Raw genomic sequence first — 57671 nt, forward strand, 5'->3', positions numbered from 1 at the left:
GAATAGCCAGCGCGCGGTTGTACAGGGCGCGGACGGGCTGCTCGCGTTCTTCCGCAAAGTCGGCGAGAAGCGCGATGCGCTGCCGTACGACATCGACGGAGTCGTCTACAAGGTCGATCGCCGTGAGGAACAGGACAAGCTCGGCTTCGTGTCGCGCGCGCCGCGTTTTGCGCTGGCGCACAAATTTCCCGCGCAGGAGGCGCTGACCAAACTCGTTGCGATCGACGTGCAGGTCGGACGTACCGGTGCGATCACGCCGGTTGCCCGGCTCGAGCCCGTGTTCGTCGGCGGCGCGACGGTCACCAACGCAACCCTGCACAACGAAGACGAAGTGCGCCGCAAGGACATTCGCATCGGCGACACCGTGATTGTGCGGCGCGCGGGCGACGTCATTCCCGAAGTGGTCGGCGCGCTCGTCGACCGGCGGCCGGCCGACGCGCAGGCGTTTGTGATGCCGACCTCATGCCCGGTCTGCGGCTCGGCCATCGAACGTTTGCCCGACGAGGCGATTGCGCGTTGCAGCGGCGGCCTTTTCTGTCCCGCGCAGCGCAAGCAGGCGCTCTGGCATTTCGCGCAGCGCCGCGCGCTCGATATCGACGGGCTCGGCGAAAAGATCATCGACCAGCTTGTCGAGCAGAACCTCGTGCGCACGCCGGCGGACCTCTTCAATCTCGGCTTCTCGACGCTCGCCGCACTGGACCGGTTTGCCGACAAATCCGCGCAGAACCTGCTCGACTCGCTCGAAAAGGCCAGGCACACCACGCTCGCGCGTTTTATCTATGCGCTCGGTATCCGGCATGTCGGCGAATCGACCGCGAAGGACCTCGCGAAGCATTTCGGCTCGCTCGATCCGATCATGAGCGCAAGCGTCGACGAACTGCTCGAAGTCAACGACGTCGGCCCGATCGTCGCCGAAGCGATCCATCAGTTCTTCGCTGAAGAGCACAATCTTACGGTGATCGATCAACTGCGCGCGCCGGGCAGGGTAACGTGGCCGGAAGGGCCGCCTGCGCCGAAGGCGCCGCAGGGCGTGCTGGCCGGCAAGACGATCGTGCTGACCGGCACGCTGCCGAACCTCGCGCGCGAGGAAGCGAAGGAAATGCTCGAGGCGGCGGGCGCAAAAGTGGCCGGTTCGGTGTCGAAGAAAACCGATTATGTGGTGGCGGGCACGGAAGCGGGCAGCAAGCTCGCGAAAGCCGAGGAACTCGGCATTCCCGTACTCGACGAAGAGGGTATGCGCAAGCTTCTGGAGAGGCCGACAACATGATTCGCGAAATTCTGAAAATGGGCGATCCACGCCTTTTGCGGATTGCCAATCCCGTCGATCATTTCGATACGCCCGAGCTGCACGATCTCATCAAGGACATGTTCGAGACGATGCACGATGCGAACGGCGCGGGGCTGGCCGCGCCGCAGATCGGCGTCGATCTGCAGGTCGTGATCTTCGGGTTCGGGCATAACGAACGCTACCCCGATGCGCCGTCGGTGCCCGAAACAGTGCTGATCAACCCCACCATCACGCCGGTGTCGCAGGACATGGAAGAGGGCTGGGAAGGGTGCCTGTCGGTGCCGGGCTTGCGCGGTGTCGTGAACCGGTTCTCGATGATCCGCTATCACGGCTTCGACCAGTTCGGCAAACCGATCGACCGCGTCGCCGAAGGCTTTCATGCGCGCGTCGTGCAGCACGAGTGCGATCACCTGATCGGCAAGCTGTACCCGATGCGGATTACCGATTTCTCGAAGTTCGGGTTTACGGAAATCCTGTTTCCGGATCTCGATCCGCGCAGCGACGATTGAGCGACTGGCGCCATCGCGCGGCCGGTCGAGCCGCCCGCGCGTGCGCCGCGTACGTTCAGAACGCCTCGTCGACCGACAGGTACCGCCACTGGCCGGGCGGCAGCGCGCCGAGCGCGACCTTACCCATCCGCACGCGCTTTAATCCCACCACGTGCAGGCCGACCAGTTCGCACATCCGGCGAATCTGGCGTTTCTTGCCTTCGCGAAGCACGAAACGCAGTTGCTCGCCATTCTGCCAGCTGACCTGCGCGGTCTTGAGCGGGACGCCGTCGAGTTCGAGGCCGTGACGCAGGGTCGCGAGGCTCTCCGGCGGAAAGTGCTGGTCGACATCGGTTTCGACATCGCCATAGGCGACGCGCACGAGGTACTCCTTGTCGACCTCGGAATGTCCGCCGATCAGCTGTTTCGCGACGCGGCCGTCCTGCGTCAGCACGAGCAGGCCGGTCGAATCGATGTCGAGGCGTCCGGCCGGCGCAAGCTGGCGCAGATGCGCGACGGAAAAGCGGATGTCGGTGCGGTCGCCTTCCCAGCGATTGGCCGGCGTGACGAGCGTGATGGCCGGCTGATAGCCGTCCTCCGCCTGGCCCGACACATAGCCGACCGGCTTGTGCAGCAGGATCGTCACCTGACGCGCCTGCGCAACTTCGGCGGCCGGGTCGATCTCGATATTCACGTCGGGTCGCACGCGCGTGCCGAGCGTGTCGATGCGTTCGCCGTCGACGGTCACCCAGCCTTTCTCGATCCACTCGTCGGCTTCGCGGCGCGAGCACAGGCCCAGTTCGGACATCAGCTTCGACAGGCGCAGCATGCCGGGCGCGTCGGCGTACTCGCGGCGGGGCGCGCGCTCGGCGATGTCGGCTGCTGGGGTGTGCTGACTCGAAGGGCTCGTGCTCCGTGCGGCTTTGCCGCCGCGCTGCTGCGCATCGGCCTTGCCAGCGCGTGGTGTCTCGGTCTTACCGCCGCGCCGCGCATCGGCCTTGCCAGCGCGCGGCGTGTCGGTTTTACCGCCGCGCTGCGCGCCGGCTGAAGCCGTCGTGCGCCGCGGTCGCTCGTCGCGTTCCACGCGCTCCTGCCGCTCCGCATACGACCCTTTGACAGGGCGCGCGAACGTGCGCTCGCCGCTGCCGCGGCTTGTCGATCCGGTCGTGCGCGGGTCCGTCCGGCTGCGCGTCGAGGATGGGCGTTCGGCATCACGCGAGGTCCGTTCGCGCGGCGGCGCTGCCCGATCGGACGACGACCGGTAAGGCGCATCCGCGCCGCGCGCTGACGCCGCACGGTCGCCTGCTGCGCGATAAGGCGCGTCGGGGCGCGCTGACCGTCGTCCTTCGCTTGTTCCACGCGCATTGCCATACGGCCGGCGTCCGGGCGCGTCCCCGTCAGGCCGGCGTTGCGGCGCATCGCCGGATGAGCGGCGCGGGCGGTCGTCAGCGCGTTCGCGCGTGCCACGCACCTCGCGTTTGCCCGAGGGCATTTCGCGCTTGCCCGAGGCCGGGCCGCCCTCGCTTCGCCGCGGCGCGGCCGTACTCGACGATGAACCGCGCGCCGTGCGCTCGGCAAGAGGCCGTCGCGGCGCACCTTCGGAGTCGCCGCGAGTGCGGGGGCGTCGGTCGTCCGATGCCGAAGCGGGCGAGCGCGCCGTGCGCTCCGTGAACGGCCGTCGCGGCGCACCTTCGCCTGCCGAAGCACCCGAACGCGGTGCGCGCTCGTTGAACGGCCGCCGTTGCGCGCCGTCCGCGTCGCTGCGAGGACGTGTGGCTGGGCGCGGGCGAGTGTCGTCGCCTGCAGCGGTGCCGGAGCGAGGCGTGCGCTCCGTGTACGGGCGTCGCGGCGCACCTTCCGCGTCGCTACGGCCGCGCGCGGCGTTTCTATCGCCGGCATCGCGAGCACCGGGCGCCGAAGCGCGCCGCGCACCGGCCGCGGGCCGTTCCGTCGACCTCGCAGTGGCCAGGGCGCCGCTTTGCGAACGGCTCCCGGTCGCAGGCTTGCTCGCGCGCGCACCGCCGCCCGAGGCCGCGCCCGAACGAGTCGACCCCGCACCCGGCGCAGCCCCCGTCCCGCGCGCGCGATCGACTGTGCGTTTGCCGCCGCCCGCGCTCCCCGCTTTGCTGTCGGGTTTCACCGGCGCCTTACGCACAACAGGCTTGCGTGCGTTTGCGCTGCCCGGCCGCACCGGTGCGCGTTCGGCCGACGACGGCCGCGGATGCTTCGCTGTTAACTTGGTTCGCATAAAAATGGAGGCTGCGCTTTGGAAACTGCGCTTTACACTGCGATCGCGCGCAGCAATTCGGTTTCGACCTGGATTTGACGCCGGTTGTCGGAAAGGCCGTGCCCGTCGAGCAGAAACACGTCCTCGACGCGTTCGCCGAGCGTATTGATCCGTGCCGCGTGGACGCCGACCCGGTGCTCGGCCAGCACGCGCGCGATCGAATAGAGGAGGCCCGGCCGGTCGTTGGCGGACACGGACAGGATGTAGTATTGGCCGCGTTCGTCGGCCCGCAGGTCGACGCGCGGTGTAATCGGAAACGTGCGCGAGAGTCGCGAGAGCCGCCCCTTCGACGGCTCAGGCAGCAGTGTACCGGTTGCGCCGGAAAGGCGGATCGCCAGTTCCTGCTCGACCAGATTCGCGATGTCGCGATAGTGCACGTCGTGTTCGGTATGCGCGACGATAAAGTTATCGAGCGCGTAACCGTGCTGTGTCGTGCTGACGCGCGCATCGAGCACCGACAGGCCGTTGCGGTCGAAGTATGCGCAGATGCCGGCGAACAGGTCGGGGCGGTCCTTCACGTAGACGAGCACCTGCAGCGCCTCGCCGACCGGCGATGGCCGCGCCCGCACGATCGGCGTCCCGGTTTCGACATGGCGATACAGCATGCGTGTCTGCCATGCGATATCGGCCGGGTCGTGACGCAGGAAATAACCGACGTCGAGCTTGTCCCACAGCACTTTGTGCGCATATTCGGGCACGGTTTCGAGCCGTAGCAGCGCAAGCGCTTCCTCCTTGCGCGTCTTCATTTCCGCGTGCGCATCGGGCCGCGCGCCGCCGAGCACCGACAGCGTGATGCGGTACAGGTCCTCGAGCAGCTTGCCCTTCCACGTGTTCCAGACTTTCGGGCTCGTGCCGCGGATATCGGCGACGGTCAGCAGATAGAGCGCCGTGAGCCGCCGCTCGTTGCCGACCAGTCCGGCAAACCGCCTGATCACTTCGGGGTCGCTCGTGTCCTGCTTCTGCGCGACCTGGCTCATCGTCAGATGCTGCTCGACGAGCCACACGACCAGCGCGCTGTCCTCCTCGTCCATGCCGTGCTCGCGGCAAAAACGCCGCGCGTCGGCCATGCCGAGCTTCGAGTGGTCGCCGCCGCGGCCCTTCGCGATATCGTGAAAGAGCGCGGCCACGTACAGCACCCACGGCCGGTCGAAGTTCGTGATCAGCTGGCTGCAGAACGGGTATTCGTGCGCATGCTCGGCAATCGCGAAACGGCGCAGGTTGCGCAGCACCATCAGGATGTGCTGGTCGACCGTGTAGACGTGATACAGGTCGTGCTGCATCTGTCCGACGATGCGGCGGAAATTCAGCAGATAGCGGCCGAGCACGCTCGTCTGGTTCATCAGACGGAACGCATGTGTGATGCCGGCCGGCTGCTTGATGATCGCCATGAAAAGGCGCCGGTTCTCGGGGTCGCGCCGCCAGTGCTGGTCCATCTTGTCGCGCGCGTTGTAGAGCGCGCGCAGCGTGCGCGCCGACAGACCCTTCACGCCCGGCGTTTCTTCGTACAGCAGGAAGGCCTCGAGAATCGCACTCGGATAGCGCTCGAAGACGTCGTCGGTGGCGATTTCGAGCATGCCCTGCTTCTCGACGAAGCGCTCCGAAATGACGCGCGTGATGCCGCTCGTGTTCGGAAACAGCTGTGCTTCGATGTTCTGGATCAGGATCGTGGCGAGCTGCGTGACCGCCTTCGCGGCCCAGTAGTAGCGCCGCATCAGCTGCTCGCTCGCGCGCCGGGTGCTGGTGGCCTTGTAGCCGAAGCTCTCGGCAAGCGGTGTCTGCAAATCGAAAACGAGGATGTCCTGGCGGCGTCCGGCGACGATGTGCAGCCGCGCGCGCAGCGTCTTCAGGAAAGCTTCGTTGCGGCGCAGCTCGCGCGCCTCGCGCGACGTGATGAGCCCGCGCGTCTCGAGTTCGCGCCAGCTGTTGCCGAAGCCCGCGGCGCGCGTCACCCACAGGATGAGCTGCAGGTCGCGCAGCCCGCCCGGGCTTTCCTTGACGTTCGGTTCGAGCGAGTACGGCGTGTCCTGAAACTTCGCGTGCCGTTGCCGCATTTCCAGCACTTTCGCCTGGAAAAACGCGCGCGGATCGAGCGCGTCCTGATAGCGCAGCGCAAAGCTCTCGAAGACCGCGGTGCTGCCGCAAATGCGCCGCGCTTCGAGCAGCGAGGTGCGCACGGTCACGTCGTTGGCGGCTTCTTCGAGGCACTGCGATACGCTGCGCACGCTGCTGCCGAGTTCGAGTCCGAGGTCCCAGGCAAGGCCGATGAACTTCTCGATGCACGCTTCGCTGCCGGGCACCGGCTCGTCGGGCAGCAGCACGAGGATGTCGATATCCGAATGCGGTGCGAGTTCGCCGCGGCCGTAGCCGCCCACGGCGACGAGCGCAAACGAAGACGACAATTCGCACGTGGACCACGCGCTTTTCAACGCTTCGTCGGTGATGTGCGCGAGCGCGCGCATCGGCGCGTCGACGTTGGCCGCCGTCTTGAAGCGCTCCAGCAACGGGTTCTTGGCCATCTTGTAGTCCGCCTTCAGGGACGTGGCTTCGGACTGGGCGGCTGCAACGCTACTCATAGGCAGTGGATGTACGGGGTGACAGGAACGATCAGGCGGTGGCGGCGGCGACGATCTGCGGACGCTCGGGCGTGCCGGCGGAAACCGTCAGCACTTCGTAACCGGTCGGCGTGACGAGAATCGTATGTTCCCACTGCGCGGAGAGGCTGCGGTCTTTCGTCTTGACGGTCCACTGGTCGGGCATCGTGCGGATGTCGCGGCGTCCCGCGTTGATCATCGGCTCGATCGTGAAGATCATGCCGGCTTCGAGTTCGATGCCGGTGCCGGGGCGCCCGTAGTGCAGCACCTGAGGGTCGTCGTGGAACACGGTGCCGATGCCGTGCCCGCAGTATTCGCGCACGACGCTATAGCCGTGCGCTTCCGCGTGCTTCTGGATGGCGTGGCCGATGTCGCCGAGATGCGCGCCCGCGCGTACCTGTTCGATGCCGAGCCACATGCATTCGTAAGTGGTCTGCACGAGGCGCTTCGCCAGAATCGACCCCTCGCCGATCACGAACATGCGGCTCGTGTCGCCGAAAAAGCCGTTCTTGATGACGGTGACGTCGATATTGAGCGTGTCGCCGTTCTTGAGCACCTTGTCGCCGGGAATGCCGTGACAGATCACGTCGTTGACCGACGTGCAGACCGATTTCGGATACGGCGGATAGCCGGGGGGCTGGTAGTTGAGCGGGGCGGGAATCGTGCCTTGCACGTTCACCATATATTCGTGGCACAGGCGGTCGAGTTCGCCCGTCGTGACGCCGACCTTGACGAACGGCGTGATGTAGTCGAGCACTTCGCTCGCGAGCCGGCCGGCGACGCGCATCTGCTCGATGTCCTGTTCGTTTCTGAGCGTAATAGTCATTGGATGGGGCCTTGAAGGAAACCTGGCGATGCCCCAGGGTGCGCCTGGGGTTGACCTGACGGTTGGCCTCAAATGTGGGCCTGAAATGCGGATTTATGCGCGAATTATCGCACCATCTTCCCGCTGCCGCAGGCTTTTGCAAGGTGGATGAGGGCGGTGACGGCCTTTCCCGCGCGTTTGCCCGGCGGTCTGGCGTTCCATCCGGCCTGCTTCGGTTGCTTCGTGGGTTGCTTCGTGGACCGCTTCGCGGGTCTCTTCGTATCCGGCCGGTCGGGTTGAGCCGTGCAATAGTCGCGTGCTATAATCTTCGGCTAAGTCGCTCGCCAACTTTTCATTTTGTTCTTAAGGCAAGGTTAACCTTGCCGACGCTATTAAAGGCAAACCGGAAAGCAAACAAGGCAGGCGGCTAACTCGCAAGCCGGCGCACCCAGGGTGTCCGCGGCGTCCAGTTTCGAAAATGCGTCGAAAGATGCGTCGCAAGAATCGAAATGTGGAGCGCGCCACGGATACGGCAGCCGGCTTAAGACCCAACCCTCGCGGAGATTCAATTCATGGCAGTTACCATGCGTCAGATGCTGGAAGCCGGTGTCCACTTCGGTCACCAGACGCGCTTCTGGAACCCCAAGATGGCCCCGTTCATTTTCGGCCATCGCAACAAGATTCACATCATCAACCTCGAAAAGACGCTGCCGATGTACAACGACGCGCTGAAGTACGTGCGTCAACTGGCAGCGAACCGCGGCACGATCCTGTTCGTCGGCACGAAGCGCCAGTCGCGCGACACGATCGCGGAAGCGGCGCAGCGCGCGGGCATGCCGTTCGTGAACGCACGCTGGCTCGGCGGCATGCTGACCAACTTCAAGACGCTGAAGGTATCGATCAAGCGCCTGAAGGACATGGAAACGGCGGTCGAGGCGGGTGAGCTCGAAAAGATGAGCAAGAAGGAAGCGCTGCTGTTCGAACGCGAAATCGCCAAGCTGCAGAAGTCGATCGGCGGCGTGAAAGATATGGGCGGCATTCCGGATGCGATCTTCGTGGTCGACGTCGGCTATCACAAGATTGCTGTGACGGAAGCGAACAAGCTCGGCGTGCCGGTTATCGCCGTGGTCGATACGAACCACTCGCCGGAAGGCGTCGACTATGTCATCCCCGGCAACGACGACGCGAGCAAGGCGGTGACGCTGTATGCGCAAGGCGTGGCTGACGCGATCCTCGAAGGCCGCGCGAACGCGGTCAACGAAGTCGTGCAGGCGGCGCGCGGCGGTGACGACGGCGACGAGTTCGTCGAGGTCAACGGAGAAGCCTGAGGCGGCTCAGGCGATCTGGGTCCGGCAAAAAAGGGGGCTAGCTAGAGGCCCCCTTTTTTTAAGCCGGTGCCTTTAAGAATGTGCCTGCCGGAAGCGCAGCCGATACTCAGGCGGCGCGCCGGCAGCAGTCAGGTAAAGAGCACGGCGCGCAGCGGGCGACAGCGGTGCGAGTCGGGCGAAACGGATCTTTGCCGTGGGCAGGGCGGCCCGCAGTGGGCGGCGCGGCCGGCGGCAAGTACAGACTCAAGGAGCGAATGATGGCGGCAATTACCGCAAGCATGGTTGCAGAACTGCGCGCGAAGACCGATGCGCCGATGATGGAATGCAAGAAGGCGCTGACCGAAGCCGATGGCGACATGGCGCGTGCGGAAGAACTGCTGCGCGTGAAGCTCGGCAACAAGGCCAGCAAGGCTGCCTCGCGCGTGACGGCGGAAGGCGTGATCGCGTCGTTCATCGGCGGCAACGCGGGCGCGATCGTCGAACTGAACTGCGAAACCGACTTCGTCTCGAAGAACGACGATTTCAACGCGTTCGCGAAGCAGATCGCGGAACTGGTCGCAACAAAGAACCCGGCTGACGTCGCGGCGCTGTCGGCGCTGACGCTGAACGGCGAAACCGTCGACGCGGTGCGTCTCGCGCTCGTCGGCAAGATCGGCGAAAACCTGTCGATCCGCCGCTTTGCGCGCTTCGAAACGCCGAACAAGCTGGTTTCGTATCTGCACGGCACGCGTATCGGCGTGCTCGTCGAGTACACGGGCGCGGACGAGCAGGTCGGCAAGGACGTCGCGATGCACATCGCCGCAATGAAGCCGGTGTCGCTGTCGGCCGACGAAGTGCCGGCCGATCTGATCGCGAAGGAGCGCAGCATCGCCGAGCAGAAGGCGGCCGAGTCGGGCAAGCCGGCGGAAATCGTCGCGAAGATGGTCGACGGCAGCGTGCAGAAGTTCCTGAAGGAAGTGTCGCTGTTGAACCAGCCGTTCGTGAAGAACGACAAGCAGACCATTGAGCAGATGCTGAAGGCCGCGGGCACGAGCGTGCAGAAGTTTGCGCTGTTCGTGGTCGGCGAGGGCATCGAAAAGCGTCAGGACGACTTCGCGGCCGAAGTGGCTGCGCAAGTCGCTGCTGCAAAGCAGCAATAAACGCTAAGGTAGCAGGCACGTAGCAGACGGTTTCATTTTTTACCTGCTTCACGCTTCACCGTGGTACCCGCGTCGGCGTAGTATGCCGCCGCGGGCCGGCAGCGCCGCCGGAGATCGTTCGGATGTGGTCGGATGCCGTCGGGCCACGGTCGCCCGGCGGGCGGTTCGGCACAAGGCAGTGTGCGGCATCGGGTGGGTGTGCGATACAACCCGCGCCACAGGCCTTGCCGGGACAGCCAATGAATTTGGCGGCGCTTGCCCGAATCAGCATTTCACCCCTACAGTTCCACGTTGTTGTCTACTGCGCGATCTGGATATCCCTATGCCCACTGCCTATAAACGCGTCCTCCTGAAACTCTCCGGCGAAGCCTTGATGGGCGACGATGCCTTCGGCATCAATCGCGCGACGATCGAAAGAATGGTGGCGGACGTGGCCGAGGTGGTGCGGCTCGGTACGCAACTGGCCGTCGTGATCGGCGGCGGCAATATTTTCCGCGGTGTCGCGGGCGGCGCGGCCGGCATGGACCGCGCGACCGCCGACTACATGGGCATGCTCGCGACAATGATGAACGCGCTCGCACTGCAGGATGCGATGCGCCACGCGGGCATCGAGGCGCGCGTCCAGTCGGCGCTGCGCATGGATCAGGTGGTCGAGCCGTACATTCGCCCGCGCGCGATCCGTCAGCTCGAAGAGGGCAAGGTCGTGATTTTCGCGGCCGGTACCGGCAACCCGTTCTTCACGACCGATACGGCCGCCGCGCTGCGCGGCTCGGAAGTGGGCGCGGAAGTCGTACTGAAGGCCACCAAGGTGGACGGTGTCTATTCGGCCGATCCGCGCAAGGACACGTCGGCCACGCGCTACACGACGATCAGCTTCGATGAGGCAATTGGCCGCAACCTGCAGGTGATGGACGCGACCGCGTTCGCGCTGTGCCGCGATCAGAAGCTGCCGATCCGTGTGTTTTCGATCGTCAAACCCGGGGCGCTCAAGCGCATTATCCAGGGCGAAGACGAAGGCACGCTCGTGCACGTGTAAACTCCTTGTCACATCAGCTGGGTTCGAGCGCGAGCCCGGGTCGCGGCTATTCGCCTGCTGGCCGGCTCGCATCGTTTTGAAGGTTCGGAGGTTTAATCATGTCTGTGGCTGACATCAAGAAGGGCGCTGAACAGAAAATGCAGCGCTCGATCGACGCGTTCAAGAACGATCTGTCGAAGATCCGCACGGGCCGTGCGCACACGGGGCTGCTCGACCACATCCAGGTCGACTATTACGGCTCGCCTGTGCCGATTTCGCAGGTCGCGAACCTGACGCTCGTCGACGCGCGCACGATCGGCGTTCAGCCGTGGGAGAAGAAAATGGTCACGGTGGTCGAAAAGGCCATCCGCGAATCGGACCTGGGCCTGAACCCGGCCGCGCAGGGCGATGTGATCCGTGTGCCGATGCCGGCGCTGACCGAGGAACGCCGCCGCGAGCTGACCAAGGTCGTCAAGAGCGAAGGCGAAACGGCCAAGGTTGCGGTGCGCAATCTGCGCCGCGACGCGAACGAGCAACTGAAAAAGCTCGTGAAAGACAAAGAGATTTCCGAAGACGACGAGCGTCGCGCCGGCGACGACGTGCAGAAGCTGACGGACAAATTCGTCGCGGAAATCGACAAGCTCGTGCAGACGAAAGAAGCCGAGATCATGACGGTCTGATGCCGCGGCATTCACACCTTCAAATCTTCACTTCTTCATTTGCAGCGTTACTTCCCGACGGCCATGACCTATACCAGCTCAACCGTTCTCGTACCTGATGTCTCGGCTGTGCCGCGTCACATCGCGATCATCATGGACGGCAACGGCCGTTGGGCGACGCAGCGCCGGCTGCCTCGCGTGGCCGGCCATTCGCGCGGCGTCGACGCGGTGCGCGCGACGGTCGAAGCGTGCGCGCGGCGCGGCGTCGAATATCTGACGCTTTTTGCATTCAGCTCCGAAAACTGGCGGCGTCCGGAAGACGAAGTCTCGTTCCTGATGCGCCTTTTCGTCACCGCGCTCGAACGCGAAATCGGCAAGCTGCATGCGAACGGCATCAAGCTGCGCGTGGTCGGCGATCTGTCGGCGTTCGACCGGCGCATCCAGGATCTGATCCGGCGCGCGGAAACGAAGACCGCGCGCAATACGCGCCTGACGCTGACGATTGCCGCGAACTACGGCGGCCGCTGGGACATCATGCAAGCGACCCGCAAGCTCGTCGACGAGGCGGCGCTCACGGGCCGTGCGGTCGAAGTCAGCGAGGAAGCCTTCAGCGAGCATCTCGCGATGGCGTACGCGCCGGAGCCGGACCTCTTTATCCGCACGGGCGGCGAGCAGCGCGTCTCCAACTTCCTGCTGTGGCAGCTCGCCTATACCGAGTTCTATTTCACCGACACGTTCTGGCCGGATTTCGACGCCGATGCGCTGAATCACGCGATCGCGTCCTACACCGAGCGGGAGCGGCGCTTTGGGCGCACCAGCGCCCAGCTCGAGACGCAGTCGCCGCAGTCGCAGAACGCCGATTCGCTTTCATGCTGAAGACCCGTGTCATCACGGCGGTCGTTCTGCTGGCGGTGCTCGTGCCCGTTACGCTGTTTGCGCCAATCGGCGCATTCGGCGCGCTGATCGCGTTCGTGGTCGTGTTTGCCGCGTGGGAGTGGGCGCGGCTTCTGAAGCTGACGGGCGCGGGACCGATCGTCTACGCGATCGTCGCAGCGCTCGCGCTCGTGGCGAGCACGAAGCTCGGCGTCGGGTTCGTCGCACCGCGGCCGCTGTTCGAGGCGGCCGCGATTTTCTGGGTGCTGGTCGGCCCGTTCGTGCTGATTCGTAAGCCCACGCTGGCCGCAGGCGGCTGGCGCGTATTCCTGCTGGTGGCCGGCGTGGTCGCGTTTGCGGCGTGCTGGCACGCACTCGTGGCCGCGCGCCTCGCCGGCGTCGCATTCGTGCTTTCCCTGCTGCTGGTGGTCTGGCTGGCCGATATCGGCGCATACTTCGCCGGTAAGGCTTTTGGAAAGCACAAGCTGGCGCCCGCGATCAGCCCCGGCAAGACCTGGGAGGGTGCGATCGGCGGCTGGCTCGCGGTGATGATCGTCGCCGCGCTCGCGGTGCTGACCCGCGCATTCGAGCCGACCCTGTTTTATGCGCTGCTGGAACACCTCGGTTCCGTACGCGCGTTCATTGCGCTGACGCTGCTCGTCGCGTTCAGCGTGGTCGGCGACCTGTTCGAGTCGATGTTGAAACGCCAGGCCGGCGTCAAGGATTCGAGCGGCCTTCTGCCCGGCCACGGCGGCGTCCTCGACCGCATCGACGCGTTGTTGCCCGTGCTGCCGCTCGCCATGCTGCTGCTCGGCTAGAGAAAAGAGACATGAAGAAACGATTGACCTTGCTCGGTTCCACCGGCTCGATTGGAGACAGCACGCTCGACGTGGTGGCGCGTCACCCCGAGCGTTTTTCCGTCTATGCGCTTTCGGCGCACCGCAACGGCGACAAGCTCGTCGAACAATGCCTGCGCTTCAAGCCTGAAGTGGCCGTGGTCGGCGATGCGACGACCGCGCAACAGGTCGCGGGCAAGCTGCGCGCCGCGGGCTGCAAGACCGAAGTGCTGCACGGACCGCAGGCGCTCGTCGACGTATCGGCCAGCGAGGGCTGCGATACGGTGGTCGCGGCCATCGTCGGCGCGGCGGGACTGGCGCCGAGCCTTGCGGCCGCGCGCGCCGGCAAGCGCATTCTGCTCGCGAACAAGGAAGCGCTCGTCATGTCCGGCGCGATCTTCATGGATGCGGTTCGCGATAACGGCGCGATCCTGCTGCCGGTCGACAGCGAGCACAACGCGATTTTCCAATGTCTGCCGCGCGAAGCGGCGTTACACGGCGGCGTCTCGAAGATCATTCTGACCGCATCGGGCGGACCGTTCCGCACGCGCGAACCGGCAAGCCTCATCGACGTGACGCCGGAAGAAGCCTGTAAGCATCCGAACTGGGTCATGGGCCGCAAGATCTCGGTCGACTCCGCGACGATGATGAACAAGGGCCTCGAAGTCATCGAAGCGCATTGGCTCTTCGGTCTCGCAGGCGATCGTATCGACGTGCTGATTCATCCGCAAAGCGTGATTCATTCGCTGGTGTCGTATGCGGACGGATCGGTGCTCGCGCAACTGGGCAACCCCGACATGCGCACGCCGATTGCGCACGCGCTCGCGTTTCCGGAGCGCGTCCACTCGGGCGTGGCGCCGCTCGATCTCGCGCAGATCGCGACGCTGTCGTTTGAAAAACCCGATTACGCGCGCTTTCCGTGTCTCGCGCTCGCGATGAAGGCGCTCGCCGCGGGCGGCGTGGCCAGCGCGGCGCTCAACGCGGCCAATGAAATCGCCGTCGACGCGTTTCTCACGCGCCGCATCGGTTTCACGGCCATCGCGCAAGTTGTCGATGCCGTGTTGAACGCGCTGCCCAATCGCGATGCAGCGAGCCTCGACGATGTGATCGAAGCCGATGCTGCGGCGCGGCGCGCGGCGTCGTCGATGATCGACGCGCTGCCGTCGCTCGCGCGGCGCACGGAGCGCGCCACTCAGTGAGGCGTCTATGAATCTGCTGACCGAAGTACTCGCCTTTATCGTTGCGATCGGCGTGCTGGTGGTGGTGCACGAGTACGGCCACTATAGCGTCGCGCGGCTGTGCGGCGTGAAGGTGCTGCGTTTCTCGATCGGTTTTGGCAAACCGCTTGCACAGTGGGTCAGCAAGAAAACCGGCACGCAATGGACGATTGCGATGCTGCCGCTCGGCGGCTACGTGAAAATGCTCGACGAGCGCGAAGAGGGCGCGCGCATTCCCGACGACCAACTGCGCTATGCGTTCAACCGGCAGTCGGTCGGCAAACGCTTTGCGATTGTTGCGGCGGGGCCGATCGCCAACTTCCTGCTGGCCATCGTGCTGTTCGCCGCGGTATTCGCGACCGGGGTGACGGAGCCCGCGGCGATCGTCGCTTCACCTGCGATGAATACGGCCGCGGCGCACGCCGGCTTCGAAGGCGGCGAAACGGTTACCGCGGTGCGCGATGCGAGCGGCGGCGACGCGGAGCCCGTGCGTTCGTGGTCCGACTTGCGCTGGAAGCTGCTCGGCGCGGCGTTCGATCATCGCAACGTCGTGCTGACCGCGAAGGACCGGAACGGCACGTTCGACTTTCCGCTGAGCCTCGAGAGCCTCGCGGACAAGGAAGTCGATGACAATTTCATGTCGCGTCTGGGCTTCGAGCCCGGCGGCGGCACGCTGTCGGTCGCCGGTGTGCAGCGCGGCAGTGCGGCACAACGCGCGGGCCTCGAAGCCGGCGATCGTCTGCGCGCGGTCGACGGCCATCCGGCCGATAACGCGACCACGTTTATCAATTACATCAAGTCGCACGCGGGCAAGCCGATCACGCTGCAAGTCGAGCGCGGCGCACAAGCCTCGCAAGGTGTCGCGCAACCCGGCGCACAAGCAGACTTACAAGCAGACTCACAAGCAGAGGCACAAGCGAAAACACAAACGGGCGTCATGCATACGATCACGCTCGTGCCCGCCGCGCAGCGCGACGAGGCAAGCGGCGAGAACGTCGGCCGTATCGGCGCAGAACTCGCTACGCAGGTGCCCTCGATCGATGTGCGTTATGGCCCGGTCGAAAGCCTGCGGCTCGGCGCAAACCGCACGTGGGAACTCGGCGTCTATTCGATACGGATGTTCGGCCGCATGATTGTCGGCGAGGCGTCGCTGAAGAATCTGTCGGGTCCGGTGACGATTGCTGACTATGCAGGCAAGAGCGCAAGACTCGGACCGTCAGCATTCCTTTCGTTCCTCGCGCTTGTCAGCATAAGCCTCGGCGTTCTCAACCTTTTACCAATTCCGGTATTGGACGGGGGGCATCTGTTATATTATTTGGTTGAGGCGGTTACGGGTAAGGCGGTATCCGATCGCTGGCAGCTGGTTCTTCAAAGAGCGGGACTTGCGTGCATCGTCGCCCTGTCGGCGATCGCGCTTTTTAACGATCTTGCTCGTTTAATCCATTTTTAAAGGTGTCAGGCGGCGTTCGCAACGACCGTCGGACCTGATGCAGCTATAACACTGGGGAAGCACGTTGTTCAAACCTCATCGCTTTGTTCCTAAAACAGTTGTAGCCGCGGCATTCGCCGCGCATGGGCTCATCGCCCACGCAACGACACCCTTTGTGGTGCAAGACATTCGGATCGAGGGTTTGCAACGGGTCGAACCGGGTACCGTGTTCTCCTATCTGCCGATCAAGCAGGGCGATACGTTCACTGACGACAAAGCTTCCGAAGCGATCCGCGCGCTGTACGCAACGGGCTTTTTCAACGATGTCAAGATTGCGACCGAAGGCAATGTCGTGATCGTCCAGGTGGCCGAGCGTCCGGCCATCGGCACGATCGATTTCTCCGGTATCCACGAATTCGAAAAAGACAACCTGACCAAAGCGCTGCGCGCGGTCGGTCTGTCGCAAGGCCGGTATTACGACAAGGCGCTCGTCGACAAGGCCGAACAGGAGTTGAAGCGCCAATATCTGACGCGCGGCTTCTATGCGGCCGAAGTCACCACCACGGTTACGCCGATCGACCGTAACCGCGTGGGTCTGCTGTTCTCGGTGGTCGAAGGCCCGAGCGCGAAGATCCGCCAGATCAACTTCATCGGCAACAAGGCTTTCAGCACCGGCACGCTGCGCGACGAAATGCAGCTGTCCACGCCGAACTGGTTTTCCTGGTACACGAAGAACGATCTGTACTCGAAGGAAAAGCTGACCGGCGACCTCGAAAACGTTCGCTCGTATTACCTCAATCGCGGCTATCTCGAGTTCAACATCGAGTCGACCCAGGTGTCGATCACGCCCGATAAAAAGGACATGTACCTGACGATCACGCTGCACGAGGGCGAGCCGTACACGATCTCGAGCATCAAACTCGCGGGTAATCTGCTCGATCGCGAGGCCGAGCTCACCAAGCTGATCAAGATCAAACCGGGCGAGCGTTTCTCGGCCGAAAAGCTGCAGGCCACCACCAAAGCGATCGTCGACAAGCTCGGCGAATACGGCTACGCATTCGCCACCGTCAACGCGCTGCCGCAAATCGATCAGGAGCATCACAAGGTCGACCTCACGCTGCAGGTCGACCCGAGCCGCCGCGTCTATGTGCGCCGCGTCAACGTGGTCGGCAACACGCGTACGCGCGACGAAGTCGTGCGCCGCGAAATGCGCCAGCTCGAAAGCTCGTGGTTCGATTCGAACCGCCTCGCGCTGTCGAAGGACCGCATCAACCGTCTGGGCTACTTCACCGATGTCGATGTCACCACGGTGCCGGTCGAAGGCACACCCGACCAGGTCGACGTCGATGTGAAGGTGACGGAAAAACCGACGGGCGCGATTACGCTCGGTGCGGGTTTCTCGTCGACGGATAAGGTGGTGCTCTCGGCCGGTGTGTCGCAGGACAACGTGTTCGGCTCCGGCACCAGTCTGTCGGTCAACGTGAACACCGCGAAGACGTACCGCACGCTGACGGTTACCCAGGTCGATCCGTACTTCACGGTGGACGGCATCAAGCGCATCACGGACGTCTACTACCGCACGTACGAGCCGCTTTTCTATTCGACCGATTCGAGCTTCCGGATCGTGACGGTGGGTGGCGACCTCAAGTTCGGCATCCCGTTCTCCGAAGTCGATACGGTGTTCTTCGGCGTGGGCTTTGAACAGAACACGCTCGACGTCGACGCGAGCACGCCGCAGACGTACAAGAACTACGTGCAGGACTTCGGCCGCGTATCGAACAACGTGCCGCTGACAGTCGGCTGGTCGCGCGACAATCGCGACAGCGCGCTGGTACCGAGCCGCGGTTACTTTACGCAGGCGAATGCCGAATACGGTACGCCGGTCGGCGGTACACAGTATTACAAGGCCGATCTGCAGGCGCAGTACTATTACTCGTTTGCGCGCGGCTTCGTGCTCGGCTTTAACGTGCAGGGCGGCTACGGTAACGGTATCGGCAATCCGTTCCCGATCTTCAAGAACTACTACGCGGGTGGTATCGGTTCGGTGCGCGGCTATGAGCCGAGTTCGCTGGGTCCGCGTGACAAGACCACGAACGATCCGGTCGGCGGTAACAAGATGTTCGTCGGCAATATCGAGCTCACGTTCCCGCTGCCGGGCACCGGCTATGACCGCACGCTGCGTGTGTTCACGTTCATCGACGCCGGTAACGTCTGGGGTGATCCTGCCCAGGGCGGCAACACGACGGTCGGCTCGAATGGCCTGCGCTACGCTTACGGCTTTGGTCTCGCGTGGATTTCGCCAATCGGGCCGCTCAAGCTGAGCTTGGGCTTCCCGGTGCAGAAGCATACGGGCGACCAGTATCAGAAGTTCCAGTTCCAGATCGGGACGGCATTCTGACCGGATGAACGGCGACCCTTACAGTATCGAGAGGATGACTTTGCTAACCGGTATGATTTCGAAACGTGTGGCATGCGCTCTGGCGCTGACGGTGGCCTTGGGGGCGGGCATCGTGCAAGCCGCGCAGGCGCAGGAAGCGCGTATTGCGGCGGTCAATTCGGACCGCATCCTGCGCGAATCGGCGGCGGCGAAGGCGGCCCAGGCGAAGCTCGAAGCCGAGTTCGCGAAGCGCGACAAGGATCTGCAGGATATGGCGCAGCGTCTGAAATCGATGTCCGATTCGCTCGACAAGAATGGTCCGGCGATGTCGCCCACCGACCGCGCACAGAAGCAACGCGACCTGTCGCAGCTCGATAGCGATTTTCAGCGCAAGCAGCGCGAGTTTCGCGAAGACCTGAACCAGCGCCGTAATGAAGAGCTCGCCGCGGTGCTGGACCGCGCGAACAAGGTCATCAAGCAGATCGCCGAACAGCAACACTACGATCTGATCGTGCAGGAAGCGGTGTATGTGAGTCCGCGCATCGACATTACCGATCAGGTGTTGAAGGCGCTGGCCGCACCGAACAATACGAACTGACGCAAAAGAGCAGCAGGCCGGTACCGAAGTCAGAATACCCGGTACCTTGTTAAGCGCCAACCTGGGCGCTGAACGAAATCAGGAGCAGTACACGCATATGGCTTTTACGCTCGAGGAGATCGTCAGACGCTTCGGCGGCGACATTGTCGGAGACCGAACGCGTCGCGTCAGCAATCTGGCGCCGCTGGACCAGGCCGGCCCGGAACACCTGGCGTTCCTCGCGAACCCCAAGTATCTGTCGCAGGTCGATACCACCCAGGCGGGGGCCGTGTTGATCAACGCGGACGACCTCGCGAAACTCGCATCGCCCGACGGGCGTAACTTCATCGTCACGCCGAATCCGTACGCTTACTTCGCGCGCGTCGCACAGGCATTTATCGACCTGGCTTCCCCGAAGGCGGTGCCGGGCGTCCATCGCAGCGCGCACGTCGACGCGGCCGCGCAGGTTGCGGCGAGCGCGGTCATCGGTCCGAACGTGACCGTCGAAGCGGGCGCGGTGATCGGCGAAAACGTGCGTCTCGATGCGAATGTGTTCATCGGTCGCGGCACGCGGATCGGCGCCGGGTCGCATCTGTATCCGAATGTCACCGTGTACCATGGCTGCGCCCTGGGCGAGCGCGCGATCGTGCAGTCCGGCGCGGTAATCGGCTCCGACGGCTTCGGCTTCGCACCGGACTTCGTCGGCGATGGCGACGCGCGTACGGGCAGCTGGGTCAAGATTCCGCAGGTCGGCGGCGTGACGATCGGTCCCGATGTCGAGATCGGCGCGAACACGACGATCGACCGCGGCGCGATGGCCGACACCGTGATCGAGGAATGCGTGAAAATCGATAACCTCGTGCAAATTGCGCACAATTGCCGGATCGGCGCGTATACGGTGATTGCTGGCTGCGCGGGCATCGCGGGCAGCACGACGATCGGCAAGCACTGTATGATCGGCGGCGCGGTCGGCATCGCGGGCCACGTGACGCTCGGCGATTACGTCATCGTGACCGCGAAGTCGGGCGTGTCGAAGTCGCTGTTGAAGCCGGGTTTGTACACGAGCGCGTTTCCGGCCGTCGAGCATGCGGAGTGGAACAGGAGCGCCGCGCTGCTGCGCAATCTCGACAAATTGCGCGACCGGATCAAGGCGCTTGAGGCCAAGGTTGAAGCCAAGGCTGCGGGCGACGCGAGCGGCAAGGCATAACGCCGTACAGGCAACAGTCGGTAACAGGTGGCAACAGACGCAAGCAGCAACTGCGGCTAACAGGCGCGGCTGAAGTCTCGACTCGAGTCGCAACGCAAGTCGCACCTGAAGGCGCGAGCAACAAACGACAACAAGGGAGTAGAAACGCACGATCGGGGAGCGCCGGCCGATACCGCGAGAAAGCGTGAAACAGGCGAAGCGAACCCACGGCGCCGTAGTCGCCGGGTATCGCGGGTGACCCGGAGAAGCGATCCGGTAATCGACCTGATGAAGCGACCTGATGAAGCGGGCTGATGAAGCGCACCGGCGGCCGCATGTGACTCATTCACTGCACCGGCATCCACTTTATCGTCGCGTCATGATCACGAAACTGCGGTGAAACTGCGACAAAACCACGACGAAACTGCGCGTGAAACGAAATACCATGAGCACCGAAAAAATCAACCTCGACATTCACAAGATTCTGACGCTGCTGCCGCATCGCTATCCGATCCTGCTGGTCGACCGGGTGGTCGAACTCGAGCCGCACAAGGCGATCAAGGCGCTGAAGAATGTCACGATCAACGAGCCGTACTTCGTCGGGCACTTCCCGAAGCGTCCGGTGATGCCCGGCGTGCTGATCCTCGAAGCGCTCGCGCAGACAGCCGCGCTGCTGACGTTCGCGGAAGAGCCGCACGACCCCGACAACACGCTCTACCTGTTCGTCGGTATCGACAATGCGCGCTTCAAGCGCGTCGTGGAACCGGGCGACCAGCTTATTCTGAACGTGACGTTCGAGCGTCATATGCGCGGCATCTGGAAGTTCAAGGCGCGCGCGGAAGTCGACGGCGCGGTGGCCGCGGGAGCGGACCTGATGTGTGCGGTGCGCACGTCGGACGAGGGCTGACGGCGGCAAGACGCACGCCAACTGAACTAGAAAGCGAGGGCGCATGAGCAGGATTCATCCCACTGCGATCATCGAGCCGGGTGCACAGCTCGACGACACGGTCGACATCGGACCGTACGCCATCGTCGGCGCAAACGTCACGATCGGCGCGCGGACCACGGTCGGTTCGCACAGCGTGATCGAAGGTCACACGACGCTCGGCGAAGACAACAGCATCGGCCACTACGCATCGATCGGCGGCCGGCCGCAGGACATGAAGTACAAAGGCGAGCCGACGAAGCTCGTGATCGGCCACCGCAACACGATTCGCGAATTCACCACGATCCACACCGGCACCGTGCAGGACACGGGCGTGACGACGGTCGGCGACGACAACTGGATTATGGCGTACGTGCACATCGGCCACGACTGCCAGATCGGCAACAACGTGATTCTGTCGAGCAACGCGCAGATGGCGGGGCACGTGCTCATCGGCGACTATGCGATCGTCGGCGGCATGTCGGGCGTGCATCAGTTCGTGCGCATCGGCGCGCATTCGATGCTGGGCGGCGCATCGGCGCTCGTGCAAGACATCCCGCCGTTCGTGATCGCGGCCGGTAACAAGGCCGAGCCGCACGGCATCAACGTCGAGGGGCTGCGCCGGCGCGGCTTCTCGCCCGATGCGATTTCGGCGCTGCGTTCGGCGTACCGGCTGCTGTACAAAAACGGCCTGTCGCTCGAAGAAGCGAAGGTGCAACTGCGCGAACTCGCGACGGCGGGCGGCGACGGCGACGAAGCGGTGCGCGCGTTCGTCGACTTCGTCGAATCGTCGCAGCGCGGCATCATCCGCTAACGCGCGATGTCGTTGCACTCCAGCCAGCCTCGGCTAGCGATGGTCGCCGGCGAACCGTCCGGCGACATACTCGGCGCGGCGCTGCTCGACGGCCTCGCGGCGCGGTTGCCGGCCGCGCGCAGTTACGGCATTGGCGGCTCGCGCATGATCGCGCATGGCTTCGACGCGCATTTTCCGATGGAAAAGCTGACAGTGCGCGGCTATGTCGAAGCGCTGCGGCATATTCCCGAGATTCTCGGCATCCGCAACGAGCTCAAGCGTCAACTGCTCGCGGATCCGCCCGACGCGTTCGTCGGCATCGATGCGCCGGATTTCAATTTCGGCCTCGAACACGCGCTGCGCGATGCGGGCATTCCGACTGTGCATCTCGTGTGCCCATCGATCTGGGCGTGGCGCGGCGGGCGCATCAAGAAGATCGCGAAGGCGGTCGACCACATGCTGTGCGTGTTTCCGTTCGAGAAACCGCTGCTCGAGAAGGCAGGCGTCGCCGCGACTTACGTCGGGCATCCGCTGGCCGATCAGATTCCACTCGAGCCCGACGTCGCCGGCGCACGCAGCACGCTTGGCCTGCCCGCCAGCGGCCCCGTGATCGCGGTGCTGCCGGGCAGCCGCCGCTCGGAAATCGAACTGATCGGCCCGACGTTTTTCGACGCGATGGCGCTGATGCAGGCGCGCGAACCGGGCGTGCGCTTCGTGATGCCGGCCGCGACGCCGGCGCTGCGCGAGCAGCTCAAGCCGCTGATCGACACGCACGCCGGGCTCGCACTGACGGTGACCGAGGGCAACGCGCAGCTCGCCATGACGGCCGCCGACGCTCTGCTCGTGAAGAGCGGCACGGTTACGCTCGAAGCGGCGCTGCTCAAGAAGCCGATGGTGATTTCGTACAAGGTGCCGTGGCTGACGGGGCAGATCATGCGCCGGCAGGGCTACCTGCCGTATGTCGGCTTGCCGAATATTCTCGCGGGGCGTTTCGTCGTGCCCGAAATCCTGCAGCATTTCGCCACGCCGCAAGCGCTTGCCGATGCGACGTTGACCCAGTTGCGCGACGACGCGAACCGGCGCACGCTGACGGAAATCTTCACGGAAATGCATCACGTGCTCAGACAGAACACGGCGCAGCGGGCCGCGGAAGCGGTCGCGCAGGTTGTCGAGTCGCGCAGCAAGGGGCGGGCATGAGCGAGAAGGCGTTGTCGGGCCATACGAAAGCCGCTGCGGCCGAGAGGGCGGCAAGCGGCGTAAAAAGCGGCGTAAAAAGCGGGGCAAAAAGCGCGCCGAAAAGAGTCAGGACGGTTGCCGCCAAAGCCGTGATTGCCGTGCAGCCGGGGCTCGATTTCGAATCGCCGCTCGATATCATCTGCGGTGTCGACGAAGCCGGGCGTGGGCCGCTGGCGGGTCCGGTGGTGGCCGCCGCGGTCATTCTCGACCCGAAGCGGCGCATTCGCGGCCTCGACGATTCGAAGGTGCTGAGCGCGAAGAAGCGCGAGGCGCTCTACGACAAGATCGTCGAGCGTTCGCTCGCATGGTGCGTCGCGTCGGCGTCGGTCGAAGAAATCGATACGCTGAACATCCTGCACGCAACAATGCTCGCCATGAAACGCGCAGTCGAAGGACTCTCGGTCGTGCCGACGCTGGCGAAGATCGATGGCAATCGCTGCCCGACACTGAGCGTGCGCAGCGAGGCGATCGTCAGTGGCGATGCGCTCGTGCCGTGCATTTCGGCGGCGTCGATACTTGCGAAGGTTACGCGCGACCGCATGTTGTTCGATCTGCATCAGACCTTCCCCGTGTACGGGTTCGACGCTCATGCGGGCTACGGCACGCCGCAACATCTGCTGGCGCTGCGCGAGCATGGGCCTTGCGCGCATCATCGGCGCTCGTTCGCGCCGGTGCGCGAAGCGCATCTGCGGCTTGGCGTCGCGCTTGGCGATCTGCCGTCCGGGACCGTGATCGTCGAACCGGCCGCTTTCGGCAACGATGCATTCGACGACGCGTCGCTCGATCTCGATCGCCCGCCGTTCTGAACCGCGCGGCGCGACCGTCAATCCAGACGCGAAACCCCAGACGCGAAACCCCAGACGCGAAACCCCACACGTGAAGCCCATCACCTCGCGCGACAATCCGCTCTATAAACGTCTGAAGGCGCTCGCCGGCTCGACGCATCAGCAACGCCGCAGCGCGCACGCGCTGCTCGAAGGGTTTCACCTTGCAAGTGCGTATCTCGATGCCGTGGGGCAGCCGGAAATCTGCGTCGTCACCGAAGGCGCGTTGAGTCACGGCGAAGCCCAGGCGATTGTCGCTCGCATCGAATCGTCGCGCATCGTGACGTTGCCCGATACGTTGTTCGGCCAGTTATCGAATGTCGTCAATGGCGTCGGCATGCTGCTGCTCGTCGAACGGCCCACGATGACGCCACCCGAACACGTGACGCAAAGCTGCGTCGTGCTCGACGGCGTGCAGGACGCCGGCAATGTCGGTTCGATTCTGCGCAGTGCGGCCGCGGCCGGTATCGGCGATGTGTTCTGCGTGCAGGGCACCGCCTATGCGTGGGCATCGAAGGTGCTGCGCTCGGCGATGGGCGCGCACTTCCTGCTGCGCATTCACGAGGACATCGAGCCGCAGGCGCTGATCGAACGGCTCGCGGTGCCTGTCACTATCACCGATTCGCATGGCGCGCAGGCCATTTACGATTGCGACCTGTCCGGTCAGCATGCGTGGGTATTCGGCAATGAAGGCGCGGGCGTGTCGGCGGCGTGGCGCGCCGCGGTCGCCCAGCGGGTCACGATTCCGCAACCGGGCGGCATGGAATCGCTGAACGTCGCGGCCGCCGCGGCCGTCTGTCTTTTCGAACAGTGCCGGCAGCAGCGCGGACGTTCCTGAGAAGGTCGGCCGTCGATCAGTACGAAGGCCGGTCGAGCCTGATTTCCTGCAGGATCGTGGTGGCGATTTCCTCGATCGACTTGTGCGTCGACGAGAGCCACTTGATTCCCTCACGCCGCATCATCGCTTCCGCTTCGTTGATCTCATAACGGCAACTTTCGATCGACGCGTACTTGCTGCCGGGACGCCGCTCGTTGCGAATTTCGGCGAGGCGCTGCGGATCGATCGACAGTCCGAACATCTTGTCGCGATGCGCGAGCAATGGCGTGGGCAGCTTGGCGCGCTCGAAGTCTTCGGGAATCAGCGGATAGTTCGCCGCCTTTACGCCGTACTGCATCGCGAGATAAAGGCTTGTCGGCGTCTTGCCGCTGCGCGATACACCCACCAGAATCACGTCGGCTTCGGCGAGATTGCGGTTCGACTGGCCGTCGTCGTGCGCGAGCGAGAAGTTGATCGCCTCGATGCGGTTCTTGTATTCCTCGGTGTCGGCGTTCTGGTGCCCGCGGCCCATCGCGTGGCTCGACTTCAGCTCCAGCTCCTGTTCGAGCGGCTCGACGAAGGTCTGGAACATGTCGAGCACGAGCGCATTCGAACCTTTGACGATCTGGTTCGATCCGCTGTTCACGAGCGTCGTGAATACGATCGGCCGGCGGCCTTCCTGGCGGCCCGCTTCGTTGATCTTCTCGAGCGTCGCGTAGGCTTTTTCGGTCGAATCGACGAACGGCACGCGAACGAGCCGGAATTTCTGGTCGAACTGGGAGAGGATCGAATGCGCGAAGGTTTCGGCAGTGATCCCGGTACCGTCGGAAACGATGAATACGGTGGGCGGCATCAGTCTGAAGGGAACGTGAGCGAGAGCAACCGCTCGAACTAGGGGGCGGCATGAAAACTGCTGCATATGCCCGACGGCCGGGCTTCTGCCCGATTTTAACCGCATCTGCGTACGCGGCTGTGCGGCACGCTTCGCGCCATTGTTGGCCGACCGGCACATTTCGGGGAATCGGCACGGTAGAATAGCGGCAACCTGTTGGATAAGCAATTGCAAGCAAACCGAAGGCCACGGCCGCTCAGGCGTCAGCTTGAGTCCGGTTGGCTGCACCGGCGATTGTTTCTCCAACAGGTTGCGCAAGACGCGCGAACGCTTCTTATGAGCGCCGCGCGTGCAAGCCCACTTGCGCAATCGAGTATTTCTTCCACTCTTAGGGGCTTGTATGACTAACGCAGTTAACGTCGCAAAGGACAAGGCGTATGTAGTTCCGTTCGAACAGTTGCGAATGACCGACGTGGATATCGTTGGCGGCAAGAATGCATCGCTTGGCGAGATGATCAGTCAGCTCGCGGAAGCGGGCGTTCAGGTGCCGACCGGCTTCGCCACGACCGCGCTCGCATTTCGCGATTTTCTGCATCACAACAATCTGACCGAACGCATCGCCCAACGTCTCGAAACGCTCGACGTGGATGACGTGAAGGCGCTCGCGGCCGCTGGCAAGGAAATTCGCCAGTGGATCGTCGATGCACCGCTGCAGGCGCGCCTCGAAGAGGAAATTCGCGGCGCATTCGACACGCTGTCGAAAAGCTCGCCTGAACTTTCGTTTGCCGTGCGGTCGTCGGCCACGGCCGAAGACCTGCCCGACGCGTCGTTTGCCGGTCAGCAGGAAAGTTATCTGAACGTCGTCGGCATCGAGGACGTGCTCGACCGCATGAAGCACGTGTTCGCGTCGCTGTACAACGATCGCGCCATCTCGTATCGCGTCCACAAGGGCTTCACGCATGCTGAAGTCGCGTTGTCGGCGGGCGTGCAGCGCATGGTGCGCTCGGACGTCGGCGCGGCCGGCGTGATGTTTACGCTCGATACCGAATCGGGCTTCAAGGACGCGGTGTTCATCACGTCGAGCTACGGTCTCGGCGAAACCGTCGTGCAGGGCGCGGTGAACCCGGACGAGTTCTACGTGTTCAAGACCACGCTCGAGCAGGGCAAGTACCCGATCATCCGCCGCTCGATCGGCTCGAAGCTCATCAAGATGGAGTTCACGAAGGCTGGCGAAGCGGGCCGCGTGAAGACCGTCGATGTGACGCCCGAGCAGCGTAACCGCTACTCGATCACCGACGAAGACGTGATCCAGCTCGCGAAGTACGCGGTGATCATCGAGAAGCATTACCAGCGTCCGATGGACATCGAGTGGGGCAAGGACGGCCGTGACGGCAAGATCTTCATCCTGCAGGCGCGTCCCGAGACGGTGAAGAGCCAGGGGCACGGCAAGTCCGAACAGCGCTTCAAGCTGAAGGGTCAGTCGCAGGTGCTCGCCACGGGCCGCGCGATCGGCCAGAAGGTCGGTGCGGGTCCGGTGCGCGTGATTCACGATCCGTCGGAGATGGAACGTGTGCAGCCGGGCGACGTGCTCGTCGCCGATATGACCGACCCGAACTGGGAGCCGGTCATGAAGCGTGCGTCCGCGATCGTCACGAACCGCGGCGGCCGGACGTGCCACGCGGCGATCATCGCGCGTGAGCTCGGCGTGCCGGCGGTGGTCGGCTGCGGCGACGCAACCGACGTGCTGAAGGACGGCGCGCTCGTTACCGTGTCGTGCGCGGAAGGCGACGAAGGGCGCATTTACGACGGCCTGCTCGAAACCGAAGTGACCGAAGTGCAGCGCGGCGAACTGCCGCCGATCCCGACGAAGATCATGATGAACGTCGGCAACCCGCAGCTCGCATTCGACTTCTCGCAGTTGCCGAACGCCGGTGTGGGTCTGGCTCGCCTCGAGTTCATCATCAACAACAATATCGGCGTGCACCCGAAGGCGATTCTCGAGTACCCGAACGTCGATCAGGACCTGAAGAAGGCGGTCGAGAGCGTCGCACGCGGCCATGCATCGCCGCGCGCGTTTTACGTCGACAAGCTGACCGAAGGCATCGCGACGATCGCCGCGGCGTTCTACCCGAAGCCCGTCATCGTGCGTCTGTCGGACTTCAAGTCGAACGAGTACAAGAAGCTGATCGGCGGATCGCGTTACGAGCCGGATGAAGAAAATCCGATGCTCGGCTTCCGCGGTGCATCGCGCTATATCGCCGAAGACTTCGCGCTCGCGTTCGAAATGGAATGTGCGGCATTGAAGCGCGTGCGCGAAGAGATGGGCCTCGATAACGTCGAGGTCATGGTGCCGTTCGTGCGCACGCTGAAACAGGCGGAGCGCGTGGTCGGACTGCTCGAGAAGTTCGGGCTCAAGCGCGGCCTGAATGGCCTGAAGCTCATCATGATGTGCGAAGTGCCGTCGAACGCGATTCTCGCCGAAGAGTTCCTGCAGTACTTCGACGGCTTCTCGATCGGTTCGAACGACCTCACGCAGCTCACGTTGGGCCTCGATCGCGATTCGGGCATGGAGCTGCTCGCGGCCGACTTCGACGAACGCGATCCGGCGGTCAAGTTCATGCTCAAGCGCGCGATCGATGCGTGCCTGCGCCTGAACAAGTACGTCGGCATTTGCGGCCAGGGCCCGTCGGACCATCCGGATTTTGCCCTGTGGCTAACCGAAATCGGTATTGCGTCGATGTCGCTGAATCCGGACACAATCATCGATACGTGGCAGGCGCTGGCGAAGTCGCAGACGAAGTAAGCGGCACGCATTGCATTGTCGGGCAGCGCACACGTGCAAGCGCAAGCGCCGCCCGAATGCTGAACTGGCATCGATCGTCGACAAATCGTTCCAGATTCGCTGCCAAGTTCGTGCTATAAAACACCCCGGATGGTTCCGGGGTGTTTTGCTTTGGGGAGGCCAAAGTGGCGCTAACAGGCTGGTTCTGGTGGGTCGGCGCGGGCGTGCTGATCGTGCTCGAGCTGATGAGCGGCACGTTCTATCTGCTGATGATCGCGCTCGGCTTCGTCGCCGCGGCGCTTGCGCGTCTCGCGGGCGCGCAGCTGCCGGTGCAGCTCGCGGTGGCGGCGCTGGTCGCGCTCGTTGCGGTCGCGCTGTTGCGGCGTTCGCGCTTCGGCCGCAACAAGCGCGCGGACGCCGCGCACAATCCGGACGTCAATCTCGATATCGGCGCGACACTGACGGTGCCCGAGTGGCACGAGCGCCGCGCGCGGACGCAGTATCGCGGCGCGGCCTGGGACGTCGAACTCGCGCCCGGCGAGCCCGAAGATGCGCGTGTGTATCGGGTCACCGCGTTGCGCGGTAGTTGTCTGGTGGTGGTCGCCAGTCCAGATCGGTAACGAAAGCGGCAACAGGAGCGGTAACGCAGCGCTATCCGGCCAATCAGCCGCATAACGAATCAAACCAGAAAAGGGGTGCAGCCATGGAATCGACGATCTTCGCGGTCGTGCTTCTGATTATCGTGATCGTGCTGGTCGGCCAGACGATCAAGATCGTGCCGCAGCAGCATGCATGGATTGTCGAGCGGCTCGGCCGCTACCACGCGACGCTGACGCCGGGCGCGACGCTTGTAGTGCCGTTTGTCGATCGCATCGCGTACAAGCACGTGCTGAAGGAAATTCCGCTCGACGTGCCGAGTCAGGTCTGCATTACGCGCGACAACACGCAATTGCAGGTGGACGGCGTGCTGTACTTCCAGGTGACGGACCCGATGAAGGCGTCGTATGGCTCGAGCAATTTTGTGTTCGCGATTACGCAGCTGTCGCAGACCACGTTGCGTTCGGTGATCGGCAAGCTCGAGCTCGACAAGACGTTTGAAGAACGCGACTTCATCAATCACAGCATCGTGTCCTCGCTCGACGAGGCCGCGTCGAACTGGGGCGTGAAGGTACTGCGCTACGAAATCAAGGATCTGACGCCGCCGAAGGAAATCCTGCACGCGATGCAGCAGCAGATCACCGCGGAGCGCGAAAAGCGCGCGCTGATCGCGGCATCCGAAGGCCGTAAGCAGGAGCAGATCAATATCGCGTCGGGCGGCCGCGAGGCGGCGATCCAGAAGTCCGAAGGCGAGCGGCAGGCCGCGATCAATCAGGCGCAAGGCCAGGCGGCGGCGATTCTCGCGGTGGCGGAAGCGAATGCGCAGGCAATCCAGAAAATTGCCGCGGCGATCCAGTCGACGGGCGGCATGGAAGCCGTGAATCTGAAGGTGGCCGAGCAGTACGTGAATGCGTTCGCCAATCTCGCGAAGCAGGGCAATACGCTGATCGTGCCGGGCAATCTGTCGGAGATGAGCTCGATGATCGCGTCGGCGCTCACGATCGTCAAGCAGCAGAAGGGCGCAAACGCCTGAGTTGCGTGATTGCCAGTGCGCCGACGCCAATCACGTCGGCGTGCGCATCAGCCGTGCCTTCTCGCGTTCCCAATCGCGTTTTTTCTCGGTCTCACGCTTATCGTGCAGTTTCTTGCCCTTCGCGAGGCCGATTTCGCATTTGACGCGGCCGCCCTTGTAGTGAAAATTCAGCGGCACGAGCGTGTAGCCGCGCTGCTCGATCTTGCCGATCAGCTTGCTGATTTCCGCTGAGTGAAGCAGCAGCTTGCGCGTGCGGATGGGGTCGGGCGTGATGTGCGTCGATGCTTCGGGCAACGGGCTGATGTGCGTGCCGATCAGAAACAGCTCCGCGTTCTTGATCACCACGTAGCCTTCCTTGATCTGCCCGCGGCCCGCACGCAACGCCTTGACTTCCCATCCTTCGAGCACGAGTCCGGCTTCGTAGCGCTCCTCGATGAAGTAATCGAAGAAGGCCTTCCTGTTTTCGATGATGCTCATGAATGGAAATTGCCCAACTCGTTTAAAATCACGATTTTAGCAAAGCAAAGCCGGAAAGCCGCTGTGCCCGGACTGCTTTTTTACGTGATTTTTATCTGTTTGCATCGCGCGCGTATGGCGCTTGCGACGCATTCGCATCAACCAGGTCGCGTACTCTTCTTTTACCGCTTTACTCTTGCTGCGTGCCGTTGAATTTATGGCAGATGTCCAGAAAACCGTATTGATACGCCATTCGGCGGAACAGATGTTCGACCTCGTCACCGACGTCGCGGACTACCCCAACTTCCTGCCGTGGTGCGGTGGCGTCGAGATTCGTCAGCAGGACGAGAACAGCATGGAAGCGCGCATCGACATCAACTTCAAGGGCATCAAGCAGCATTTCGCCACGCACAACACGCAGCAGCGGCCGTCGCGCATTGATATGAATTTCGCCGACGGGCCGTTTCGCAAGTTCACCGGTTTCTGGCGCTTCACGCCGTTGCGCGCGGATGCCTGCAAGATCGAATTCGCACTGCACTACGAATTCTCGAACATCATCCTCGAGAAGCTGATCGGGCCGGTATTCAGCCATATCGCGAATACATTCGTCGAATCGTTCGTGAAGCGCGCGGACCAGCGCTACGGCAAGCAATGAGCGGCCCGCGATGAGTGCGTTCCTGTCAATCGAGGTCTGTTACGCGCTGCCTGACCAGCAGACGCTTGTTTCGCTGCAACTGCCGCAGGGAGCGACGCTCGAACAGGCGATCGGCGCGAGCGGTGTGCTCGAGCGCCACCCGGAAATCGATCTGACGAAGCAGAAGGTCGGCGTGTTCGGCAAGCTGAAGCCGCTCGATACGGTGCTCGCGGACCATGACCGCGTCGAGATCTACCGTCCGCTGATCGTCGATCCCAAGCTCGCGCGGCAGCGGCGCGTCGAGAAGACGCGCAGGGACGGCTCCATCGAAGGGCGGAAGTGGTTGCCCAAGGATTCGCGGTAAGGCGCCGCGCCCTCAATGCACGGCCGCCTGTGCCTTTTCCTCGAGCGACGTGCGCTTCGCGTCGTCGTCCGCGTGCTGACGCACCGACCAGCTGACGCCCGCCAGCAGGAGCGCAATCGCGGCCGCCTCGAGCAGGCGCGGCAGACGGTGGTCGTAGATAAACGCGTAAAGCAGCGCGAACAGCGTTTCGAATACGATCAATTGCCCTGAGAGGGTGAGCGGCAGGCGCTTGGCCGCGGCGTTCCACAGCCCATTGCCGAGCCACGACGCAGCGATCGCGAGCCCGAGGTTCAGCATCCAGAACAGATGCCAGCGCGAGTCCGCGAGCGGGCCATGCGGGGCGGTCGCGAAGCCGGACGGCAGTGCGGCCACCGCAATCCACAACGCGGCGCCGAGCAGGCCCGTCACGATGCCCCACAGCACCGACCATTCACTGCCGCTGAAATGGTCGTTGCGTTGCAGATAGCGGGCGTTTTCGACCGCGAACCACGTCCACGAAACGAGCGCGCCGACCGCGCATGCGAGGCCCGTGAGCTTCGTCAGGATCGGGCTGCCCGCGACCGCATCGGCGCCCGCGGCCGAGCCCGCAGCGCTCGAAAATACGTCGATATTGATGCACGCGATGCCGGCCAGCACCATCGCGAGCGGCCAGACGAGCCGCGCAAGCGGTACCGCGCCGCGATCGCGCCGCCCCAGCAACGTGACGGTGACCGGCAGCACGCCGACAATCAGCGACGAGGGCGCCATGCCCACCCTATGCACCGCGCCCGTCAGCAGCAGGTAGTAGAGCAGGTTGCCGGCCAGCGCAAGCTTGACGAGCGCGGCGATATCCGCAGCGGTGACGCGCGAGAGCAGCGAGCGCGCGGACGGCAGCGCGGCAACGATCGAGACGGCGCCGTACATCATGTACCGGCCGGAACTCAGCAGAAGCGGCGAAAAATCGGCGAGCAGCCGCGGCACAAGGAAAACCGTGCCCCATAACGCTCCGGCCATCATTCCGTACATCACGCCGCGCTGCATTGCCTGCCCCGATCCGAAAGACTGAAAGTGCGCGCAGCATAGCGTGGGCCGCTCGCGCGAGTCTTGTTCGATTCTGCAAGCCGGCGGTTTTCCCAAACGAAAACCGATCGAACCGCACCTGAACGGAAAAGCGAAATGCGGTGCCGGAAGCCGTGGAAAAAACGTTACGAAATTCGCTAACTTACTGTTCGCGCGATGAAAACCGGGGAGGTATCGCGTATAATTCGCTTTTGCGCCTATAGGATTTGCCATGCGTCTGATCCAGAAAGCACTCACGTTCGATGACGTGCTCCTCGTCCCGGCCTTCTCCGACGTTCTGCCGCGCGACACCAGCCTGAAAACCCGGCTGACCCGCAATATCTCCCTGAATATGCCCCTCGTGTCCGCCGCCATGGACACCGTCACCGAAGCGCGTCTGGCCATCGCCATGGCGCAGCAGGGCGGCATCGGCATCGTCCACAAGAACCTGACCGCCGCCGAGCAGGCGCGCGAAGTCGCGAAGGTCAAGCGCTTCGAGTCGGGCGTCGTGCGCGATCCGATCACGGTGCCGCCGCAAATGAAGGTGCGCGATGTGATCGCGCTGTCGCAACAGCATGGCATTTCGGGTTTTCCGGTTGTCGAAGGCGCGCAGCTGATCGGTATCGTCACGAATCGCGATCTGCGCTTCGAAACGCGTCTGGACGAACCCGTGCGCACGATCATGACGCCGCGCGAGCGCCTCGTCACGGTCAAGGAAGGCACGCCGCTCGCCGAGGCGAAGGCGCTCATGCATAGCCACCGGCTCGAGCGCGTGCTGGTCGTCAACGATGCGTTCGAGCTGCGCGGGCTGATGACGGTCAAGGACATCACGAAGCAGACCGAACACCCGGACGCGTGCAAGGACGAGCACGGCAAGCTGCGCGTGGGCGCGGCAGTCGGCGTCGGCGCGGACAACGAGGAGCGCGTGTCGCTGCTCGTGCAGGCGGGCGTCGACGTGATCGTCGTCGATACCGCGCATGGCCACAGCAAAGGCGTGCTCGAGCGCGTCAAGTGGGTCAAGAAGAACTTCCCGTACGTCGAGGTGATCGGCGGCAATATCGCGACCGCCAGCGCGGCGAAGGCGCTCGTCGAATACGGCGCGGACGGCGTGAAGGTCGGCATCGGGCCGGGCTCGATCTGCACGACGCGCATCGTCGCGGGCGTCGGCGTGCCGCAAATCACGGCCATCGCAAACGTCGCCGAAGGGCTCAAGGGCTCGGGCGTGCCGCTGATCGCGGACGGCGGCGTGCGCTTCTCGGGCGACGTCAGCAAGGCGCTCGCGGCCGGCGCGAATACGGTCATGATGGGCAGCATGCTGGCCGGCACCGAAGAGTCGCCGGGCGACGTGTTCCTGTACCAGGGCCGCCAGTACAAGTCGTATCGCGGCATGGGCTCGGTCGGTGCGATGAAGGACGGCGCGGCGGACCGCTACTTCCAGGACAACTCCGCGAATATCGACAAGCTCGTGCCGGAAGGCATCGAAGGGCGCGTCGCCTACAAGGGCGCGGTCAGCGCGATCCTGTTCCAGCTGATCGGCGGCGTGCGCGCAAGCATGGGCTACTGCGGCTGCAACACGATCGACGAACTGCATGAGAAGGCCGAGTTCGTGCAAATCACTGCCGCGGGCATGCGCGAATCGCATGTGCACGACGTGCAGATCACGAAGGAAGCGCCCAACTATCACGTGGACTGATCGCCGATGAAGCCGCTGCTGCGTGCCGTACTGATCATCGATGCGTTGTTGCTGCTGGCGTTCGGGCTGCTGTTTCTCGTCACGCCGTGGAAATCGCTGTACGACGCGCTGCACCTCGTGCAGACCGATCCGGTGCTGGTCGGGCAGGGCTTCGGCCTCGCGCTCGTCGGGCTCGCCTGGCTTGCGCTGCATGCGTCGCTCGACGGCGCGATGACGGCGACGGTCGCGAAGGTGATCGGGCATGTGAACTGGCTGACCGCGGTGCTGATGCTGGTTTGGCTGATCGGCCTGCATACGCCGTCGCTGACGGGCTTCGGACAACTGGTCGCGGTGGTGGTCGCGATCGTGTTGCTGGTCGTCGGGCTGGGCGGTGTGCGCCTCGCCAGCGCGGTCAGGCGCCGCGAGCGGGTGATTGCCGCCGAGGTGGCTGCCGCGGAGCGTGCCGATAAGGCCGCGGCGCGGCAGGCGGCGAAAGACGCAAAGCAGGAAGCCAGAGCCGAGGCGAAGGCGCGATCGGCTGCAGCCGGCGCGGGTTCGGGCGGTTATGCGGCGACGGAACCTGTCGTCGAACCGGTGCTGTCGCCGCGTCAGTCGACCGTTATCGATCCCGCGACAGGCCGCACGATCGATCCGGCGACCGGACGATTGGTCGATCCGGTGAGTGGACTCCCGCTGGAACCCGATATTGCCGCCGTTCCCGCCGGCCAGCGCGACGCGGCGGCCGATGCCGAAGCCGAACGCGACGAAGCACGCGACGCAGCACGCGAACAGGCGCGCCGCGACGCGGCGGGGTCGCCTGGCTCGCCGAGGCCGCCGTTTCATGGCTGACGCGCTTGTCATCGCGCCGCTTCCAGCAGATCCCGCAGTTCGCCCGCGTTTCAGACAGCATGATTTCACGCCACCTGGTCCTCGCTGCTTGCGCGCACATTGCTGCCGAGGGCGCGAGCATCGGGAACACGGCGTATCGAGCCCGCCTCGACGACTTGAACCACAACGAAACCCGATCAATACCGCGCGAGGCGCGCGGTGTTATCTATCCTCATCATCCATTCGATTCCGCCCGCTGCCATGCATGACAAGATCCTGATCCTCGACTTCGGTTCGCAAGTCACTCAACTGATTGCCCGGCGCATCCGCGAGGCGCACGTGCTGTCGGAAATTCATCCGCACGACGTGAGCGACGCGTTTATCCGCGAGTTCAAGCCGAAGGGCATCATCCTGTCCGGCGGTCCGAGTTCGGTGGTCGAGACCGACACGCCGCGTGCACCGCAAGCGGTGTTCGAGCTCGGCGTGCCAGTGCTCGGCATTTGCTACGGCATGCAGACGATGGCCGAGCAGCTCGGCGGCAAGGTCGATAACGGGCACCTGCGCGAGTTCGGTTATGCGGAAGTGCGGGCGCGCAACCATACGGCCTTCCTCGACGGCATCGAAGATTTCCGCACGCCGGAAGGCCACGGCATGCTCAAGGTATGGATGAGCCATGGCGACAAGGTGCTCGACATGCCGGCGGGCTTCAAGCTGATGGCGTCGACGGAATCGTGCCCGATTGCGGCGATGGCCGACGAAACGCGCCATTTCTACGGTCTGCAATGGCACCCGGAAGTCACGCATACGGTGCAGGGCCGCGCGATGCTCGAACGTTTCGTGTTGCAGATCTGTGCCGCGAAGCCGGACTGGGAGATGGGCAACTATATCGACGAGGCGGTCGAGCAGATTCGCGCGCAGGTCGGTGGCGAGCATGTGATTCTGGGCCTGTCGGGCGGCGTCGATTCGTCGGTGGCGGCCGCGTTGTTGCATCGTGCGATCGGCGATCAGCTGACGTGCGTGTTCGTCGATCATGGCCTGTTGCGGTTGAACGAAGCCGAGCAGGTGATGGCGACGTTCGCCGATCACCTCGGCGTGAAGGTGATCCACGTCGATGCGAGCGACGCATTCCTGTCGAAGCTCGCCGGTGTGACCGACCCGGAAGCGAAGCGCAAGATTATCGGCGCTGAATTCGTCGAAGTGTTCCAGGCCGAAGCGGCGAAGCTGACCGACGCGAAGTGGCTCGCGCAGGGCACGATCTATCCGGACGTGATCGAGTCGGCGGGCAAGGGCAAGAAGGCGACGCAGACCATCAAGAGCCACCACAACGTCGGCGGTTTGCCGGAGACGCTGAATCTCAAGCTGCTCGAGCCGCTGCGCGAACTTTTCAAGGATGAAGTGCGCGAACTGGGCGTCAAGCTCGGGTTGCCGCCGGCGATGGTGTACCGCCATCCGTTCCCGGGGCCGGGTCTCGGCGTGCGCATTCTCGGCGAAGTGCGGCGCGACTACGCCGATCTTCTACGGCGTGCCGACGCGATTTTCATCGAGACGCTGCGCACGTTTATCGACAAGGAAACCGGCAAGTCGTGGTACGACCTGACGAGCCAGGCGTTCGCGGTGTTTCTGCCGGTGAAGAGTGTCGGCGTGATGGGCGATGGGCGCACGTACGAGTATGTCGTGGCGCTGCGTGCGGTGCAGACGCTCGACTTCATGACCGCGCATTGGGCGCATCTGCCGCATGATCTGCTTGGCCATGTGTCGAACCGGATCATTAATGAGGTCCGCGGGATCAACCGCGTGGTCTACGATATTTCGGGCAAGCCGCCGGCGACGATTGAGTGGGAGTGAATTGACGTTCTTCGAGGACTATCGCCAGCTATCTAAAAATGGCCATAACGTATTGATTTTGAAAGAAATACGTCGCGGCATCTATCGGTGGCTATCGCCGGCCAGCAGAAAAAGTTGACGGTAGAGCTGACGGTAAAAATCGAGGCCAGATTAAGACACTCTCGTTCACTACTCAGACTTTTACCGTCTTTGACGGTAAAAATCTTCTCAGGAATGCTTGTTTCATACGGCTTTCCGGGCATCAGCAGGTCTCCAGGTCCCTGACGGTAAAACCTGACGGTAAAGCCGTCAAAAGCCGGAGGAAACCTCGATGCTTACTGACACTGCACTGCGTAACCTGAAGCCTAAGTCCAAGATTTATAAGGCTTCTGACCGAGATGGAATGTACGTGACGGTATCGCCTGGCGGTACCGTCACCTTCCGCTACGACTACCGCCTCAACGGCCGCCGCGAGACGTTGACCCTCGGGCGCTATGGCGCTGACGGTATTTCACTGGCAATGGCGCGCGAGCTGCTGCTGGATGCACGCAAAGCTGTTCTCAAGGGCATGTCGCCCGCGCTCGAAAAGCAGCGCGAGAAACGCCGCGTGACCGACATCAAGACCTTTGGCGCGGCGATGGAGACCTATTTGGCCCATACACGATGGGCCGACAGCACTCGCGCCGCGCGTCAGCACATCATTGATCGGGACATCCTGCCGGCTTTTCGGAATCGTCTGCTGACTGAAATCCAGCCTGAAGACCTGCGGGCCTTTTGCAACAAGGTCAAGGAACGCGGGGCACCGTCCACGGCGGTGCAGATTCGGGACATCGTGAAGCAGGTCTATGTCTACGCCATCGCTCACGGGGAAAAGGTGGACAACCCTGCTGACAGCGTGGGGCCATCCACGATCGCCACCTTCGTGCCGAAGGATCGCGCCTTGTCGCCGCTGGAGATCCGGCTGTTCGTGCAACAGATGGAATCGGTGACGATCAAGGCCCGACTGGTGAATCTGGCGAAGGCCGGGCCGCGCTCGACTGCGGCGCACCTGCGCTACATCGAGCGCGAAGGTGTCGATCGCCAGGGCGGGCCAGGCCACGCCTACGGGCCGACGACCGACGCTGCCGACCTTGAAGCGTTCAAGGAGCGCGGCGCGGACGACCGCCACCAGTTCCGCTTCATCGTCTCGCCGGAGGATGCCGAACAGCTCGACGACCTGCGCACCTACACCCGGCACCTGATGGCGCGCATGGAGGCTGACCTTGGAACGCGGCTGGAATGGGTTGCGGTCGATCACTGGAACACCGACAACCCGCACACGCACGTCGTCCTGCGCGGCAAGGACGACACCGGCAAAGACCTCATCATTTCCCGCGACTACATCGCCGAGGGGATGCGCCGACGGGCATCGGAGCTGGCGACGGAATGGCTCGGGCCGCGCACCGAGCTGGAGATGCAGCGCGCCATGTTGCGCGAGGTGGAACAAGAACGGTGGACGGGGCTGGATCGCAGCTTGCAGCGAGAAGCCGGCGATGACGGCCTGGTGCGCGTCGAACGCCTCGCCGAACCCCGATTGCAACGCCAGCGGCAGGCGCTGACCGGTCGCCTGCAACACTTGCAGCGCATGGGGCTGGCGACCGAGCAGCAGCCCGGCGCGTGGGCCGTCCATGCCGACGCCGAACCGACCTTGAGGGCGATGGGCGAGCGCGGCGACATCATCCGCACCATGCAGCGAGCGATGAGCGGCAAGTCCCGCGAGCTGGCCGTGTTCGAGCCGGGCAGCGACGGCCGCACGCTTGTCGGCCGCGTCGCCGGCAAGGGGCTGGCCGACGAGCTGTACGACAAGGGCTACCTGATCGTCGATGGCATCGACGGCAAGGCGCACTACGTCGCGCTGCCGCCGCGGTCGGAGCTGGAGCAATACCCGACGGGTGCCGTTGTGGAAGTGAAAGGCGCGGCGGACGTGCGTGCGGCTGACCGCAACATCGGCGCGCTCGCCGTCGATGGCGTGTACCGCACCGATCATCACCTGGCTGTCGCCCAAGGTCAGACCACGCCCGGCCGCGACCCGCGCGAGGTGGTGGCCGCGCATGTGCGCCGGCTCGAAGCCCTGCGCCGCGCCGGCATCGTGGAGCGCGAAACCGAAGGGGTCTGGCGCATCCCCGACGACCTGGCCGAGCGTGGCCGACAGTACGACGCGCAACGGCTTGGTGGTGGCGTGGCGGTGGAGCTGAGATCGCACCTGCCCATTGAGCGGCAGGCCCGCGTGATTGGTGCCACCTGGCTCGACCAGCAGTTGATCGGCGGCGGCAAGGGATTGGCCGATGTGGGCTTTGGGGCCGAGGTCAAGGACGCGCTAAGCGAGCGCGCCGACTTCCTCGCCGAGCAGGGATTGGCTGAGCATCGCGGGCAGCGCGTCGTCCTCGCGCGCAACCTGCTGGCGACGCTACGCGGGCGCGAGTTGGCGCAAGCCGCGAAAGACATTGCCGCCGAAACCGGGCTGAAACATCGGCTGGTGGCCGACGGGCAGCGCGTGGCCGGCATCTACCGTCGCAGCGTCATGCTCGCCGGCGGACGCTACGCGATGCTCGACGACGGCATGGGGTTCTGGCTGGTGCCGTGGAAGCCGGTGATTGAACAACGATTGGGGCAACAACTTGCCGCCACGGTGCGTGGCGGCGGTGTTTCGTGGACGTTCGGGCGGGAACGAGCGCCGGGAATTGGTTGAAACATCCAAGACGGCGGATCCATTCATCGTCTCGTTCATGCAATCAAACCCAGCAGCAGTTTGATGGAACCTAATTTCAAGGTGCGATGCGCTGAACCGCAGCTTGGCGAACTCGCGCGTTAGCGCGGTAGCGCGCGGGAGCCTCGCCGACAAACCGTTTGAATGCATTGCTGAATGCGCTTTCCGAGGCGTATCCCAAGGAGTAGCCGAGCGATGAAATCGCGTCGTCACCGTTGAGCAATGCGCGTTCGGCCAGGCGCATCCGCCACTGCGTCAAGTACGCGAGCGGCGTGATTCCAGCGTTCGTTTTGAAATGGACGGCAAACGTCGCACGAGACATGCCGCACTCACGAGCAAGTTCCTCCAGTCCCCAAGCCCGGGCCGGCTCGCTGTGAAGCAATCTGAGCGCGGGTGCCAGACGCCGGTTGCCCACCAATCGCAACCAGCCCGGTTCGAGCGTTGCGCCCAAGTCCAGATGTGCGCGAAGAATCTGAATGAACATCAAGTGGGCGATCTGTGCCGATGCGGCTGCGACACCTGGCAATCCTTCTGTTCGCTCTCGCACAAGCTGCGCGAGCAGCCATTGCAATACCGTCGCATGAGTCGATCCATGGCGAATGTGAATCGACGGCGGCAAGGAGTCGAGGAACGTTGCTCCGTGCGTTGCGTCGAGTTCCACCTTGCCACCGATCATAAAAAACTGATCACCGGTACCGTGCTGCAGTCTGCCTCCGATGCCAGCAGCGAACACCTCCTGAAAATCGACCGGCGTCGCTTTCAGATCCGTTGCCAGCACCGCCGGCCGAGACGTGGTGCGCAAAAGAAAATCGCCAGCCTGAAGGTGCAGAGGCGCGTCAGCGTCTTCCGTAAGACACCAGCAGTCGCCTCGCGCGATGCCCCAGAAGTTGATGAGGTCCGAAGCGGGAAAGCGAATCGCCCACGCACCGCCCGCGACCAGGCTGCCGGAAACGACGGATTTGGCGCTGATCAGGTTGAGGACGTCAGAAAAGGGATCGTCAGTCATTGCGAATCATGGCGGAAGTATGCGAGGCGTCTGGGTGAAACTGGATTTTAGAGCAAAAAATCAAGACTCATACGCATTCAAAGTCTTGAACCCTCATCTTATCATCTGTCAACCGTTCGCGGACCTCGACTTTTATCCCATGGAAATTCACATGACACAAAGAACTTGGCTCATCACTGGCGTGAACAGCGGCTTCGGCCGGCATATGACGGAGCAACTCCTCGCGCGGGGCGATCGCGTGGCCGGCACCGTTCGCCAAATGGACTCCATGAACGACCTCAAGGCGAAGTACGGCGACCTGCTGTGGCTGAGTCATCTGGACGTGACCGACACGCCCGAAGTTCAGAAGGTCGTGGCCAAGGCCTTCGCCGATCTCGGCAAGATCGACGTCATCGTCAGCAACGCTGGCTACGGCTTGTTTGGCGCGGCAGAGGAGCTCAGCGACGATCAGATTGTCCAGCAGCTCAACACCAACCTGGTCGGCCCTATCATGCTGATCCGCGCGGCCCTGCCTTACCTGCGGGCGCAAGGCGGTGGCCGGATCATCGGTCTGTCGACTTTTGGCGGGCAAGCGACCCTGCCGGGTGGATCGCTCTATCACGCGGGCAAGTGGGGCTTGGAAGGCTTTCTCGACTCAATCGGCCAAGAACTCGCCCCCTTCAAGATCGGGGTCACCATCATCGAACCGGGCGGTGCGCGCACCAATTTTCGCGGCGGCAGTGTCCAACTCGGTGAGCAGATGGAAGCTTACAAGGGCACGCCGGCGGCGTTCGTCCACGTGATGATCAAGGACACCTCGCGTCCCGCGCCTGGCGACCCGGCAAAGATGTCGGCCAAGATCATCGCCAGCGTCGATCAAGAGCCCGCGCCGAAGCGCATCGTTCTGGGCAGTGACGCATACGGGATCATTACCAAGGCCCTGACGGAGCGGCTGGCTTCGGTCGAGGCTCAGAAGGATGAAGCCGGCTCGACCAACTTCCCGGCTCCGGGCGCCGCGTAACCACGGCCAATGCGCAACCTTCTCGCGGGCTCGCCAGTAGGTGAGCTCGGGAGAGGACCGTCTTGTCGTCATCAACAAGGATGCGACCTGTGATGAACATCTCCTCCAACGCCACGGTCACTGGTGCCAAGGGCGCAGCCGTCGTGACCGGCGGCAACGCAGGCATCGGTTTGGCTATCGCGCGCGAACTCGCCGCCAATGGCTGGCCTGTCGCGATGCTTGCCCGCAACGACGAGGTCGGCCGTCAAGCGCAGGAAATGCTCGGGCCGGGACACATCTACGTTCATTGCGACGTCGCAAAAGAAGCCGAAATCGTGCAGGCGATGTTGGCCGTTTCCGCAGCCCTAGGACCCGTTGAAGTGCTCGTAAACAATGCAGGCATCGGCATCGCCGGAGATGCGGCGACCCTGACCGAAGAGGCGTGGGACGCCTTCTTTGCGATCGACCTCAAGGCCTCGTGGCTGTGCACCAAACACGCGCTGCCGCAAATGCGCGCGCGCGGAGGCGGATCGATCATCAACATCTCCTCGATTCACGCCCACCTGACCCGCAAGGGCATGTTCCCCTACGCGGCGGCCAAATCCGGGCTGCTCGGGTTGACTCGCTCCCTCGCGCTCGACCTCGCCGAAGAGAACATTCGCGTCAACGCGGTGTGTCCCGGTTACGTCCGCACCCCTCCCATCGTTTCGATGATGGATTCCAGACCAGATCCCGCAACGGCCTGGGAGCGGCTGAACTCCGTCCATCCGCTTGGCCGCATCGGAGAACCCGAGGAAGTCGCCTACGTCGTCGGCTGTCTCGCCTCTCCGCGCGCCAGTCTCGTAACCGGCGAAATCTGGAACGTCGACGGCGGCCTGTCCGCCCGCTTCGCCGGCTGATCGCGCCTACCCAATACCACACCCTAACGAAGAGACGCACCATGTCCCTAGACCATGAGAGCGCTATGCGGATGATCGGCGCCAGCCACCGGCGTGCGCACGAACTCGGCATGGCCGTGTCCACCGCCATCGTCGACCCGGACGGGCGTCTTCTCGCCTTTGGTCGGATGGACGGAACGCACTGGCTGTCGATCGACGCGGCGCAGGCGAAGGCCTTTACCGGCGCGCTTCTACGCCAGGAGGGACCGGCACTGCAGCAGATACCGCCCGCAATGATCTCCGCCTTGTCGCTCATGCAGGGGCGGGCGGTGTTGCCGATGGGCAGCGTGACCGTGCTACGCGACGAAAACAACCAGTTGCTCGCCGGAATAGGGTGCAGCGGCATCGGATCTGCCGGCGCTACGGATGACCAAGACGGCGAATGCGCGCGCGCCGCGCGTGACGCCTACACCCGCCACATTTGAAGACGAGCGCGACGTCCAGACACCCTTGAACGGCAGCACTCGGCGTCGAAGAGAGACTCATGTTGAAGATCATCTGCATCGAAGAACACGCCAACGACCCGGGCATCGCCGAGGCCGCTATGCCGGCCATGATGAGGGATGCGCCGTACATGGCGCTGTGCCAGTCCGAGCAGGTCGCTTTTGTGCCCCACAACCCGAACCGGCCAGGTCAGGTGGCGATGGCGCAGGCCGTTCCCCTCGCCAGCGAGATCGGCGCGCTTCGGCTGAAGGCGATGGACGAGCATGGGATCGCGATGCAGGTCATTTCTCTTGGCCAGCCGACTCAGCTCGTTCCGGCGGAGCTTGCGATTGGGGTCGCGCGCGAGGCCAACGACAGGCTGGCCGCATCCGTCGGCGCGCATCCCGACCGCTTCGCCGGCTTCGCCACGCTGCCCTGGCAGCACCCGCAAGCCGCCGCCGACGAACTGACCCGCAGTGTCGAGGAACTCGGCTTCAAGGGCGCCTTGCTCATGGGGCGACCCAGCAACGTCTTCCTTGACGATCCGCGCTATGCGCCGGTGCTGAAGCGGTTGAACGACCTGCGTGTGCCTCTCTATGTCCACCCCGGCGTACCGTTGCCGGCCGCCAAGGCGGCCTACTACGACGGCTTCGCGCCCCACGTCTCCGCGCAGTTCGCGGTCGCCGGTTGGGGCTGGCATCACGAAGCGGGCATCCAGACGCTGCGGTTGATCCTGTCGGGTGCGTTCGACACCTATCCAGAGCTTCGAGTCATCAGCGGCCACTGGGGCGAAATGGTCCCCTTCTATCTGGCGCGCCTGGACGACCTGCTGCCGAAGGCAATCACCGGACTCTCCCGGACGATCAGCGAAACCTATCGAGCGCAAATCTGGGTGACGCCGAGCGGCATGTTCGACTTGCCGCATTTCAAGTTCATCCACGAGGTGCTGGGGGCGGATCGCATTATCTGGTCTAACGACTATCCCTATCTCACGCTCGACGGCACGCGCGCGTTCATCGAATCGCTGCCTGTCTCCGACGACGACCGCGAGAAAATTGCCTTCCGCAACGCCGAGGAGCTGTTGCGGCTGAAGGGCGAAGGTTCGAGGTCGGCATGAAAATCTTGGTGATAGGTGCGGGCGCTGGGACCGGCCGACAGATCGTCGAGCAGGCCGTGGCTCGTGGACATGAAGTGACCGCGTTCGTGCGAAATCCCCGCCAGTATGACCGGGCCAATGTCCGTGTCGTCGTCGGCGACGCTCGCGATGAAAAGGCAATATCTATGGCAGTCGCTGGACAGGATGCGGTGTTCAACACGATCGGTACGCAAACCCCCTGGGCGCGTACTGGCCTGGAACCCGTCGCCGGCCGCGCGATCAATAAAGCGCTCCGCGATCATGGCGTTCGTCGTCTGATTGTCGCCACGACGATGGGCGTTGGCGACAGCGGCAAGCACGCTCACTTCTATTTTCGGTACATCTTCGCGCCGACCTTCCTGCGCGGTGCCGTGAAGGACAAGGAACAGATGGAGCGCGAACTTGCGCGCACCAACATCGATTGGGTCGTGGTCCGCCCGGCTGTTCTGACCAATGACCAGCCGATCGGCAAGGTCAGGGTCTTTACCCGACAAACCAGCAGCAAGGCGCGCAGCATCTCACGCGCCGATACCGCGGCGTTCATGCTGGATCAGCTCACCGGTGAAAAATATCTCCGACAGGCTGTGACGATCGCAACGAGTTAAGGCCGGATCGGTCTGACCTCGACCGACAAGGCATGGATGGCGTCGGTGTCGTGGGAGTATCCGAAAGACCAGATACTGGCCTTGCAGCGGCAGGATCAAGCCGCGCAGGCGGCGGCACCCGTCGATACCGGCCTGTCGCTGGAGAAGATCCGCTTCCGCTACGCGATCAGCGGCAGCAATCCGCCGTGGAAGCCGCTGCGCGCCTTCGATGATGGCGAGAAGGTCTATATCGAGTTTCCGCCCGGCATCGCCCAGGGCGACCTGCCGCCGCTGTTCGTCATCGGCGCGCAGGGTGATGGCCAGCTCGTCAACTACCGTTTCCGCTCGCCGTATTACACAGTGGATCGGCTGTTCGGCGCGGCCGAACTACGCCTGGGCGGTGACAAGGGCGATGTGGTGCGTATCGAGCGCACGGACGGCACGCGGGGGAACTGACCATGAGCCAGGACAACACCCCCGACGTGCCGATCCCCGATGCCGCGCCGAAGGTCGCGCCGGAGAATGTGACACTGCGGGCGCAGCCGCGCCCGGTAACGCGCCTCAACCGCCGCACGCTGGCGCTGCTGGCCGGTGGCCTCGGCATTGCGGTGCTCGGCGCAACGATGTGGTCGTTGCAGCCGAAGCACTCGCGCGGCAACACCGATGCGAGCGAGCTTTACAACGTCGATCGCGTATCGAAGTCCGAAGAACTCGGCCAGCTTCCTTCCGACTACTCGAAGCTGCCTACGACATCTATTACTGCGTGCGGAACTACCCCGAGGGGATCGATGCGCTGGCACGGGAATGTCAGTCGCTCCTGGGGCATCCAAGCGGCGAACGTGGCTTCCGCTACATCGCCGAGAAGTTCGACACCTTCGAGGGATACGGGCCGACCTGTGTGAGGCGTTTCGTCGAAGACACGCATGCGCTGGGTGATCGTACGCCCGAGCAGTGGCAGCAGGATGCCTTCGGTCAGATCGACGCGCTGCTGCACGCCATGACGCTTCGAGCTTGAATCGTACCCGATGGACTACGCGCAACTTCGCTCGCTATTGGCTCCGCTCATCATGGCGTTAAAGGACGCCGGCACGCATACCATGCTGCCGACGCTTTGCGAGGAATTGGGGTTGCCCGTGCCCGCTACTGACGGCTCCAAGCGTGACCGCATGACCTCCAGCTTCGAGGCGGCCGCCGACGCTGACCTGCCTGCGGTTGCACGCAAGCTGTTGGTGTGCCATCCACCCAATGCCACGACGCGCAACCAGATTCAGGACATTCTCTGGAGTGACAGTGGGTGTCCGCCGATTCCAAAGCGTTATCGGCGTGAGGTCGCTCGAAGACTCAACAGCGAAGAGCTGTATGGGGATGCTCGCAGGTTCGATGACCTTCTGGATCGGCTGTGGATCTTGGATGCTGATGACTGGCTTAACTTGCTGGGCGGCAAGCCCAGCGGGTTGCGCGCGGACATTCAGCAGCACGTCCACCGAAATCCAGAGGACTGGCCGGCTGAAACGCTGTTCGACCAGTTGGGCGCCTATGACGCTTCTGATCGGCGCTTCGCGCTGTTTCTTGAGGGGCTGGCTTCGGCCGACGTGCGGCCCGACGAGGCAGCGCAACGTCACTTCGTTGCTTGCGTCAACGAGCCGCTGCGCAACTGCGGCGTCGAGCTGCGTGAGACGGATTCGGAGGGAGGCTACCCGGTCTTCTCGATGGTCTCGTTGCACGCGGCGATCAAAGGCCGGCCGAAGAATCTTATCTTTGCCTCACCCGACAAGCCCGATCTGCGTTTCCGCGATGCGCTGGATAACGACGTTGAGATCGTCACCAATGCCGATAAGGTGCTCGTCTATGACCGTCCCATCGGCAACGATGGACTGCGCTGGAGCGATCTGCAGCAGTGGTGGGGTGATGCCGAGCAGATCGCTGATGCCACGCAAGCCAAGCGTTCGCTGTACGCGCGTCTCAAGGCCAGCTTGCCCCGAAACTCTCCGCCGCAGACCTTGTTGTTCGATGCCTTCTTCGAGGGGTTCCGCAGCGCCGTACCGAACTTGCCAGCACTGCTGCCGGAAGTATGGCTTCACTGGGATCCACGCACGGTCAAGGAGCGAGGGCCGGATGCACTTCTGCGCTTTCGCATGGACTTCCTGTTGCTTCTACCTCAGGGCGTGCGGGTCGTCATCGAAGTGGACGGAAAGCACCACTACGCGGACGGCGCAGGGGGTGCCGACGTGCAACGCTATGCGCAGATGGTCCGGGGTGATCGCGAACTCAAGCTCGCGGGATATGAAGTCTTCCGCTTTGGGGCCGCGGAGCTGCAGGTGCCAACAGCCAAGGAGGATGTGAAGGCCTTCTTCGAGGCGCTGTTCAAGCGTTACGGCGTTCCAACGAGCTGATAACCCAGCCTCGTGCTAACACCGGCAATTCTTTGGAGAGCACAGTGCAGAAGAGCCTGAAGTCTTGTTGCCTATTCGGTATGATTGGGGCTGATTGATGATAGGTCGGCGCTCCGCAAATCGTCCGAATCCCGCGCCAGAAAAGGGCGCATTTTCCTGACGGTAAAAGCGACGGTAAAGACCCATGTTGATCACTGCAAATCCCTTTAACCATGCGGACTTGCGAGTCTTGTTGATGACCGAGTGGGAGTGATTGGGCGTCTAGCAGATGGACCATCTGATCGCACCCCAAAAGTGGGCGGCGACTCAGCGACTTACGCCATGAGAGTTGAGTCATTCCCCGGTGCACGATCAGTGGACTGTACAGGCCGTTTGGCAAAATTTGCCAAAGCGTGATAGGCTTGCGGATATGAGCACGATGAACATTTCCCTGCCGGATTCACTGAAGGACTACGTCGATGAACAGGTCGGCGAGGGCGGGTACGGCACGAGCAGCGAGTACGTCCGCGAACTGATCCGCAAGGACCAGGATCGCAAGCGCCTGCGCGTGATGATCCTGCAAGGTGCTACGTCCGGCCTCACGCCCCCCGTCGACGCGAAATACTTCGAAGCGTTGCGCGCACGCGTACGTACTTCGCGTAAATGAGCAGCAAACCTGTCATCCCGACCCGGATGGCCGAGCAGGATGTGGAACACGAGGTAACTCATTACCTCGTGGACGAAGGCTCGGAGCAGGCTGCACTCGAGTTCATCACGGAGATCGAGAAAGCGTACGGACGTCTGGCAAAACACCCCCACGTAGGTTCGCCACGGTATGCCTATGAGCTGGACATACCGGACCTGCGGTTCTGGCGGCTCGAGCGCTATCCGCATCTGATCTTCTACATTGAGCGCGAGACCCACGTCGAAATCTGGCGTGTGCTTAACGGAAAGCGCGATATTCCAGCGTGGCTGACGAGCGATGACAGCGAACTACATTGAGGCGCGTGACCGGTACGCGCATCAAGCCCGCGTACTGGCTTGCCGACTACCTTTCTTTTTGCATGGTATTTCTCGTGGTATTGCTATTCGTGTGCCAGTGAAAGTCTCGCCAGCATTGAGGCTGAGCCTCTAGTTTACGATCGAGTGGGAGAGAACCCCCGTCTCCTACGGGGGCGATCGGGGCACAGGGCGCCGGTTTAACTGACCGGCGCGCCCATACCGAACAGGACCAGCGGCGGGACGAACCAGCGTGCGTTCCGCTTTGGTCGCGGCGGCGGCCAGCATGGCCTACGCCGTGACACTCGGTGATTCTGATAAAAATAAGATTGAATGAGATAAATCTCTAACCCTTGATCGGCAAGGCATCGGCGCCCGTTGCATGAAGAAACGCGGCGAATACGACACCGATGTCAGCGAAATCTCACTTAAACAGTCGATCACTTGCTGGTGTCAAATACCAGGCAGGCTCAATTGAACCTGCCTGGTTTGAACATGCCTTGAGAATCGATGTAATAGTTGAGGCTTCGCCATAACCAGAGAGGGCAAGCCTATGTCAACTCACGTTAATGCTGGTCGATGCGGCGCAGTTGAATCCAGAACTGTTGCACCGAAGCCCGGCGCGCTTTTCGCAGCTCCCTTTTTGCAATCGCTCGATCTGGCAAGCAGTCGCGCCGACTGTGGCTTTGCCTCGCGTGCCGCTCCAGAATATTATTGACAATTCAGTCCATATTGGTGATCCTTCAAACCCATGGCAAGGCCCAGAGAATTCGATCGCGATGAGGCGTTGGAGCAGGCTATCGATGCCTTCTCCGAGCATGGCTATTCGGGTACGTCGACCGACGTTCTTCTGACGGCGATGAATCTGAGCCGGCAGAGCCTGTATAACGCGTTCGGCGACAAGCGCAGCCTGTACCTCGAGGCTTTGCGCACCTATATAGCCGAGAGCGTCGCGGAACATCTGCAGATCCTCAACCGTTCGACGTCCGCGCGCAAAGGGATTGAACAGCTGTTGAACGATTTCGTGAGCCGGCCTGCACGGGCGTGCCTCGGCACTCACGCGGTCTGCGAGTTCGGTCGCTCCGATCCCGAGATCACGGCACTCGCCGATACGGCCGCGCATACGTTGCGCACGGCGCTCGAGCGGTGTATCGCGAAGGCGAAAGCGGACGGCCAGATCGCAGCGGACATCGACGAACGCGCGGCCGCGCACTTCATCGGCGCAACGCTTTCGGGCATCAGGATCGCTGCGCGAGGCGGGGCGCCGAAGGAAGTGCTGAGGGACATCGCACAGATGGCCTTGCGCAGCCTCGGGTGATTGGCGCGCATCGCGTGATGCGCGCTTTTTGTGGCTAATTTTGGATTGATTGGTCAATTATTTTAAGCGAGTTGCCGATGACGACAGCCGGACGGAATATGCAAACGGGAGCGCCCATGACAAAGTCGATTTTCATCACCGGCACCAGCAGCGGTCTGGGACGCCACACTGCCTTCCACTTCGCACGGCAGGGCTGGAACGTCGCGGCAACGATGCGCGAACCCGAGCGGGAAACCGAGTTGTTGAAGCACGAGCGCATCCGCCTTTTCAAGCTCGACGTGACCGACCCGGCTCAGGCGCGCGCGGCGACTGAAGCGGCAATCGATGCATTCGGCCAGATCGATGTCGTCGTCAACAATGCGGGCGCGGGCTCGTACGGCCCGCTCGAGTTTGCCGAAGAGCGCACGATCGACTGGCAGTTCGCGGTGAACGTACGCGGACCGATCAACGTCATTCGCGCGTTTTTGCCGCACTTTCGCGCACGCAAAGGCGGCCGGTTTATCAATATCAGTTCGTTCATGGGTGTGACGACCGCGATACCGACCGGATCGCTGTACAACATGTCGAAGTTCGCGCTCGAAGGCTTGATCGAAGGGCTTTACTACGAGCTCAAACCGCTCGATATCGACCTTCATCTGGTCGAGCCCGGCGGTTTCAAGGGCAACCGCTTTATCGAGAAAGTGGTGTTCAACACGCATCCGGATATCAGCGACTACGATCCGCTGATCGACAAGGTGAACGCGCGGATGACCTCGAGCGACGAAAGTCTGCGCGACGATCCGCAACTGATCGTCGACGAGATCGAAGCGCTCGCGACCGGCAGGAGCCGGCGCTTCAGAACGCTGGTCGGCAAGACCGGCCGGGATCTGATGGACATGCGCGCGTCGATGCCGATCGAAGACTATCTGTCGACGATCGCGAAAAGCTTCGCCTGGCGAACCCAATGCGAGACGCGGGCGTGACGCGGCTGCACGGTGGTCTCGCAGCCGCTACGGCAGACAGGGCAGCGGGGCAGCCGGGGCTGCAGAAGCGGCCCCGGCTCGCACAGCCTTCATGGCGACGGATCGCAGCAAACCCTCAATGCTTAAGACACGTATCCGCGTTCTTCCACGTACACGTATCCAGCCCGGTATGAATCACCGGCTTGACGGACTTTCCTTCGGCGAGATCGCGCATCACCATCGCGGCCTGGTAGCCCATCTCTTCGGGCCGCTGGCCGACCAGCACATTAACTTTATGGTCCTTCAACGCCTGGATTTCCGGCCCCAGCGTATCGGCCGACACGATGACGAACTTGCCGCTCGCGATCTTGTCCATGATCGGCGCCACGACCTGCGAATACGCTTGCGGCGCAAAGAGCGGCCAGCCGCCCTCGAGCACGAACGCATCGAGACCCGTCGCGTTGGCGGTCAGCGTGTCCTGCATCATCTGGTTCGCTTTGGCCGCGTCGTCGTTCACATAGAGCGGGCACGCGCTGATCTCGCGCCAGTTGTTCTCGCCTGCGAGCTTCGAGATTCCCTTCTTGCCGGATAGTGCATCGCGCGTGCCCTGCGCGCGCTGATTGATGTTCTCGGCCGCGGGATTGCCCATCACGAGGCAGAGGTTGCCGCCCTTCGGCATCAGCAGCTTTAACTGTTCGCCGAGCTTGAACCCGAGCTCGTAGTTATCGGTGCCGACATAGCTCTTGCGCAACGACGCATCCTTCGGCAGCAGATCGGCATCCGCGGTGATGATCGGAATCTTCGTGTTACGGCGGCGGATTACTTCGGCAATCGCCGGCGCGTTCGATGGCGAAATCGCAATGGCGGCGACGCCCTTCGTCAGCAGGTCGTCGATGATCTGCACTTCCGCGCTTTCGTCGGCGGCCGTCGCAGGGCCGGTGTAATAGCAGTTATAGCCTTGCTTGTGGAGTTCCTTGTTCGCCCGGTCGCATCCCTGATGCATGAGGTCGAAGTAGGGGTTGTCGAGGCCCTTCACGACGAGCGCCAGGGTTTTATCGGCTGCGAAAGCAGGCGAGGCCAGCATCGCAAGGCCCCCGATCGCAGCAAGACACATCAACATTTTCTTCATTGTTGCCTCCTGTTCGGCGCCGGCTCTGCGGTGCCCATGTCTCTTCGCACAATTTTCACCACGCTTTCCAAGGCAGGCCCATGGTGGGCGCTACCTGTCTGCGGAACCTTGCGGTCTTGGGTTGCGAACAGCTCAGCAGATCGCACCGATCGAACAACTCGAACGCATGCACGAACACATGCGCGAACAACTGCGCCCGGCAGTTCCGCGTATCGACCGGCCGCACAGCCTTGCGAGGCGCCGGCCGCGGCCGCGGCCGGCGCGCAACGAAGACTTGTCAATCGTCTTGCCGCTCGCCGCCGAGCCGGTTGAACAGCACGGCGACGATAATGAAGGAGCCAACGACCGTTCCTTGCCAGAACGAATCGACGCCAAGCAGGATCAGGCTATTGCGGATGACTTCGATGAGCGCCGCACCGACGACGGTACCGAACGCGCTGCCGATGCCGCCCATCAGATTGGTGCCGCCGATCACGGTCGCGGCGATCACGCGCAATTCGTCGCCGGTACCGAGGCCTGTCGTGATGGCGCCGAGCCAGCCGACTTCGAGCACGGCGGCGACGCCCGCCATCAGGCCGCCGAGCACGTAGACCGAGCAGAGGATGCGGCGCACCGGCACGCCGGTGAGATTGGCCGCGTGACGGTTGCCGCCGACCGCGAACACATAGCGCCCCCAGCGCGTGAAGGCGAACGCGAACCAGAACAGCACGGCGAGCACCACGAGAAACCACACCGGATTCGCAACGCCGAGGGTCGAGCCGCCCCCCAGTTTGAGGAGCTTGCTGCCGTCGGGGCCGAAATCGAAAATCGTTCTGCTACCCGAAATGACGAGCGCGAGGCTGCGGCCCACGCTCAGCATGCCGAGCGTGACGACGAAAGGCTGCATGTTCAGATACGCGATCAGCACGCCGTTTACGAGCCCGACGGCGCCGGCTGTCGCGAGCGCGAGACCGATGCCGGCCCAGATCGGATAGCCGGCATTCATCACGACCGACAGCACGATGCCGCTCAGGCCGATCGTTGAGCCCACCGAAATATCGATGCCGCCTGTGACGATCACGGCCATCGCGCCGAGCGCGACGATCGCCACAAAGGCGAAATTGCGCGTGACGTTGAAAAGATTCTGCGAGGTCGCGAAGCTCGACGTGGCGAACGACAGCACAATGCACGTGACGATTGTCGCCAGCACGACCCAGAACACCTGGCTCGCAAGCAGCCCCGACCAGCGCGTATGCGTTTTCGCTGACTGCGGATCGTCAAGCAAGGTCTGCATTGGGCTGGGCCTTTCCGGCGCATCGTTCAATTTCGGGTCTCCCGTGCGGGTGGTTCGGGTGCTTCAGGCGGTAGCGATGGCTCCGGTAATGAGGCCGGTCACTTCTTCCGGCGACGATGCTGCGGTGTTCTTGTCCGCGACCTTGCGCCCACGCCGCATCACGACCACGCGGTCGGCGACCGCAAACACGTCGGGCATCCGGTGGCTGATCAGAATCACGGCGATGCCGTGCCCGGCGAGGCGTTTGATGAGTTCGAGCACCTCCGCCACCTGGCGCACGCTAATCGCCGCGGTCGGTTCGTCCATGATGACGAGCCGCGCTTCGGACAGCCGCGTGCGCGCGATCGCGACCGCCTGACGCTGACCGCCCGACATCTGCCGCACGAGATCGCGCGGACGCGTCTCCGATTTCAGCTCCTTGAACAGTTCGCCGGCGCGCCGGTACATGGCGGCGTGATCGAGCACGCGGACCGGACCGAAGCCGATGCGCGGTTCGCGGCCGAGAAACACATTGGCCGCCGCCGTGAGGTTGTCGCACAGCGCAAGATCCTGATAGACGACTTCGATGCCCTGCGCGCGGGCGTCGACCGGCTTGCTGAAATGCACCGGCTTGCCGTCGATCCGTATCTCGCCGTGCGAGGGCGGGAAGTTGCCCGCGATGACCTTGACCAGCGTGGATTTGCCGGCCCCGTTGTCGCCCATCAGGCCGACGACCTGGCCGGGCTCCAGACCGAACGTGACGTCGGTCAACGCCTGGATGGCGCCGAAGTGCTTGGAAATGCCTCTGAGTTCAAGAAGACTCATGGCTCGTCGCGTTCGCTCCGATGATGCCGCTCGCGTCCCTTGAAAGGCGGCTGGTAGACGACATGCTAGTCAGCCAGTCTTTATAAAACAACGGCGGGTTTGCCCGAACCGCTTCTAACAGAAACATGACGCGCTATCGTGTGAACGCGCTCAACCTGAACAGCACGCGACGATGGCTGACGTACAACTTTCATTGCCGGGCTTCGACGCCGTGCCGTTGCCGACGGACGGCCTGTTTTTCGCGCTCTTTCCAGACGCGCGAAGCGCGGCTCGCATCGAATGCATGGCGCATCACATCTGCGCGAAGCAACCCGGCAAGCGACCCGGCACAAGCGCACCCGTACCGCTTGGGCCCGATCGCTACCACGTGACCTTGCATCATCTCGGCAACTACGCCGGTGGTTTACCGCACGCGGTGATTGCAAGAGCGATTCGTGCGGCATCGACAGTCAGAATGAAGGCGTTCGCTGTCGCATTCGATCGTGCGGAAGATTTTCGAGGAAGGCCGCTCGTGCTGCGCGCGCACGAGGGCGCGCTTGCGTTGATGGCGTTTCGTTTCGCACTGGGCAAAGCGCTGGAAAGCGCGGGATTCGCGGGCAGGACGAGAGCGCCTTTCACGCCGCATATCACGCTTGCGTATCGCGAGCCGGTTGACGCGACGCGTCGGTTCGTCGAGCGGCTTGACGAACCGGTTAGCTGGACCGTGCAGGACTTCGTGCTCGTGCACAGCCTGCTCGGCCGCACTCGCCATATCGCGCTTGCGCGCTGGCCGTTGGCTTCGTGCTAGAACCGCACGCCCGTCGAACATCCGCCGCCGAAACCGCTGCCGCTGCCGCCGGCGAATCCACAGAACGTGCCGCAACCGGACAAGGTCATCGACAGCACGACGGCGCCGAGCACCGCGCGCACACGCGATCGCACCGAAACACGCCGCCTTGTGTCGCGCGCAGATTCGGCAGAATTGACGGAAATATGCAATCTGAAGCACATCAATATGTTTTGGCTTTGCATATTGGAACACCCAAAACCTTCAACCATATCTGCGCCGGAACCGCTACCCAACGAGATAAATCTTAAATTGAAGTGTCTCGTCTATGTTACGGACGAAACATATGCGCAAGGTGCTGTTAGAATGCCCGAGCCGCAACGTAGTGGATTGCAAATGAAATTGCTTGATGCGCTAGTCGAACAACGCATTGCCGCCGCAGCCGCGCGCGGTGAATTCGACGAATTGCCAGGCGCGGGTGCGCCGCTCAATTTCGAAGACGACCCGTTGGTCCCCGAGGAAGTGCGAGTGGCGAACCGTATTCTGAAGAATGCCGGTTTCGTGCCGCCAGCCGTCGAGCAACTGCGGGCGCTGCATAGCCTGCAGGACGAGCTCGCCGCGGTCGGCGACCGCGCGACGCGCTGTGGGCTGCAAGCGAAGATGCTGGCGCTCGAACTGGCGCTCGAATCGCTGCGCGGCGGGCCGATGCTCGTGCCGCGCGAATATTGCCGCCGCATCGCCGAACGCCTGTCGGAGCGCGTGGCCGCCGGCGACGAAGCCGGCGACGCGACGTCGTAGTGCCGACTGCCGCGAACCCGTCCGCGCATACGCAAAATCGGGCCGCACCGGCGAATGCCGGCTGCGTCGCGGGCGCCGTCGAAAAATCTGATATATCGGAAGACGAATTGGCGATAAAGTCAGAAGCCGATTTTTTGTGCCCCGATATTCCTGTGCTCCCTGATCCCTCATCCGAGCGCGACCGCCATTTCATGCGGCTCGCGCAAGCCGCTGCCGAAGAGGCACGCGCGGCCGGCGAAGTGCCGGTCGGCGCGGTGCTCGTCTGCGGCGACGAGGTCATCGCGAAGGGCTTCAACCATCCGATCGGTTCGCACGATCCGTCGGCGCATGCCGAGATGGCCGCGCTGCGGGCGGCCGCCGGCACGCTGCAGAACTATCGCCTGCCGGGCTGCGAGTTGTTCGTGACGCTCGAGCCGTGCCTGATGTGCGCGGGCGCGATCATGCATGCGCGCATCGCGCGGGTCGTGTTCGGCGCGCGGGATCCGAAGACGGGCGCGTGCGGCAGTGTGGTCGATGCGTTTGCGAACGGCCAGCTCAATCATCATACGGTTGTGGTCGGCGGCGTGCTCGAGGAAGCGTGCGGGGCGGCGCTCAAGTCGTTTTTCGCGGACCGGCGGCGGGCCGCGCGCGAGGCACGCGCGAAACTGGACCCGGGGACACGCTGGCCGCTTTGAACGACCGCTTTGAACGTGCTTCAACTGCCGGCTTCAACTGCCCGCTTTAAATGCCCGCTTTAGTGCCTCCGCTTGAACGAACGGCCACGCGTTGATTTGCCGAACGAACGCAGTCGCGTCAATCATCCAACAAATCGAAGGCGGCCATGATCGAACACCGCACCATTGAACTGATCGCCCCCTCGGGCTACCCGCACGATCCGGCCGCGCTGCATCTCGCCCTGCAGCGGTTGCGCGCGCAAGGCCATCACGTCGAAAACGTTCACGCAACGCAGCGGCGCTACCAGCGTTTTGCCGGCACCGACGGGCAGCGGGCGGCCGAACTGAATCGCCTCGCCGACCCGTCGCGCGAGTTGCCCGACATCGTGCTCGCGGTGCGCGGCGGTTATGGCGCGGTCCGCTTGCTGCACGGACTCGACTACGACGGTCTGCAACGCCGTTTGCGGGACCAGCCGATCGCATTCGTCGGACATAGCGATTTCACTGCGGTGCAGCTCGCGCTGCTTGCGCAAAGCGGCGTGACGACGTTCGGCGGACCGATGCTGGTCGGCGATTTCGGCGCACCCGAGGTCAGCTCATTTACGATGCGGCACTTCTGGCATGCGCTTTCCGAGCCGACTTTCACGATCACGAGCGCCGTCGCGCAGGCGCAGTCGGCGGACGTCACCGGCACGCTGTGGGGCGGCAATCTTGCGGTACTGACGTCGCTGGTCGGGACGCCTTATCTGCCGCCGGTCGAGGGCGGCATCCTCTTTCTCGAAGACGTCAACGAGCAGCCATTCCGTCTCGAGCGCGCGATCTATCAACTGCACCTGGCCGGCATACTCGAGCGGCAGCAGGCGCTCGTTCTCGGCGACTTCTCGGGCGGCAAGCAATTCGACTACGACAACGGCTACGACCTGAACGCGATGATCGAGCAGGTGCGGTCGGTGATCGGCATCCCGGTGATCACGGGGCTTCAGTTCGGCCACATTCCGGATATGGTCACGTTGCCGGTGGGCGCCGACGCGCATCTGCAAGCCGATGCGCATGGTTTCCGGCTCACGGTGTCCGGGCATCCGGTGCTCGAATAATCCTGGGCATCGCCCGGGTAGCGCTTCGTCGTCCGGCAGCATGGCATGCGCCGGGCGATTGAAGCGCTGACTCGCTCATCCTCTCCCGTTTCGCCAACACGGCGGCGTGCGCGGCTGTCCTCGGCGAAGTCGCTCCGCGATTTTGTTGACAAAATCCGGCCGGCGCACGCGTCCTTGTCTCGTTGAAGTAAGCCTGCATCTAACCACGCACATGCCATTGCGGGCGACTGCGTAAGGCCGCCGCATGCGTTGCTGGCCAGGGCGCCGTGAAAATTGTCGAAAATCAGCGATGAAAATTGTTGACAATTATTTGTGGCGTCCTAAGATGCATCTCAATAAACGCAGCCCGATCATGTCCGACACGTCCACCGCCCCGTCGAATGGTTTGAAGCCCGAAGCGATCGCCGAGCGCATTCGCGCAGCGATCCTCGAGCATCGACTCGCACCCGGTTCGAAGCTGACCGAAGCGCAGTTGTGCGATGTATTCGACGTGAAGCGCGGGCCGATCCGCCAGGCATTGACGCTGCTCGCGAACGACCGGCTCGTCGATCTCGAGCCCAATCGCGGCGCATTTGTCGCGAGTCCGACGTTGCAGGAAGTGCATGAAGTGTTCGAGATGCGCCGCATCATCGAACTCGCGGTGATCGAAAAGGTCTGCACGGGCGCGCATGGAACTAAGCGCCTGAAGACGATCGGCGCAACGATCGGCCGCGAGCGCAAAGCCTTCGAGACGCGCGACTTTCCCGCATGGATCCGGCTCTCCGGCGAGTTTCATACGGAGCTCGCCACGCTCACCGGTAACACGGTGCTGTGCGACTGCTTAAGCGGACTCGTTGCGCGCTCAACTTTAATTTCCGCGCTGTACGAATCGCTCGGACGCAGCCCGTGCTCGTTCGAAGATCACGAAGCGATACTCGCCGCGATCGACGCCGGCGATGCAACCCGCGCCGCGGCCTTGATGTC

52 protein-coding genes and 4 pseudogenes (1 of these 56 only partly in view) are annotated in these 57671 nt (G+C 63.3%); 45 read left to right on the top strand and 11 right to left on the bottom strand.

The features are described 5' to 3' along the window. Both ligA and def read left to right on the top strand, forming a co-directional pair. On the top strand, positions 1-1267 hold a 1267-nt coding region (gene ligA, locus ACYPXD_RS14450; RefSeq protein ID WP_459712337.1), incomplete at its 5' end, for an NAD-dependent DNA ligase LigA. Further along, positions 1264-1797, top strand: coding sequence for a peptide deformylase (def, locus tag ACYPXD_RS14455; RefSeq protein ID WP_459712339.1), 534 nt, complete (start codon positions 1264-1266; stop codon positions 1795-1797). The genes ligA and def, both read left to right, overlap by 4 nt. Before the next feature lie 55 nt (positions 1798-1852). Here the strand turns inward: def and ACYPXD_RS14460 are convergent. The 3 genes and pseudogenes from ACYPXD_RS14460 to map form a co-directional block, all read right to left on the bottom strand. After that, a pseudogene (locus ACYPXD_RS14460) lies at positions 1853-3834 on the bottom strand (pseudouridine synthase). A 222-nt stretch (positions 3835-4056) separates the two neighbouring features. Then, complete coding sequence (locus ACYPXD_RS14465; RefSeq protein WP_459712341.1) at positions 4057-6636, bottom strand: [protein-PII] uridylyltransferase; 2580 nt, start codon at positions 6634-6636, stop codon at positions 4057-4059. A 31-nt stretch (positions 6637-6667) separates the two neighbouring features. Beyond that, entirely contained in the window at positions 6668-7480 is an 813-nt protein-coding gene (gene map, locus ACYPXD_RS14470) for a type I methionyl aminopeptidase (RefSeq protein WP_459712343.1), read from the bottom strand. A 551-nt stretch (positions 7481-8031) separates the two neighbouring features. Between map and rpsB the strand changes: the two genes are divergently transcribed. The 16 genes from rpsB to ACYPXD_RS14550 all read left to right on the top strand — a co-directional run bounded on the left by rpsB (position 8032) and on the right by ACYPXD_RS14550 (position 24711). After that, positions 8032-8787 (top strand): 30S ribosomal protein S2, encoded by a 756-nt coding sequence (gene rpsB, locus ACYPXD_RS14475; RefSeq protein ID WP_308835285.1) that lies wholly within the window; start codon positions 8032-8034, stop codon positions 8785-8787. 257 nt (positions 8788-9044) lie between these two features. Beyond that, the gene (gene tsf, locus ACYPXD_RS14480) at positions 9045-9926 is read left to right on the top strand and encodes a translation elongation factor Ts (protein WP_459712347.1); all 882 of its coding nucleotides are present in this window, start codon (positions 9045-9047) and stop codon (positions 9924-9926) included. Between the two features lie 322 nt (positions 9927-10248). Beyond that, positions 10249-10962: a UMP kinase gene (gene pyrH, locus ACYPXD_RS14485; protein ID WP_459712349.1), complete on the top strand. Its 714-nt coding sequence runs from the start codon at positions 10249-10251 to the stop codon at positions 10960-10962. Between the two features lie 98 nt (positions 10963-11060). Then, the gene (gene frr, locus ACYPXD_RS14490) at positions 11061-11621 is read left to right on the top strand and encodes a ribosome recycling factor (RefSeq protein WP_219796371.1); all 561 of its coding nucleotides are present in this window, start codon (positions 11061-11063) and stop codon (positions 11619-11621) included. A gap of 63 nt (positions 11622-11684) precedes the next feature. Then, positions 11685-12476: a polyprenyl diphosphate synthase gene (gene uppS / locus ACYPXD_RS14495; RefSeq protein ID WP_459712352.1), complete on the top strand. Its 792-nt coding sequence runs from the start codon at positions 11685-11687 to the stop codon at positions 12474-12476. Then, positions 12470-13291 (top strand): phosphatidate cytidylyltransferase, encoded by an 822-nt coding sequence (locus ACYPXD_RS14500; RefSeq protein ID WP_459712354.1) that lies wholly within the window; start codon positions 12470-12472, stop codon positions 13289-13291. The genes uppS and ACYPXD_RS14500 overlap by 7 nt, the downstream gene beginning before the upstream one ends. 11 nt (positions 13292-13302) lie before the next feature. Further along, a complete protein-coding gene (locus tag ACYPXD_RS14505; RefSeq protein WP_459712357.1) occupies positions 13303-14508 on the top strand; it encodes a 1-deoxy-D-xylulose-5-phosphate reductoisomerase in 1206 nt (401 codons plus the stop codon). 7 nt (positions 14509-14515) lie between these two features. Next, positions 14516-15976, top strand: a complete 1461-nt coding sequence (gene rseP, locus ACYPXD_RS14510) for an RIP metalloprotease RseP (protein ID WP_459712359.1) — start codon at positions 14516-14518, stop codon at positions 15974-15976. 64 nt (positions 15977-16040) lie between these two features. Then, complete coding sequence (gene bamA, locus ACYPXD_RS14515) at positions 16041-18353, top strand: outer membrane protein assembly factor BamA (RefSeq protein ID WP_459712363.1); 2313 nt, start codon at positions 16041-16043, stop codon at positions 18351-18353. 34 nt (positions 18354-18387) lie between these two features. Continuing rightward, positions 18388-18930, top strand: coding sequence for an OmpH/Skp family outer membrane protein (locus tag ACYPXD_RS14520; protein WP_459712365.1), 543 nt, complete (start codon positions 18388-18390; stop codon positions 18928-18930). A 97-nt stretch (positions 18931-19027) separates the two neighbouring features. Continuing rightward, positions 19028-20116: a UDP-3-O-(3-hydroxymyristoyl)glucosamine N-acyltransferase gene (gene lpxD / locus ACYPXD_RS14525; protein WP_459712369.1), complete on the top strand. Its 1089-nt coding sequence runs from the start codon at positions 19028-19030 to the stop codon at positions 20114-20116. A gap of 424 nt (positions 20117-20540) precedes the next feature. Then, on the top strand, positions 20541-21002 hold the full coding sequence (gene fabZ, locus ACYPXD_RS14530; RefSeq protein ID WP_459712372.1) for a 3-hydroxyacyl-ACP dehydratase FabZ: 462 nt from the start codon (positions 20541-20543) through the stop codon (positions 21000-21002). Positions 21003-21045: 43 nt separating this feature from the next. Next, on the top strand, positions 21046-21834 hold the full coding sequence (lpxA, locus tag ACYPXD_RS14535; RefSeq protein WP_459712374.1) for an acyl-ACP--UDP-N-acetylglucosamine O-acyltransferase: 789 nt from the start codon (positions 21046-21048) through the stop codon (positions 21832-21834). 6 nt (positions 21835-21840) lie between these two features. Beyond that, the gene (lpxB, locus tag ACYPXD_RS14540; protein ID WP_459712376.1) at positions 21841-23010 is read left to right on the top strand and encodes a lipid-A-disaccharide synthase; all 1170 of its coding nucleotides are present in this window, start codon (positions 21841-21843) and stop codon (positions 23008-23010) included. Further along, on the top strand, positions 23007-23855 hold the full coding sequence (gene rnhB / locus ACYPXD_RS14545) for a ribonuclease HII (protein ID WP_459712378.1): 849 nt from the start codon (positions 23007-23009) through the stop codon (positions 23853-23855). Before lpxB ends, rnhB begins: the two co-directional genes overlap by 4 nt. 70 nt (positions 23856-23925) lie before the next feature. Next, on the top strand, positions 23926-24711 hold the full coding sequence (locus ACYPXD_RS14550; protein ID WP_459712382.1) for a TrmH family RNA methyltransferase: 786 nt from the start codon (positions 23926-23928) through the stop codon (positions 24709-24711). A 16-nt stretch (positions 24712-24727) separates the two neighbouring features. Here ACYPXD_RS14550 and ppsR read toward each other — a convergent pair whose 3' ends face one another. Further along, positions 24728-25543, bottom strand: coding sequence for a posphoenolpyruvate synthetase regulatory kinase/phosphorylase PpsR (gene ppsR, locus ACYPXD_RS14555; protein WP_459712384.1), 816 nt, complete (start codon positions 25541-25543; stop codon positions 24728-24730). Positions 25544-25922: 379 nt separating this feature from the next. Here ppsR and ppsA point away from each other — a divergent pair, with 379 nt between their 5' ends. The 3 genes from ppsA to ACYPXD_RS14570 all read left to right on the top strand — a co-directional run bounded on the left by ppsA (position 25923) and on the right by ACYPXD_RS14570 (position 29934). Beyond that, a complete protein-coding gene (ppsA, locus tag ACYPXD_RS14560; protein ID WP_459712386.1) occupies positions 25923-28325 on the top strand; it encodes a phosphoenolpyruvate synthase in 2403 nt (800 codons plus the stop codon). A gap of 164 nt (positions 28326-28489) precedes the next feature. Next, complete coding sequence (locus tag ACYPXD_RS14565) at positions 28490-28924, top strand: NfeD family protein (RefSeq protein ID WP_459712388.1); 435 nt, start codon at positions 28490-28492, stop codon at positions 28922-28924. An 83-nt stretch (positions 28925-29007) separates the two neighbouring features. Continuing rightward, on the top strand, positions 29008-29934 hold the full coding sequence (locus tag ACYPXD_RS14570) for an SPFH domain-containing protein (RefSeq protein ID WP_459712390.1): 927 nt from the start codon (positions 29008-29010) through the stop codon (positions 29932-29934). A 30-nt stretch (positions 29935-29964) separates the two neighbouring features. Here ACYPXD_RS14570 and smpB read toward each other — a convergent pair whose 3' ends face one another. Next, positions 29965-30411, bottom strand: coding sequence for an SsrA-binding protein SmpB (gene smpB / locus ACYPXD_RS14575; RefSeq protein ID WP_459712392.1), 447 nt, complete (start codon positions 30409-30411; stop codon positions 29965-29967). Between the two features lie 196 nt (positions 30412-30607). Between smpB and ACYPXD_RS14580 the strand changes: the two genes are divergently transcribed. Together ACYPXD_RS14580 and ACYPXD_RS14585 are read left to right on the top strand one after the other, a co-directional pair. Next, positions 30608-31045, top strand: a complete 438-nt coding sequence (locus tag ACYPXD_RS14580) for a type II toxin-antitoxin system RatA family toxin (protein WP_459712394.1) — start codon at positions 30608-30610, stop codon at positions 31043-31045. 10 nt (positions 31046-31055) lie between these two features. After that, positions 31056-31388: an RnfH family protein gene (locus ACYPXD_RS14585; protein WP_459712397.1), complete on the top strand. Its 333-nt coding sequence runs from the start codon at positions 31056-31058 to the stop codon at positions 31386-31388. Between the two features lie 12 nt (positions 31389-31400). Here the strand turns inward: ACYPXD_RS14585 and ACYPXD_RS14590 are convergent, their stop codons facing one another. Beyond that, complete coding sequence (locus ACYPXD_RS14590; protein WP_459712399.1) at positions 31401-32408, bottom strand: DMT family transporter; 1008 nt, start codon at positions 32406-32408, stop codon at positions 31401-31403. Between the two features lie 250 nt (positions 32409-32658). Here ACYPXD_RS14590 and guaB point away from each other — a divergent pair, with 250 nt between their 5' ends. The 4 genes from guaB (at position 32659) to ACYPXD_RS14610 (ending at position 39478) form a co-directional block, all read left to right on the top strand. Then, positions 32659-34119 (top strand): IMP dehydrogenase, encoded by a 1461-nt coding sequence (guaB, locus tag ACYPXD_RS14595; RefSeq protein ID WP_459712401.1) that lies wholly within the window; start codon positions 32659-32661, stop codon positions 34117-34119. A 6-nt stretch (positions 34120-34125) separates the two neighbouring features. Next, on the top strand, positions 34126-34947 hold the full coding sequence (locus ACYPXD_RS14600; protein ID WP_459712403.1) for a hypothetical protein: 822 nt from the start codon (positions 34126-34128) through the stop codon (positions 34945-34947). Between the two features lie 240 nt (positions 34948-35187). Then, complete coding sequence (gene guaA / locus ACYPXD_RS14605) at positions 35188-36771, top strand: glutamine-hydrolyzing GMP synthase (protein ID WP_459713321.1); 1584 nt, start codon at positions 35188-35190, stop codon at positions 36769-36771. Between the two features lie 310 nt (positions 36772-37081). After that, complete coding sequence (locus tag ACYPXD_RS14610) at positions 37082-39478, top strand: DUF3363 domain-containing protein (RefSeq protein ID WP_459712406.1); 2397 nt, start codon at positions 37082-37084, stop codon at positions 39476-39478. A gap of 76 nt (positions 39479-39554) precedes the next feature. On the opposite strand, the gene ACYPXD_RS14615 is transcribed toward ACYPXD_RS14610, so the two are convergent. Next, the gene (locus tag ACYPXD_RS14615) at positions 39555-40502 is read right to left on the bottom strand and encodes an AraC family transcriptional regulator (RefSeq protein ID WP_459712408.1); all 948 of its coding nucleotides are present in this window, start codon (positions 40500-40502) and stop codon (positions 39555-39557) included. A 151-nt stretch (positions 40503-40653) separates the two neighbouring features. Here ACYPXD_RS14615 and ACYPXD_RS14620 point away from each other — a divergent pair, with 151 nt between their 5' ends. From ACYPXD_RS14620 to ACYPXD_RS14680, 13 genes and pseudogenes are all read left to right on the top strand, one after another. Further along, positions 40654-41502: an SDR family oxidoreductase gene (locus ACYPXD_RS14620; RefSeq protein ID WP_459712410.1), complete on the top strand. Its 849-nt coding sequence runs from the start codon at positions 40654-40656 to the stop codon at positions 41500-41502. A 92-nt stretch (positions 41503-41594) separates the two neighbouring features. After that, positions 41595-42380 (top strand): SDR family NAD(P)-dependent oxidoreductase, encoded by a 786-nt coding sequence (locus ACYPXD_RS14625; RefSeq protein ID WP_459712412.1) that lies wholly within the window; start codon positions 41595-41597, stop codon positions 42378-42380. Between the two features lie 41 nt (positions 42381-42421). After that, positions 42422-42844: a GlcG/HbpS family heme-binding protein gene (locus ACYPXD_RS14630; RefSeq protein WP_459712414.1), complete on the top strand. Its 423-nt coding sequence runs from the start codon at positions 42422-42424 to the stop codon at positions 42842-42844. 59 nt (positions 42845-42903) lie between these two features. After that, a complete protein-coding gene (locus ACYPXD_RS14635) occupies positions 42904-43959 on the top strand; it encodes an amidohydrolase family protein (protein ID WP_459712416.1) in 1056 nt (351 codons plus the stop codon). Continuing rightward, the gene (locus ACYPXD_RS14640) at positions 43956-44582 is read left to right on the top strand and encodes an NAD(P)-dependent oxidoreductase (protein ID WP_459712418.1); all 627 of its coding nucleotides are present in this window, start codon (positions 43956-43958) and stop codon (positions 44580-44582) included. The genes ACYPXD_RS14635 and ACYPXD_RS14640 overlap by 4 nt, the downstream gene beginning before the upstream one ends. A gap of 12 nt (positions 44583-44594) precedes the next feature. Then, positions 44595-45017, top strand: a pseudogene (locus tag ACYPXD_RS14645) (TrbG/VirB9 family P-type conjugative transfer protein); the annotation flags it as partial. Between the two features lie 2 nt (positions 45018-45019). Continuing rightward, positions 45020-45307 (top strand): annotated as a pseudogene (locus tag ACYPXD_RS14650) (TrbI/VirB10 family protein); the annotation flags it as partial. Continuing rightward, positions 45304-45576 (top strand): annotated as a pseudogene (locus ACYPXD_RS14655) (hypothetical protein); the annotation flags it as partial. The pseudogenes ACYPXD_RS14650 and ACYPXD_RS14655, both read left to right, overlap by 4 nt. A gap of 10 nt (positions 45577-45586) precedes the next feature. Next, the gene (locus ACYPXD_RS14660) at positions 45587-46954 is read left to right on the top strand and encodes an AbiJ-related protein (protein ID WP_459712420.1); all 1368 of its coding nucleotides are present in this window, start codon (positions 45587-45589) and stop codon (positions 46952-46954) included. Between the two features lie 409 nt (positions 46955-47363). Beyond that, a complete protein-coding gene (locus ACYPXD_RS14665) occupies positions 47364-47600 on the top strand; it encodes a type II toxin-antitoxin system ParD family antitoxin (RefSeq protein ID WP_459712422.1) in 237 nt (78 codons plus the stop codon). Next, the gene (locus ACYPXD_RS14670) at positions 47597-47935 is read left to right on the top strand and encodes a type II toxin-antitoxin system RelE/ParE family toxin (RefSeq protein ID WP_459712424.1); all 339 of its coding nucleotides are present in this window, start codon (positions 47597-47599) and stop codon (positions 47933-47935) included. Before ACYPXD_RS14665 ends, ACYPXD_RS14670 begins: the two co-directional genes overlap by 4 nt. Positions 47936-48683: 748 nt before the next feature. After that, complete coding sequence (locus ACYPXD_RS14675) at positions 48684-49250, top strand: TetR/AcrR family transcriptional regulator (RefSeq protein WP_459712426.1); 567 nt, start codon at positions 48684-48686, stop codon at positions 49248-49250. Positions 49251-49366: 116 nt separating this feature from the next. Continuing rightward, positions 49367-50212 carry an SDR family oxidoreductase gene (locus ACYPXD_RS14680; RefSeq protein ID WP_459712428.1) on the top strand — a complete coding sequence of 282 codons (846 nt, stop codon included), beginning with the start codon at positions 49367-49369 and terminating at the stop codon, positions 50210-50212. A gap of 115 nt (positions 50213-50327) precedes the next feature. Here the strand turns inward: ACYPXD_RS14680 and ACYPXD_RS14685 are convergent, their stop codons facing one another. From ACYPXD_RS14685 to ACYPXD_RS14695, 3 genes are all read right to left on the bottom strand, one after another. Next, the gene (locus tag ACYPXD_RS14685) at positions 50328-51320 is read right to left on the bottom strand and encodes a sugar-binding protein (protein WP_459712430.1); all 993 of its coding nucleotides are present in this window, start codon (positions 51318-51320) and stop codon (positions 50328-50330) included. A gap of 277 nt (positions 51321-51597) precedes the next feature. Further along, positions 51598-52593: an ABC transporter permease gene (locus ACYPXD_RS14690; protein WP_459712432.1), complete on the bottom strand. Its 996-nt coding sequence runs from the start codon at positions 52591-52593 to the stop codon at positions 51598-51600. Positions 52594-52656: 63 nt separating this feature from the next. Next, on the bottom strand, positions 52657-53397 hold the full coding sequence (locus ACYPXD_RS14695) for an ATP-binding cassette domain-containing protein (RefSeq protein WP_459712434.1): 741 nt from the start codon (positions 53395-53397) through the stop codon (positions 52657-52659). A gap of 172 nt (positions 53398-53569) precedes the next feature. Between ACYPXD_RS14695 and ACYPXD_RS14700 the strand changes: the two genes are divergently transcribed. After that, complete coding sequence (locus ACYPXD_RS14700) at positions 53570-54184, top strand: 2'-5' RNA ligase family protein (protein ID WP_459712437.1); 615 nt, start codon at positions 53570-53572, stop codon at positions 54182-54184. On the opposite strand, the gene ACYPXD_RS14705 is transcribed toward ACYPXD_RS14700, so the two are convergent. After that, positions 54181-54318 (bottom strand): hypothetical protein, encoded by a 138-nt coding sequence (locus ACYPXD_RS14705; protein ID WP_459712440.1) that lies wholly within the window; start codon positions 54316-54318, stop codon positions 54181-54183. The genes ACYPXD_RS14700 and ACYPXD_RS14705 overlap by 4 nt on opposite strands. Positions 54319-54559: 241 nt before the next feature. On the opposite strand from ACYPXD_RS14705, the gene ACYPXD_RS14710 reads away from it, so the two are divergent. From ACYPXD_RS14710 to ACYPXD_RS14725, 4 genes are all read left to right on the top strand, one after another. Next, a complete protein-coding gene (locus ACYPXD_RS14710; protein ID WP_459712442.1) occupies positions 54560-54961 on the top strand; it encodes a DnaJ family domain-containing protein in 402 nt (133 codons plus the stop codon). A 113-nt stretch (positions 54962-55074) separates the two neighbouring features. Then, positions 55075-55635, top strand: a complete 561-nt coding sequence (tadA, locus tag ACYPXD_RS14715; RefSeq protein ID WP_459713323.1) for a tRNA adenosine(34) deaminase TadA — start codon at positions 55075-55077, stop codon at positions 55633-55635. A gap of 146 nt (positions 55636-55781) precedes the next feature. Beyond that, positions 55782-56708: a muramoyltetrapeptide carboxypeptidase gene (ldcA, locus tag ACYPXD_RS14720; protein ID WP_459712444.1), complete on the top strand. Its 927-nt coding sequence runs from the start codon at positions 55782-55784 to the stop codon at positions 56706-56708. A gap of 352 nt (positions 56709-57060) precedes the next feature. Then, positions 57061-57671, top strand: the 5' portion of a protein-coding gene (locus ACYPXD_RS14725; protein WP_459712447.1) for a GntR family transcriptional regulator. It continues 109 nt past the right edge of the window; the window shows 611 of its 720 coding nt (coding positions 1-611); it begins with the start codon at positions 57061-57063; its stop codon lies off the right edge, out of view.

The sequence above is a fragment of the Paraburkholderia sp. 2C genome, from assembly GCF_054589215.1.

Coding starts and splice junctions, on each gene's coding strand:
- def (WP_459712339.1), top strand. CDS start 1,264: ATGATTCGCGAAATTCTGAAAATGGGCGATCCACGCCTTTTGCGGATT.
- ACYPXD_RS14465 (WP_459712341.1), bottom strand. CDS start 6,636: ATGAGTAGCGTTGCAGCCGCCCAGTCCGAAGCCACGTCCCTGAAGGCG.
- map (WP_459712343.1), bottom strand. CDS start 7,480: ATGACTATTACGCTCAGAAACGAACAGGACATCGAGCAGATGCGCGTC.
- rpsB (WP_308835285.1), top strand. CDS start 8,032: ATGGCAGTTACCATGCGTCAGATGCTGGAAGCCGGTGTCCACTTCGGT.
- tsf (WP_459712347.1), top strand. CDS start 9,045: ATGGCGGCAATTACCGCAAGCATGGTTGCAGAACTGCGCGCGAAGACC.
- pyrH (WP_459712349.1), top strand. CDS start 10,249: ATGCCCACTGCCTATAAACGCGTCCTCCTGAAACTCTCCGGCGAAGCC.
- frr (WP_219796371.1), top strand. CDS start 11,061: ATGTCTGTGGCTGACATCAAGAAGGGCGCTGAACAGAAAATGCAGCGC.
- uppS (WP_459712352.1), top strand. CDS start 11,685: ATGACCTATACCAGCTCAACCGTTCTCGTACCTGATGTCTCGGCTGTG.
- ACYPXD_RS14500 (WP_459712354.1), top strand. CDS start 12,470: ATGCTGAAGACCCGTGTCATCACGGCGGTCGTTCTGCTGGCGGTGCTC.
- ACYPXD_RS14505 (WP_459712357.1), top strand. CDS start 13,303: ATGAAGAAACGATTGACCTTGCTCGGTTCCACCGGCTCGATTGGAGAC.
- rseP (WP_459712359.1), top strand. CDS start 14,516: ATGAATCTGCTGACCGAAGTACTCGCCTTTATCGTTGCGATCGGCGTG.
- ACYPXD_RS14520 (WP_459712365.1), top strand. CDS start 18,388: ATGACTTTGCTAACCGGTATGATTTCGAAACGTGTGGCATGCGCTCTG.
- lpxD (WP_459712369.1), top strand. CDS start 19,028: ATGGCTTTTACGCTCGAGGAGATCGTCAGACGCTTCGGCGGCGACATT.
- fabZ (WP_459712372.1), top strand. CDS start 20,541: ATGAGCACCGAAAAAATCAACCTCGACATTCACAAGATTCTGACGCTG.
- lpxA (WP_459712374.1), top strand. CDS start 21,046: ATGAGCAGGATTCATCCCACTGCGATCATCGAGCCGGGTGCACAGCTC.
- lpxB (WP_459712376.1), top strand. CDS start 21,841: ATGTCGTTGCACTCCAGCCAGCCTCGGCTAGCGATGGTCGCCGGCGAA.
- rnhB (WP_459712378.1), top strand. CDS start 23,007: ATGAGCGAGAAGGCGTTGTCGGGCCATACGAAAGCCGCTGCGGCCGAG.
- ppsR (WP_459712384.1), bottom strand. CDS start 25,543: ATGCCGCCCACCGTATTCATCGTTTCCGACGGTACCGGGATCACTGCC.
- ppsA (WP_459712386.1), top strand. CDS start 25,923: ATGACTAACGCAGTTAACGTCGCAAAGGACAAGGCGTATGTAGTTCCG.
- ACYPXD_RS14570 (WP_459712390.1), top strand. CDS start 29,008: ATGGAATCGACGATCTTCGCGGTCGTGCTTCTGATTATCGTGATCGTG.
- smpB (WP_459712392.1), bottom strand. CDS start 30,411: ATGAGCATCATCGAAAACAGGAAGGCCTTCTTCGATTACTTCATCGAG.
- ACYPXD_RS14580 (WP_459712394.1), top strand. CDS start 30,608: ATGGCAGATGTCCAGAAAACCGTATTGATACGCCATTCGGCGGAACAG.
- ACYPXD_RS14585 (WP_459712397.1), top strand. CDS start 31,056: ATGAGTGCGTTCCTGTCAATCGAGGTCTGTTACGCGCTGCCTGACCAG.
- ACYPXD_RS14590 (WP_459712399.1), bottom strand. CDS start 32,408: ATGCAGCGCGGCGTGATGTACGGAATGATGGCCGGAGCGTTATGGGGC.
- guaB (WP_459712401.1), top strand. CDS start 32,659: ATGCGTCTGATCCAGAAAGCACTCACGTTCGATGACGTGCTCCTCGTC.
- ACYPXD_RS14600 (WP_459712403.1), top strand. CDS start 34,126: ATGAAGCCGCTGCTGCGTGCCGTACTGATCATCGATGCGTTGTTGCTG.
- guaA (WP_459713321.1), top strand. CDS start 35,188: ATGCATGACAAGATCCTGATCCTCGACTTCGGTTCGCAAGTCACTCAA.
- ACYPXD_RS14610 (WP_459712406.1), top strand. CDS start 37,082: ATGCTTACTGACACTGCACTGCGTAACCTGAAGCCTAAGTCCAAGATT.
- ACYPXD_RS14615 (WP_459712408.1), bottom strand. CDS start 40,502: ATGACTGACGATCCCTTTTCTGACGTCCTCAACCTGATCAGCGCCAAA.
- ACYPXD_RS14620 (WP_459712410.1), top strand. CDS start 40,654: ATGACACAAAGAACTTGGCTCATCACTGGCGTGAACAGCGGCTTCGGC.
- ACYPXD_RS14625 (WP_459712412.1), top strand. CDS start 41,595: ATGAACATCTCCTCCAACGCCACGGTCACTGGTGCCAAGGGCGCAGCC.
- ACYPXD_RS14630 (WP_459712414.1), top strand. CDS start 42,422: ATGTCCCTAGACCATGAGAGCGCTATGCGGATGATCGGCGCCAGCCAC.
- ACYPXD_RS14635 (WP_459712416.1), top strand. CDS start 42,904: ATGTTGAAGATCATCTGCATCGAAGAACACGCCAACGACCCGGGCATC.
- ACYPXD_RS14640 (WP_459712418.1), top strand. CDS start 43,956: ATGAAAATCTTGGTGATAGGTGCGGGCGCTGGGACCGGCCGACAGATC.
- ACYPXD_RS14660 (WP_459712420.1), top strand. CDS start 45,587: ATGGACTACGCGCAACTTCGCTCGCTATTGGCTCCGCTCATCATGGCG.
- ACYPXD_RS14665 (WP_459712422.1), top strand. CDS start 47,364: ATGAGCACGATGAACATTTCCCTGCCGGATTCACTGAAGGACTACGTC.
- ACYPXD_RS14670 (WP_459712424.1), top strand. CDS start 47,597: ATGAGCAGCAAACCTGTCATCCCGACCCGGATGGCCGAGCAGGATGTG.
- ACYPXD_RS14675 (WP_459712426.1), top strand. CDS start 48,684: ATGGCAAGGCCCAGAGAATTCGATCGCGATGAGGCGTTGGAGCAGGCT.
- ACYPXD_RS14680 (WP_459712428.1), top strand. CDS start 49,367: ATGACAAAGTCGATTTTCATCACCGGCACCAGCAGCGGTCTGGGACGC.
- ACYPXD_RS14685 (WP_459712430.1), bottom strand. CDS start 51,320: ATGAAGAAAATGTTGATGTGTCTTGCTGCGATCGGGGGCCTTGCGATG.
- ACYPXD_RS14690 (WP_459712432.1), bottom strand. CDS start 52,593: ATGCAGACCTTGCTTGACGATCCGCAGTCAGCGAAAACGCATACGCGC.
- ACYPXD_RS14695 (WP_459712434.1), bottom strand. CDS start 53,397: ATGAGTCTTCTTGAACTCAGAGGCATTTCCAAGCACTTCGGCGCCATC.
- ACYPXD_RS14700 (WP_459712437.1), top strand. CDS start 53,570: ATGGCTGACGTACAACTTTCATTGCCGGGCTTCGACGCCGTGCCGTTG.
- ACYPXD_RS14710 (WP_459712442.1), top strand. CDS start 54,560: ATGAAATTGCTTGATGCGCTAGTCGAACAACGCATTGCCGCCGCAGCC.
- ldcA (WP_459712444.1), top strand. CDS start 55,782: ATGATCGAACACCGCACCATTGAACTGATCGCCCCCTCGGGCTACCCG.